Below are 57,671 nucleotides of genomic sequence, written 5' to 3' on the forward strand. Positions count from 1 at the left end.
TTTCAAATGGTTCGATGTCTGCCCGGATGCGACACTGAAGTAAGTGTCCATCCTCGCAGTATCCGGTTCTCAAGGTGCACGCCTGGCGGCTGATCCGGTCCGACCGGGCCGCGCGGCAAGGAGATATATTGCCAGACCGGAGGGGCGCCGGGGGCGGGAATCGCGCACTCCATATTTTGTTCACAAATGAATAGGTCCCTCAGTCGCATCACTGAGGTTAAAACTGAAGCATTGGCTTCTGATATTGGCGATGACCAGCTGGTTTATAGGTGTTAAGGCATCGGTCATCTCTGGAGCGCCACTTTACTCCAAAAGCATCAGCTATTTGTTTCCCGTCGGTAAAAGGCAGGTTTTGTTCGCCAAGCGTTCTTATATATAGAGAAGTTCGGGTTCGAACCCGCGTCGCGGCAACAAAAAAGCGGCCGGTATCCGCCAGTCGCTTTTCCATTCTATGGTGGGCCGTCAGGGGTTCGAACCCTGGACCTTGGGATTAAAAGTCCCCTGCTCTGCCAGCTGAGCTAACGGCCCGCGGGTGGCATTGTACCACGGTCTGGGACTATTCCCAACTCCATTGGCCGTTCTGGAAAATCACAACTTCACGTCCATCAGGCGTAATGCCCGTAATATCGATGTCGTCCGTGCCAATCATAAAATCGACGTGCGTGCTCGAGACGTTAACGCCATGCTCCAGGAGCTCTTCCTTGGACATGTCATACCCACCCTCGATACATTCGGGGAAACCGACACCTAGCGCGAGATGGCAGCTGGCGTTCTCATCATAGAGCGTGTCATAGAATAGAACGCCACTTTCACGGATCGGCGTGTTCTTGGAGATAAGCGCGACCTCACCCAGATGAGCGGCACCTTCATCGGTGTCAATAATGCTCGCAAGCGTCGCCTTACCCACGCGGGCATCGTAGTCCACTACGCGGCCCGCCTCGAACTTAATCCAAAAATCGTCAACCTTGTTACCGTGGTGAATGAGCGGCATAGCCGAATACACGATACCGTCGGCACGCATACGATCAGGCGAGGTGAAGACTTCCTCGGTGGGAATGTTGGGGAAGAAGGGGTGCCCATCGGGCGTCTTGCCCTTGCCGCCGGCCCACTCGTGACCTTTCGTCATGCCAATCGTCAGATCGGTTCCATTTGCCGAGGTGTAATGCAGGTAGTCGAAACGATTGTCGTTCAGGAAACGCAGGTTCTTTTCGAATGCGGCGTCATGGAGTTCCCAGTCGCTCTCCGGGTCCTGGCCATCGGCGCGAGCGGTGTGCAGAATCGCATTCCACAGCTTATAGATTGCAACCTCATCGGCGTCTCCCGGGAACACCTCGCGCGCCCAAGCAACGACCGGCGCGCCGGCGATGCACCACGGGTTGATGTTGTAGTCCAGTCCGCGGCGGAAGACCTTGCACTGCGTGTTCCTTGCCTTAGAAGCTGCAGCAGGCTTAGCGGGATCGATGCCCTTAAGAGCGGCAGGGTCCGCACCCTCGATAAAGATAAAGCAGGCACCATCCTGGGCCAGTGAATCAAGCTGCAGGCGCTTCCACTCGGGCGTCTGCTCAAAATAGCTTTTCTCGACATGCTCGTACGTGAGCCTCGTCACGGCGTCATCGGCCCAAATAACCGTCACGTGACCGGCACCGGAGGCATAGGCCTCCGCGACCACCACGCGCGCAAACGGCGCGCACTCGACCGGAGACTGAACGACAACCTCCTGGCCGGGCTTGACGTTTACGCCCTTGCGGACAACCAGGCGCGCATAGTTTTTTATCTTGGGCTCTAGGGCCTTCATGCCCTCCAGAGCCTCTTCGCCCGTCAGGGCAGCTCGAATCATGTGCCACTCCATCTATCTATAGAACAGTAAAAAGGCGCGCCGCAAAAACGACGCGCCTTATATCTTAGCGATAAGTATGCATGCAAACGCTACTTCTTCTTGGAGTCCTTCTTGTCCTCCTCGGCAGCCGAGCGCTCGATAAGGGCGTTGAGCTTGTTCTCGGACATGCCCTCGGCCTGCGTGCGGTACATGTTGCGCAGGGGACGAATACGAACGAAGTCGTAGATGAAGTCACCCAAAATGACGACGTAGGACAAAACGATGCCGACCATCTGGACAGGGCTGGACACCATGCCAGCGGGAGCGAAGTACAGCGAAGCCCAAATGGCCACGACGAGCACCATGCCGATAGTGAGCACGGCCCACCAGATGCGGCGGCGCTTGGTGTAGTCCTCATCCTGCTTGAGAAGGATATTCGACACCGTGTAGATGCGATCCTCCTTGGCGCGCTGCTTAGCCTTGCGGGCGCGCTTCTCCTCTTTAGAGAGGCCCTCGAGGTTCTCGCCCTTCTCGAGCTCTTTGCGGCGTGCCTTAGACGAAGCCGGCACGACGCGGACAGAGCTCGCTGCCTGACGGGCGGGCTTGGCGGATGCGGCGGACTTGCGCGCAACCCCGGTAACCTCGTGGGATTGCGTGCGCTTGTTCGTGGCGCTACGGGTACTCACTTACGCATTCTCCTTCATGCTTGTGAACTGGGAGCCCGTGATGATCTGGAAGGCCTCGCGATAGCGCTCGGACGTGCCATCGATGACCCCGGCGGGCAGATGCGGGGTCTCCCCCGTCATATCCCAGTTGGCCTTGAGCCAATTGCGGACGAATTGCTTGTCGTAGCTAGGCTGGATCTTGCCCTCCTCGTAGCTGGCTGCGGGCCAGAAACGGCTGGAGTCGGGCGTGAGGCACTCGTCGATCAGCGTGACCTTGCCATCGATAACACCAAACTCAAACTTGGTGTCGGCAATGATGATGCCACGGGTCGCTGCATACTCGGCGGCAGCCTTGTAGATCTTGAGGGAAAGGTCGCGAATCTGCGTGGCGATGTCCTCGCCCACGATCTCGCAGCAACGCTCGAACGAGATGTTCTCGTCGTGGTCACCGATCTCGGCCTTCGTGGACGGCGTAAACAGCGGCTCGGGAAGCTTGGAAGCCTCGGTCAGGCCCTCAGGCAGCTGGATGCCGCAGACGGTGCCGTTCTCGTCGTAGGTCTTCTTGCCCGAACCGGTCAGATAGCCGCGGACGATGCACTCGATAGGAATCGTCTGGGCCTTCTTAACCAGCATGGCGCGGCCGGCGAGGTAGTCACGATACTCAGCAAACTCCTCAGGGAAATCCGCCGGGTCGATGGAAACGAGGTGGTTGGGAACGATGTCGGCAAACTTATCGAACCAGAATGCCGAGATGCGGTTGAGCACCTCTCCCTTAAACGGAATCTCGTCGGGAAGAATGAAGTCGAACGCAGAAATGCGGTCGGTGGCGACCATCAGCAGGTTTTCACCGGCATCGTAGATATCACGAACCTTGCCACGGGAATCCGGACGACGCTCCATCGTTGTCACGTGAGTCACTCCTTACCAAAATACGACAGTAATGCGGGTTCTTTCCCGCACGTTTTCGCAAACTCGGAGCGGCAGGGACGAAACCCCTCCTTCACCGAATAGCGAAAAGCTAGTGCTCCATTGTAGTAGATGCCGCGTCCGCCGTGTGCTCGCGAGGCAGATGAATCGTAAAAGTCGTACCCTTTCCAAGCTCCGACTCCACGGATATGTAGCCGTGATGGCGCTCGACGATCTGTTTAGTCACGGCGAGGCCCACGCCCAGACCGCCCGCCTCACGGGCACGGCTGGCATCGGCGCGCCAAAAACGGCCGAAGATGCGCGACAAGTCATCCTTGGCAATACCGATGCCGGTATCAGAAACGGCGATGCTGACGTGTTTGCGGTCACTGAGCACCGACACCACGACCCAACCGCCCTCGGGGGTGTAGCGCATGGCGTTGCTCATGAGATTGATGACGCATTGTGTGATCATGTCGGGATCGGCTTCGACGACATCGTCGTGACCTTGGGTCTCGTCAGCAAAGCGCAAGCGCAGATCGCGGTCGACAAAAAGGCGCTCCTGGGCATTGACGATGGAACGCACGAAAGGAACCATGTCCACCGGCTCAAGGTTGAGCGGAGCCGTGCTGTTTTCCATGCGCGACAGGTCGAGCATCTGCTGCACCAGACGAGCCAGGCGACGCGTCTCGGAAGCAACAGTCTCCAAGTGCTCATCGTCGGTAGGATATACGCCATCCTGCATGGCCTCGACCGTTGCGAGCATGGCCATAAGCGGCGTGCGAAGTTCGTGAGCCACGTCCGAGGTCAAACGTTTCTCGTGTTTCATATCCTTCTCGAGCGAAGTGGCCATCTCATCGAATGTCTCGCCCAGTTGATCGATCTCGTCATCGCCGCGCAAGCCCGTACGAGCAGACAGATCGCCATCGCGAATTTGCTTGGCCGTGCTGGTAATACGGTGAATCGGCTTGGTGAGCATGCGCGACACGAGTGATCCGATAACGACCGAAATGCAAACTGCAACAACCGCAGCAAGGGCCATGGCGTTAAAGGTCTTCTCCCTAAACGCAGAATCTGCCTTGGTGAGCAAGGCATCGGAGCCGATGGCCCACAGCTTTACTTGTCCGACATGCTCGCCGGAAGACGTTATGATTTCGACGTTTGCAACGCTATCGGAGCCGGTGGGAGCCGACGAGACCGGACTATGCGATGCTTTTTTCCCGCTCGAGCTGCTCGACGGCGATTCGTTCTCGCGCACATCGGCGGTCGCGCTTGCCGAAGGCCATGAGTCGTCATAAACGACAACGCCTTTCTTGTTGACGACCTGCATACCCAAATCGTCGGACACCAAACTCGATGTCGCGACCGTACGTAGCTCGCCCGCAGTCCAATTGCCGTTTTCCTCATACGACGTCGCAAGCTTTTCGGCAGCGGAATTTGCGATTTCGACGATATTGGAGCGCGTGTAATCCGAAAAGACCGTGCCCCACACAACAGAGACCACGCCCACCAGCACCAATACCGTCATGAGCGATGTCAGAGCAAAAGCAAGTGCCATGCGCGAGGGATAGCTCATCGTTGGCCTTGAATCGGAGCGAGGCGTGTTCCAACTAGCCTTGGAACCCGCCTCGCTCTCCTGCTTGTGCTTTTGTCCGATTTCAAAGCGCGCAGGTGTCATATGTGATTTCCCTATTTCTCGTCCGACTTATCGGTCTTGGCCGGAGCCTCGAAGCGATAGCCGACACCATGAACGGTGTAGAGCCACTTGGGCTTCTTGGGATCATCGCCCAGCTTGGCGCGAAGGTTCTTCACGTGGCTATCGATGGTGCGCTCATAGCCCTCAAAGTCGTACCCAAGCACCTTCTCGACCAGCTCCATACGGTTGTAGACACGGCCGGGATGACGAGCAAGCGTGGTGAGCAGCTTGAACTCGGAAGCCGTCAGATCGACTTCCTTGCCCTCGACCAAGATCTTGTGGCCCGAGATATCGATGACCAGATCGCCGAAGTCGAGTACCTCGACGGCTGGCTCGTCGGCCTGATGGGCACGGCGGAACAAAGCGCGAACGCGCGCGACAAGCTCGCGCGGCGAGAACGGCTTAATCAGATAGTCGTCGGCGCCGAGCTCAAGACCGATAATACGGTCCTCGATCTCGCCCTTGGCAGTCAGCATGATGATGGGGACATCCGAGGTATCGCGAATGGTGCGGCAAACGCGCTCGCCGGGGATCTTGGGGAGCATAAGGTCGAGCACGACCAGGTCGAACTGATGCTTCTCGAACTCCTCGATCGCGGACTGGCCGTCGCCGACACCCACAACCCAGTAGCCTTCGCGCTCGAGATAGGCAGCGACGGCGTCACGGATTGCCTTCTCATCCTCGACCAGCAGAATCTTTTTTGCATCTGAAGCCATAACACGGCCCCCCTGTCTCAATCAGCTAAGAACAAGCCCATTTTAACGCACCTGAGCCCGCCGGATGCCACTATGACGCGGCAGCTCGGCGGGCGGTACTCACAATTACAACGCGTTTATTCCCCTGTTGGCGCCTTTTTAACCCCTCTAAGCTTAAAGAGAGAATAGGCGTGCGGTGACCGTCTCGGGTATACCCTGGCTGTTGCGCACCGTGGCGTACGTAAGAAATGAGTCCGATTTTCCCGCCGTAGCTGGATAATCGCCATATTCCAAAGCGCGGTCGGGCGACAGTAGCGAGCCATAGGTCTTGGCAGAGGTGTCGATGAGAAAATGCGATACCTGTACCTTAACGAGATATTTATTCTTCTTGCCGGCAGCACATGCGAGTGGCTCGCGGGACAGGAAGAGGTATGGCCCTCCCTCATTACCGATATACGTGCCCATGTTGCCCAGGCTGCCCACGCCACTATAGGTCGCCTCGATAGAAAACACGAAGGTATCGCCCATATATACGGCCTCGAAAGGCGAGACTGACGAGGGAAGGACTAGCTGGGCACGTTTGGTGTTGTTGCCATCGGTCAGATCGATTGCCGTTATGCCGTAGTAGACGCCCTCGTCGTTGCGGACACGCGGCGAGATGGTCAAAATGCCGTCGCTCACGCGCGGGGCCGACGCAAAGCGGCCCGTCGATTTCCAAATTGTCTCGGCCTTGGATTCATCAAGCGAGCGACGATAGCAAAACGAATCACTACTCGTTTTATTGCCGCCTGCCGAAGGCATTTTATACCAGATGGCTGATGACCCGAACGCCGTAAACAGTGGCGGATCGTAGTCCTTGCCACCTCGATCGAGCTCAACCACGTCGCCAGAGAGCGAAGCGCCCGACAGATTTTGAGCGTAGAGCTTCCACGATGAACTGGCAAAGTTCATCTCAACCCACGCAAACACGCCGTCGCCGGCACGGACATCGTAAAAAGCATATCCCGTGCCCTCGATAGGATTCTCAATTAATGTGGTAAGCGAGCCATCGCCCAGGTTGAGCACGCCGAGCGTGTTGGCGTGCAGTGCCGATGCGGGCGCCATCATTGCCGCAGCATAGTCACCATCGCAGTAGTACAGCAACGTGCCCAGCGGCAGCGTCCACGATGCCGCCGGCTCAAGATCGATGTCAACTGCCTCGTACTCATCAGTGATCGAGACAATCTTCGAATCGTCCTTGATAACCTGCGGCTCGCCAGCGGCATCATCACTGGTGCCTGTTTTTTTCGAACATCCGGCAAGCACCGTGGCAGCGCCCGCGGCAGCTCCACCGAGCACAAAGCCGCGGCGCGATATTCCGTTCTTGATGTGGTCGGCGATACCCATTAGGCGATCTCGGCGCGAGCGGCCTCGATAGCGCGCGTAAGCTGATCGGCGCAAGAGGTCTTCTTCATGCCGCAGGTATTGCCGGCAAGAACCTCGATCACACGGTCGGCAGGAGCGCCCTCGACCAGTTTGGAGATGGCCTTGAGGTTGCCATCGCAGCCGCCGGTAAACTCAACGCCCAGCACCTTGCTGCCATCGTCAGAGAGATTGAGGTGAATATTGCGAGAGCATACACCCTGCGGCTTGTAATCAAACGAAATCATGCGATCCCCTCTCAGAATGTTATTCGAGACGACTATTATCCCCGTCTTTCCCTAAATGCAACGAGGCGCTTTGCCGGCAACACACATTACCAGCAAAGCGCCCTAAAAAGCTAACGTTATGCCCGAACCTACTCGAAGCTCAGCTGCTCCAGACGATCAAAGACCGTGTCGATACGGGTGAGGAAGTCCCACGGATCAAAGATCTCGTCGAGCTTCTCCTGACTGACGGTGCAGCGCGGGTCGGCCTCGAGACGCTCCTTAAAGGTGGGGCCGGAGACACAATCCTGTACCTCATGCCAGGTTGCCATGGCGTTCTCCTGCACAATGGCGTACGCGTCCTCGCGGGTGATGCCCGTATCGACGAGGGCCAGCAGCACCTTGGAGGAGAAGATGAGGCCGCGGGTCTTATTGAGGTTGGCCATCATGCGGGCAGGGTACAGCTGCAGGCCGTCGATAACGCGGATGAGGCACTGGAACATGTGGTCGAGGGCGATGAAGCTGTCGGCCTGGGCGACACGCTCGGCAGAGGAGTGCGAAATGTCACGCTCGTGCCACAGGGCGACGTTATCGAAGGCAACCTGGGCGTTGGACTTCACGACGCGCGACAGACCGCAGACCTTCTCCATGGTGATGGGGTTGCGCTTGTGCGGCATGGCGGAGCTGCCCTTTTGGCCCTTACGGAACGGCTCCTCGGCCTCGAGCGTATCGGTCTTCTGCAGATTGCGAACCTCGGTAGCGATGCGCTCACAGGTGGCCGCGGTGGTGGCGAGAACGCCGGCGAGATAGGCGTGATGGTCGCGGCTGATAACCTGCGTGGACAGCGGGTCGTGAACCAGACCCAGGTGCTCGCAGACATACTCCTCGACAAACGGTTCGATGGAGCTGTACGTGCCAACAGCGCCCGAGATGGCACCGAAGGCAACGTTCTTGCGGGCGTCCTCAAGACGATCCAGATCGCGCTTGAGTTCCCAGGCCCAAGAGCCGAACTTCATGCCGAAGGTCATCGGCTCGGCGTGGATGCCATGAGTGCGGCCGGCACAGAGCGTGTTGCGCTCCTCAAAGGCGCGACGCTTGCAAATCTCGCCGAGCTTCTTGACGTCCTCGATGATCAAGTCGCAGGCCTGGGTGAGCTGGTAGCACAGAGCCGTGTCGCCCAAATCGGAGCTGGTCATGCCATAGTGAACCCAGCGGCTGGGCTTGGGGTCGCCCTCGGGAACATCGGCGTCGATGTACTCCTTCATGTTGGTCAGGAAGGCGATGACATCGTGGCGCGTGACCTCCTCGATCTCGTCGACCTTTGCCTTCTCAAAGTTGGCATGGTCGCGGATCCACTGGGCTTCGTCTTTAGAAATGCCGATCTTGCCGAGCTCCGCCTGGGCCTCACAGGCCAGGACCTCGATCTCCTGCCAAATGGCGTACTTGTTCTCGAGGGAGAAGATGTGTCCCATCTCCGGGCGGGTATAGCGATCGATCATAGCGGCTCCTTTTTGGTTATTGGCACGTTGGTCGTAACCCAACCATTGTACCGTGCGCAGGTGCAAGTATGGGCAGCAGGCATTAACCTAACATTTTGGAATTGGAGCGGGCAACGGGACGTCCGCGTATTTGCTTCGCAAATCCGCACCGGCTGCGGTCGATCTCCTCGGATTCACGGAGACGATGGGGAAGACTTTGTTGAATTGGCCGCCCCAAAGTCTCCCGCGCTCGATGGAGCGGGCAACGGGACGTCCGCGTATTTGCTTCGCAAATCCGCACCGGCTTCAGGCGCCTGCCGGCGCCTTCGCCTGCTCGCTACAAACGCTTCGCGTTTGTTTTACGCTCGCACCCTGGCGGGTTCGAGTCCCGGCGCTTTATTGAAAAAAGCACGGCACCGGAACGGTGTCGTGCTTTTACTTTTTCTGGAGCGGGCAACGGGACTCGAACCCGCGAGTGTCAGCTTGGGAAGCTGATGCCTTACCACTTGGCGATGCCCGCTTGTGTGTTGGCTAGTATAACGCGGTTGTCTTGTTCGATACAAGGGTGGCGATGCTTGTTTTAGCTGTGGAGATTCGTTTGAAAATCGCATCAATTGTGGAGACGAGGACCTTTGGCCTCCTGTTCTCCTTATCTTCTACCCGCGCTTTTGCCTGATTGTTGTATTTGAGCTCAATTTGTCAGGAATTGGGCAAGCTTTTGGTCAGGCTCCGGTACTTACCCGCATGAACCTCGGGGGTAGCCTCATCCTACGCGTCGCAACCTCCCCATGCGGCGCACGAGGGATAAGGAGCAGCCATGTCCAACGCACCCACGCACTCTGTCCACAGCGCAATCGCAACAGGTCCGCTGCTCCTGCTCCTCTTCCTGCTTTTCGGCTGTCTGGCACCGGGAGCCGCATTTGCCGTCGATGGCTACGACCAGCTCGGCTTCCGCACTATTAGCGATGATTGTGGGCCCTTCTTCATCGGCAAGTATGAAGCTCAAGACGCCTCGATTGCCTACTGCATGAACCAGGAGCGCCCCGGCCCCACCAAGCCGGGCGGCCCATGGCTCAACTTTGATCAAGGCTGGGTGTGGCTCGACGACGAGTTCGCGGCAATCGTTTGTCACGGATATCCTACCGCCACGTCGTTTGGCGGTTACCATCTTTCACCCGATCGCGCCCGCGCCGCCACCCAGCTTGCCGTATGGATGCTCAACGGCACTACCCATGTCGACGGCACCTACTCCTACACAACCGCTCAGGGCAAAACCAAGAGCGGGCACTTTACCGCCGACAATGAAGTCGTGGCGGCTGCGCGGTGGCTCCACGACAGCGCAAAATCAGGAAGCATCAAAGCCGCTCCGCACCGCGCGCGGCGCTATATAGGAACCGTATCGGGCGGCAGCAAACGTCAAGACATGCTCTATGTACTGCCGGCGGTCTCTGTTTCCTTCCAAAAGCAGTCTGCAAACGCTGCCATTACCAGCGGAAACAATACTTATCAGTTTGACGGGGCAACATTCGATGTTTTTGAGAGCGCCAGCGGCGCGCGTGTCGGCACCGTCCAGATGGACAGCAACGGTCGAGCGCAGGCAACACTCCTACCCAACACGGCATACTACCTAGTTGAGACAACAGCGCCAGCTGGTTATATCCCCCTGCACGATCGCATTGCCTTTACCACGACGAATAACGGCGGATACGTCACCATTGATGAACAACCCGGCACCATTACCTTGCGCATTGTAAAGCTCGACGCCGCAACGAATGCAGGCCCCCAAGTTGGAGCTTCGCTCGCAGGAGCAGAATTCGTGTGCGTATCGCAATCAACCCCTGGATGGACACAAACTCTCAGGACCGATGAAAGCGGTCGAGCTACCCTCACCGATGTCCCCCTGGGAACCTTTACCATCTATGAATCGAAGGCGCCCGAGGGCTATTTGCCCTCCGGTGACAGTTGGTCTTACACCGTTGGAGCCGACCAACTCGGCGATTCAGGCGTGGTCGAGATCGAATCTCGCGTTTCCAATATCCCCATTGCGTTTGACCTTGAGATTTCCAAATTCAAGGACTACGGCAATAGCGATCAATCCGGCCTGGAGCAGCCGGCAGGAGATGTTGTCTTTGAGGTTGTCAGTAACAGCTCTCAGCAGGTTGTTGGCACACTGACTACAAACATCTATGGCTTTGCCTCCACCAAAGACCAGCCCGAAGCATGGTTCGGCACAGGCAAGCGACCAGCCGGTGTCCACGGAGCCGTCCCATACGACCGCGCCGGCTACACGGTTCGTGAGGTTCCGGAAACCGTCCCCGAGGGTTTTAAACGTGCGGGGGAATGGACCGTCGAGGCCAATCAGATTTCCGACGGCGCCGAGCTTCAATATATCGTGGACAACCACGCTCTGTCGACGCATCTCCAGATTGTAAAACGCGATGCCCAAACAGGCGCCTCTGTTCCCCTAGCCGGATTCACCTTCCAACTCCTCGACAGCAATCACAAACCTGTCTCACAAACATGCTGGTATCCAGCACATAACGTAATGGACACCTTTACGACTGACGCGACCGGCACCGTCACACTGCCCGAATCGCTCGTGCCGGGCACCTATTATGTACGCGAAACCTCGGCCAAAGAGCCCTATCTTGTCGGCGGAGAGATCGAGGTAAACATACCCGCCGATATAAACCTAACGCCCGTTGCAATCGTCTCGTATTATGACCACGCCGCGACCGGAAACATCAGGATCGTTAAAACCGATGCCGTAGACGGCAGCAGCCTCGCGGGCGCCATCTTTGAGATCCGTGCCTCAGGTGATATCGTGCGCCCCGACGGTAGCATTGCCGCGCTCGACGGCGAGGCTGTCGCTACCGTCACGACGGATGAAACTGGAGAAGCACGCGCGGACGACCTCCCGCTGGGATCTGGCACCGCACGCTACGAGGTTGTCGAGACTCAAGCGCCGACCGGCTTCTTGCTCGACCGGACGCATCATATCGTCGACCTTACCTATGCCGACCAGAAAACACCCGTTGTGGAAGCACGGCTTAACGTATCCGACGATTACACCAAGGTTGATATCTCCAAGGTCGATGCAAGCGGAGAGCAGGAAGTGAAAGGCGCACAGCTCACCTTATATGGTCCCGATAAAACCGAAATAGACTCCTGGACCTCATCCGACAAGCCGCACCGCATCGAACATCTTGCACCCGGCACCTACTCGTTGCGCGAAACGATGTCTCCGCGGACCTATGACCTTGCCGAGGAGATAACGTTTGAAATAAAGGATACGAGAGAAGTCCAATCCGTCGCGATGAAGGATGCGCCCATCGAGATCAAAGGACAGGTCGACAAGCGTCAGGAACTTGTCCAACCTATCGGGAAGGGTCTGTTGGCTAACGGCGATGGAAAAAACCGCGGCGCGATGCAAACCAATACGGATGGGCTTTTCTCCTATACCATCGATGCTCGAAACGATTCCGCTACTTGGGTTGATGAGTTTACGATTACCGATGATCTTGAGTGCGCCAAAGACGGCACGGCGAGATTCGTCTCAATCGAAACCCCCGTCGCCATCGGCGACCTCAACGGTCTGTGCAACGTGTGGTATCGCACGACGCCGTTGGACTCGACAGACGTCGATGAGCCGGCAAACGCGACTCTTGGCGATGGGCACGAAAATCCTTGGCTTGAGTCCGACGAAGTAAAAGAGAGTCTGGGTGAAGATTGCCGCCTCGTCGATTACGACGGCTGGCACCTCTGGAAGGCGGATGTCTCGACCACGGAATCCGCCACACTCGAGGCGAAAGAACTCGACCTTGCATCCAATACCGTCGTGACGGGCATTCGCATTGAATACGGTGCGTTAGCCGCCGACTTTACGACTCGAAGCGATACGGATTCTTGGACCCGTGATGATCTCAAAGATGAGCACGACGACCTTGACGATGCCAAAGCAATCCTTGGCACAGATGCTCGGGGCGCAGTCGTGCACATGCAGGCAACGTCGGCTTACACACCCCAAACTGCACTCACCAACAGCGCACGCGTCGATCTTTGCCGCAACGGCGGCGGCGATAAACTTGAGTCACATGACGAGGACAGTGTCATTCAACGCTGTACCCTACCGCAGGACCTACCGGCAACAGGATCAGCTCCCATCGCCGCTTGCATCACCGCGCTCCTGACCTCGGGTGCCGCAGCCCTATGGTTCGCTCGCCTTAGGTCAATCCCAAAGAAGCGCTAGAGCGATGAAAAAGCGGGCGAGCCAGTCCCCCGGCTCGCCCGCTTTCAATCATTTAAATCGCCGCATCTACTCTGCAGACGAAGATCCACCATCAACGATTGCTTGCTCGGACTCAGGAATCCCATCGGCACCCGTGCTCTGTTCTTGCTCCACCTCTTCGCTGATTGCGGAGGCGGGGGTCGAGCCCTTCGCGCCCACGATGTAGGCAGCTCCAAACCCTAACGCAATGGCAATCAAGGTCAAAATCACGTAGACAGGCCAATGGCGCTTAATATACGAAAACACGTTGACTCCTTAGAGCTCCGTCTACGAACGGCGGATAACCTCGGTCACGACCTCGGATACCGTGGCAATGTTCGTCGGGTTGACATTGTGGGGCAGGTCGTCCTCGGTACGAGCGCAAGCCAGACGCGTGCCGTCCACGCCGGCGATGGTGAGGGCTCGGCGGCTCGCCTCGAGCGCGGCATAGGCATCGGTCTTGGCATAGGGCATCTCGAGCGCGCCACAATCGACATGGAACGACTTGCACACCTTGCTGACCAGGTTCATGATGCGGCGATCGCCCTTGAGCAGCTGCTGTTCGCCCTCGACCGTCACCACCGAAAGCCTACCGGCGCCGACGGATTCAAGATTGATGAAGAATACGCCGCGGAGCTTGTCGCGATGTGAAGCCAAGAAGGCCTTCATACCAGCGCCATCACAATCCGAGGCGCCCGTTGCCACAAACCAGATATCGTGACCGAGCAGCTCATCATCGCCCATAGAGGCGACAGCCGAGAGCATATCTTCGGAAGAAGCGCCGTCGGAAGACGTAGCGCCGCCCTTCCAGCCATCGTTATCGTCCTCGAAATTATCCCACGAACCGATGCCGCGACCGGACTTCTTGGCATCGTAATCGTCTTCGACGCCCAGCCAGTCACTCATGCTGTCCTGTTCGTTTTTCTTTTTACGACCGAACAGGCCGCCCAGGCCGCGCTTGCGAGACTTGGGTGCCGCCGGGGCGGGAGCCGAAATGGTCTCGATCGGCTGAGCGCCCGACACAACGGGCATAGGAGGCGCAACGGGTGCCGATGTGGGTTCGGGACCCTGAGCGGTAGCAAAGGGGTCGTTGGCCTGTGCGGAGGGATCGGGAAGGTCGAACAGCGACGTGCGAGACGCAACGTTTGCCTGCTTCATCGACGGCAGCGACGGATCGGGGACCGAAGCCAGCGGAGACGAGGAAGGTGCAGGCGACGGAGCCGACGCCGGATCGGGAACATTCATCTGCGGACGCGGTGATGCCTGGGAAGAAATCTGGGCCATAAGGGAATCGACCGTTTCGTCCTGGGTGGGAGCAACATCGGCAACCGTGGCACCGGAACCACTCGGGGTCGGCATGGTGAAAATCTGCGTGGAGTAAGGCCTCGACTCATCTATCTCGGGAGCCTCGGAAACCGCAGGCACTCCCTCCTGCTCGACCTCGGTCGAATCATCTTGCTCGGCTGTCGCGTATTGCTCTTCGTCAAAGTTGGCCTCGACGGGCTCGTCCTCGGCGGCATCTTGGATTTCGGCAGCATCAATGGGCTCGTCATCGTCTGCCGCGTCGTCCTGCTCATCGGAAGCAGGAAGGGGCTCGGCAATCGCGGTGCCTTGCTTTTCAAACGTTATCGTGGAATCGAACTTCGCGGCATCAAACGACATGGTGCTATCGACGTGCTGCTGAGCCTCGAAAGACGTCGTCGCCTCAACAACATCCGCGGACGCCGGTTGCTGGGACTCAAAGGACGTCGTAGCTTCGGCAGCGTCGACGGGCCCGGACTGCATAGCCTCGTTCTGCTCGAACTCTTGCGCCGCGCGCTCACGTGCCGCCTCGGCTGCCTGCTGCTGAGCGATAGCCTCCTGCTCGGCAGCCTCGCGTGCGGCAGCGCGCTTCTCCTCGAAATCGTCGACAAATTTCTTGCCCTTTGCAAGCGCACCCTTAAAGAAGTTGGAAGCGCCGGCGCCAATCGAAGAGAACGCGGATGCAATATCGGCATGGGGCGTTGCCGCGGGAATCTCGGCCGAGAAATCAGTATCGCTCTCGTAAGACACGCGCCTCGGCTGTTCAACGTAATCGTCGTCAGACTCGTCCGCAACGTCTTGCGCCGGCGCGGCGGGAGCCAAAATGTCCAGTCCTGCCGCGGGATCAATCGCGGACACCGCCTCGGGCTCGGCAGCGGTAACCGCGGCAGACTCATCATCCACGGTGACAACGGGGGCAGGCTCGGGCTCAAACGTCGGCTCCTCGCCCTCCTCGTAATCGAGCGTGCAGGACTCGGGAAGCATTCCGAGCGCACGGATGGCATCCGAACCAAAGCGGATGTTGCCGGCGGCATTGCGATAGAGCTTGGGCTCGGCCGCGGCAGGCTCCTCCGCCGGCTCGGCAGCGGGAACCTCGTCATTGAACTCTTCGGCCTGGACAGCCTGATTCTGATCCTCGGGCACAATGGCGCCAATCAGCGTCTCGTCGGCAGACGCACCCTCAAAGCCCTCGATCTGCTCGTCGAAAGCCTCACCCTGTTCGGGCTCGGTCTGAGCGTCAGGAGCAGTCGGCTGACCGAACTCGTCCTCGGCGTAGGTAGGCTCTTCGTACTCGATGGTGTTGCCGTAGTCGTTTTGCTGCTGGGCCGCGGCATACTCCGCCGCTGCGCGCGCCATTTCTTCGGCACGACGCTTCTGCTCCCCAAAATAGGTATCGAACGGAACATCGTCGGGAAACTCGTTTTCGCCCTGGAAGGGAGCAACGTTGTCCATGACGCCGAGCATGGCGGCGACAGAAGACTTGTTGCACACCGCGCCGGACGTATAGGGAAGAATGTGGCGGTTAGAGATGATGTTTGCCGCGTTGGCAAGTGCAACGAGGGAAGCGAGGATCGCGACAATCCACAGCAGAACCTTGAGCGCGCCGGGGAGCGGCAGGATACGCAGGATGGCAACGGCAGCGGGGGCAACCGTGGCAACGGGCAACAGCTTGGCGATGAGCGCACGATACGAAGCATAAGGCTCGCGGGCGAGCAGCTCAGCGCGGGGAGAGTCGTAGTGTGCGACAACGACCACCGGGCGGTTGCGCGGAGACGCAAGCGGGCCCGAGGCCTTGTGGTAGGCGATGACATTTTGGCTCACGCCCGTCTTGCCCAGGCGCGAAACCACGGGGTGGCCCGTGCGCTCGAGCACGTAGAGCACGGCACCGACAATGGCCAGCAAGGTGCCGACCAAGCCGATACCGCCGCCGATGCCCATCAGCAGGGCGCCGGCAAACGCAAGGATGCCGGTAACGGCAAATGCCAATCTACTGGGCGCCGGGGCATTGAACTCCTGAACCTCGGGATCAAAGCCGTGGTTGCGGAAGATCTGAGCGATATCCTCGGCAGCCAAGCGCTCTTCTTCGCTGCATGCCGGCGTAATGCCGGTGTTCTGCAGCAGGTGGTTAATATAGTTCTGGGTGTTCGCCATGTGCGCTCCACATCCATAATCCGACAAATAGGCCCAATGCTTGCACATTAGAACCGTATATAGTCGAAAGTATACCCCGAGCGAGCGCAAACGACCGAATTCGGGCCATCTTAACGCCCCGAGCGGACAAGGATATAGCCTAATCTCCATATCGGACTAAAATCATGGCAGCAAACCACCTTCTCATGCGAGGACTCTATGACGGCAAGCGACGCGACCGCGACAATTAAAAAGGGGAATTCGGAGCCAAGTTTCGATAAAACGGCTCAGCGCATCCTCAATCTTTTCTTTGTGCTCAACAGCTCCCCCGAACCGCTGACGACCGAGCAGATCGTCTTGGATTCTGACCTGGGATATGGCTCGGGCAATATCGACTCGGATAAGCGCAAGTTTCGGCGCGATCGTGACAAACTGCTCGAGCGTGGCATCTTAATCAAGGAGGTTCGCCCCGCCGGTGCGCAGGAGACCGAGGAAAGCTCGTGGACAATCGACCGCGAGCACACGTTTGCTGCAGGCGGCCTCATCACCGCAGACGACGCCGATATCCTGCTCAACGCCATCGACCAGACGTTAGCGGCCGGCTCATCCACCTTTGCCGCGCCGCTTGCCGATATTCGCTCCAAGATTGCCTACCTCACCGGCATGTCGGCGGTGGACGATGCACCGATCCGCCGCTCTCCCACCGTCGATGCGGTATGGAGCGCCTTTGCCGAGCGGTGCGCGCTGCGATTTTTATATCAGAACGGACGCGGCGAGCAGAAAGAACGTACCGTCTGCGTCTACGGCATGTTCGAGCGCGAGGGCGTGGCGTACTTCTGCGGCCTCGACAATGTCACCGACGACATCAGGACATTCCGCTGCGACCGTATCGTTCGCGCCTGGCGTCCTTCGAAGGCCTACGCCATCCCCGCGGACTTCAATCTCAACGACTATCTGTTCTTTGAATTCGATTTTGCCGACCGACCGCCCGTTGCAGCCACGTTCTCGTTCGCCCCTCAGACGCAGATCGATATGATCAACGGCCTCACGCGCGGGCGAGGTGAGCTCGCACACACCGATGCGGGATGGACCTGGACCGTTGACGTGCGTGACCTTGAAGCCGCCGCCTCATTTTGCATGGCCCACGCCACGGACGGCATGAGGCCCATGGCCCCCAAATCGCTCAAGCAGGCGTGGAACCACCTCATTGAAAGGACGGTGCATGAGCATGCCCGTGCGTAAACTCACCAGCGAGCAGAGACTCTCGCGCGCCATCGACATCATGGAGGCCCTCTACGCCGCCGGCGAGAACGGCATGACACGAACCGAGATTTGCAGCCGCTTTGACATCACGGGGGTGTCGCTCGACGAGATTCTCGAGATCGTCTCGACGCTCGCGGACCGAGAATCGGGCGCGCGCATCATCTGCGAATGCCGCGGCGAGCGTGTGGTCCTCACCGGTGACGCCGGGCGTGTGCTACCGCTGCGCCTGAGTGCCGCCGAAGGCGCTGTGCTCAACCATGAACTTGAATCGTTGGGGATCGAGCCCCAGGCGGCGGCTCGGATTCGACATGCTCTTCTGCCCGAAGAGCTCGGCTATAACCAGCGCGTCTTTGACACCGTCAACCACGGGTCGCACTGGCAGCAGCTGAGCTGCGCCATTCAGGACGGCGTTCGCTGCCGCATCTCGTATCGCTCGATGGACGATGCGCGGCCACGCGAGCGTCTGGTCGACCCCTTGCGCATTACGGTAAACGGCGACCAAACATACCTAATTGCCTGGGACATCGCGGTCGATGAGCAGCGCACCTATCGCATGGATAAAATCGAGGGACTCACCTTGACGGAAGACTCCGTCGTGCCTCACGCACCGGACGTCGCATCCCTCCACGATTCCCTTGCCCGGACGCAGCGTAGCGCAAAGCTCCTGATGCCATTCGATATGGCGGAGCATCTGGACTGGGCCGGCATCACCCTCATCGAGCGCGGCGGGGCAGACACGGCAACGGTAACCGTGCATTACGGCTCCGAGCGTTGGCTACTGAGCCAGATAATCGCAGCGGGCGGAGCCATCCGCATCTTGGATGACCCCGCCCTGTCAAAGCGTCTGTGCGATATGGCAAAAACCCTCGTCTGTCCGCTTTAGCGCCGCCGCTCGTGACGTGCGCGCCACAGTTGCAGATAGTGCCCGATCTGCGCCGATTCGATGCGCTGGTAGGAGCTCGTGGGCAGCGACGTTAAGAACTTCTTCCCGTAGCCCTTCGTCACCAGGCGCGGGTCGGCCAGAATCAGCACGCCGCAATCGGTCGACGAGCGGATAAGGCGGCCGGCCGCCTGCTTAACCTCGAGCACCGCCTCGGGCAGCGAATAGCGCGCCCAAGCGCGGTCTTCGCGCAGGTTGCGCTCGCACGAGAGCGGGTCCGTGGGGCTCGAGAACGGCAGCTTGGGAATGATGACGCAACGCAGCGTCTCGCCGCTGGCGTCAAACCCCTCCCAGAAGGCCTTAAGCGCAAAAAGCGACGAGGTCGGCTCGTTGATAAACCGGTCGCGCAGGCGACGAGGAGATGAGTTGCGCTGCTGGCAGTTGAGCTCCAGACCCGCACGGGCCATCTTGGGCTCAACGCGGACGTACAGGTCTTCCATGTCGCGCCGATTGGTGAACAACGTGAGCACCGATCCGCCCATGGCAAGATGGGCGTCGACCAGCACGCGCTCGAGCGCCGTAAGATAGCTCTCACGATCGCGCGGATCGGGGATATCGCCCGCAACGACTACAGCCATGTTCGAATCGAAGTCGTAGCTCGAGTCCAAGTGCAGCGATGAGGATGTTGAAGCACCGATGCGATCGAGGCCGACAGCATGGTTGAAGTGCTCAAAGCTTTTGGACACCGTCATGGTTGCCGAGGCAAAGATAGCCGTGTGAACCTCGGGCAGCCACTCGGTTGCCAAGGCCTCGCCAATGTCGATGCGCTCTGCGGTCACTGACTCTCCGCCGGCACGCAACCTGCGATTGACCTGCAGCGAATATACGTAGTGTTCATCGGTGCCATCAATGATAAGTTTGAGGTTCTCGACCAGCTCGTGCAGGCGGCGCGAGATATCACCCGGGTCGACAACAACCTCGGGCTTGTCGGCGGCGACGGCTTGCACCAGCGCCTCGACGCTTTTGTCAGCTTGTTCCAATGCGTCGATGGCTGTGTAGGCCGACTGTAAGAAATCATGCCAGTCGTCAGATTCGCGCAACTCGGGGCCAATCCATAGATTGGCATTGTCATAACCCCCACGGGCACGGCGGCCGAGCTCGCGAACGCCATCGAACACGTCGGCGATTGCCATGCTCGCGCGCGCAACCGTCGACGTCGCCTTGGCAGTAAGGCCCAAATAGAGCGTAGAGCCCTCGGAGGTTGCCAAATCACGGGAAACCTGGCTTAGCGCGCCGGTGCTCGAGCCACCCAGGCGCTCAAACAGAACGCGTGATTCGTCCGCCGACACCACGCGCGCCCACTGGCGGCGCGCCTCGCGCTCGATGGAATGGGCCTCGTCGATTACCCAATGACGAATCGGGGGTAAAATCCTGCCCTCAGCCGCGACATTGCGGAACAGCAGGGAATGGTTGGTGACCACCACATCGGCATGCGCCGCACGACGGCGAGCACCGTGGACCAAACATTTATCAGGGAAAAACGGGCAGAGGCGACGGGCACACTCGCGCGAGGCCGTCGTAAAGTCGGGGCGGTTGACGCTGCGCCACCGAATGCCGAGCGAGTCGAGGTCGCCATCGGCTGATTGGCAGACGTACGCCATAATGACCGCGACCGCCGTGAGCGTGTCCGCCGGATCGCGCTTGGTGGTAATCTCGACCTGGCCGCGGCTCATGCGCTCGAGCTTGCGCAGGCACGGATAGTGGTCATACCCCTTGAGAGCGCAAAATGACAGACCACCGTTCAGTTGCTCGGCAAGTTTTGGCAGCTCATGGTACATGAGCTGGTCGGCAAGATTGTTCGATTTGGTCGCAATACCAACCGTGATGTTGTTACGGCGTGCTGCCTCGGCAAAAGGCACCAGATAGGCCATCGATTTGCCGACGCCTGTGCCCGCCTCAATTACACGATGAGTGCCCGTGACCAGCGCATCGCGGACCTCGAGCGCCATCGCGATCTGCTCATCACGCGGCTCGTAGGTGGGATACATGCGATTGACCAGGCCACCCGGCGCATAGTCTGCCTCAATCTCCTCACGACTCGGCATCTTGAGGACCGGCAGTTCGTCGGCGTCCACCCGATCGTCGGCGCGATCGGCCTTGAGAACGTCAGCACGAGCGGCGCTGAGAGAGAAGATAGAACCAGGGTTCTGTCCCGCCAAGAATGAGAATATAGGACGATAGGACCAAGGCACATCCGGGTGCATGTCGGCTAGGCGCGCCATGAGGCCCTGGGGCAAGTCGGTGAGCGCCACGAGCAACACGCGCCATACGCCACACAGGGCGTCGACGTCGGCATTGGCACGGTGTGACACCGAGTCACAGCCAAACAGATCGGCCATAAAAGACAGCTTGTGCGAGGCCAGGCGCGGAAGCGCGATGCGCGACAGCGCCAGCGAATCGATCCAAATATCGCTCACGTTGACGCCGCCTTTGACCGACTCGATAAACGAGCGGTCGAACGTGGCGTTGTGTGCGATCACCGGGCAGCCACCGACAAAATCGGCGAGAGCGGCGACGGCCTCAACCGCCGACGGGGCATCTGCCACATCGGCATTTGTAATGCTCGTGAGCTCGGTAATCTCGGCGGGAATCAGCTGTTTGGGATGCACGAAGGTATCGAAGCGGTCGATGACCTCGCGGCCCGAAAGACGGGCCGCCGAGATCTCGATCAGCTCGTTGTCCTGCACCGAAAGACCCGTGGTCTCGGTATCGAGGACAATCACATCTTCTTCGATAAGGCCGAAGGACTGCGTTTTGGCGCGGTCGGCAAGCGTGGCATAGGAGTCGATGACAAACTGCGGCGTTCCTGACGAAACCGCGTCCTCGATTAGCATGCAATGCCCGCTCGACGAAGGCCCATACGGATCAGACTGTCACAGACCTGCGGGAACGTCATGTCATCGGTGTGGCGGATCTCATCCGGATACAGCGACGTATCGGTCATGCCGGGAATGGTATTGGTCTCGAGGATAACGGGGCCGTCCTCGCTCACAATAAAGTCGCTGCGCGAGATGCCCAGGCAACCGAGCGCCTTGTGAGCGGCACAGGCAAGCTCCTGGGCACGAGCGTAATTCTCGGGTGAAATCTGCGCCGGAATGCGATGGATATCCGTAGGGTCGACATACTTCACGTCCAGATCGTAGAACTCGCAGTCCTCGGGCTTACGAATCTCGACAATCGGCAGGGCGCGCACGTCATCTTCGCCGTATACGCCGACGGTGATCTCGGTACCCTCGATGCACTTCTCGACCAGCACTTTGTCGCCGTACTCAAACGCCTTGGCGATTGCCGAGGGCAGCTCGGAGGGCTCATGGACCAGGGAAATGCCATAGCTGGAACCGTTGACGGCCGGCTTCACAAAGCAGCGCTCGCCACAAACCTCGACGATATGATCGATATCGACTTCATCGCCCACCTCGAGCGCAAGGCCGGGGGCAATGGGAATGCCCGCCTTGGCGTATAGGAGCTTAGAGACCTCCTTGTCGGCACCGCAGGCGCTGGCAAGTACGCCCGAGGCCGTGTAGGGGATACCCAGGGTCTCCATGGCACCCTGCATGGCGCCATCCTCACCGCCGGCGCCGTGCATGGCGATAAATGCCACATCGAAACCGCCGGTCGCCATGGTTACCATAAAATCATCGGCAGCCGTGTCGATCAGCTCCACCGAAGTGTAGCCGGCCTCCTTCAAGGCAGCCACGACGTTCTTTCCCGAATTGAGCGAGATCTCGCGCTCAGCGGAATGACCGCCCGCCAAGACCGCTACGTGCATGTTCTCTAGGCTTTTACCCGGCATGGGCAGACTCCTCCTCTATAATTTCTGCAGCTGATACCATATTGTAGCGATACCCTCTACGTTTCCCCAAAATCGAAAGGCTTCCATGAATCCCAGGACTAAATCTCAGGACATTCGCGACTTGAGCCAAAACGATATTCGCGAGCTCGTGACCGAACTTGGCCAGCCTGCCTTCCGCGCGAAGCAGCTCATCGAATGGGTCTTCGAGAAGAACGTTTGTTCGTTTGACGATATGACCAACCTCCCCAAGGCTTTCCGTGAGCAGCTTAAAGAGGCTTTTGCCTTTGATACGCCGACTGAACTCACCAAGCAGGTTTCCAAAGATGGCTCGCGCAAGTATCTGCTCGAGTACCACGATGGCATTTCCGTCGAGACTGTCGGCATGCCCCGTCGTAACAAGCTTTCCGTCTGCGTTTCCACCCAGGCAGGCTGCGGCATGGGCTGTGCCTTTTGCGCTACCGGTCTCAACGGCCTCAAGCGCTCTCTGACTGCTCAAGAGATCGTCGACCAGGTGCTTCATGTATCCAACGACTTTGGCGAGCGTGCCACAAGCGTTGTCTTCATGGGCCAGGGCGAGCCGTTTGCCAACTACGACGAGGTTCTCAAGGCATTGCGTATCCTCAACGACCCCGATGGCATCGGTATCGGCGCTCGTCACCTCACCGTCTCTACCAGCGGCGTTATTCCCGGTATTCTCAAATTTGCCGATATCCCCGAGCAGTTCACGCTTGCCGTTTCCCTGCATTCCGCCATCCAGTCGACGCGCAATAAGCTCATGCCCGGTGTTAAGAAGTACACGCTGCTTCGCCTTCACGAGGCGCTTCAGCTCTACACCGAGAAGACTGGCCGCCGCCCGACCTATGAGTATGCCATGATCGAAGGCGTCAACGATACGAATCCCGAGATGCAGGCACTCTGCGACTTCTGCGAGGGAACGCTGTGCCACGTTAACCTGATTCAACTTAACGACATCGAGGGCAGCCCGCTCAAGCCGTCGCCGATTCATAAGGTTGAGGATCTTCAGCGTCGTCTTGAGTCCCGTGGCATCGAGACCACGATTCGTAACTCCCGTGGTAACGATATTGACGCCGCTTGCGGACAGCTGAAACAGCGCTTTAAAGTTCAGAAGAACGCATAGGGGAGTCGCACTCCAAAACGTTTCATGTGAAACATCGAACGGCCCCGGTTGCAGGATATGCAACCGGGGCCGTTTCATTTATTGACCTCAATTTTGGAGCAGCTGCTACCTTTCCAATTTTTTACGGACAAAATAAAGGGCCCTTGTCTCATGAATCAGACAAGGACCCCTCAAAATTTACTGAGTAATTATTAGGTACCTAATAGCCCACATTTTCCCATTGGTTGCTAACCCAACCTTGATTAATCTTGGGATTCTTCGTTACCTGAGCAGTACGCATGGCAACATCTTCTGTCATAACATCCATTTTCTTCTTGGACGTATCAACGATATCTTGCGCGCCACGAAGCAAACGACCTCGAAGTTCATCGTCCGTCGCGATCTTATAGCCAGCGAAGGCACCAGCCGCGACAGTCGTCGCCAATGCAATCGCAGTTAAAATCTTATTCCTCATCTTGGCCTCCTTGATCAAACTGAATCATTTCGCCAAGAATACGAGAGAGCTCTTCCTCGTCTTTAAACTCAATCTCGATCTTATTCTTTCCACGCGAGCTCTTCACACGCACGTTGGTATTAAAAACCTGACGAAGCACGCGGGCAGCCTTTTTAAAAGACTGAGGCGTTGCAGGCCTCGGTGTCTTAGGTGTCTCTCCGGCAGAAAACAACGGAGCAAGATTTTCTGTCGCTCTAACGGAAAGGCCTTCTGCAACAACCTTCTCAGCAAGTCGAATCCTTGCATCTTCATATGGAACTGCAAGAATCGCTCTCGCATGGCCAGCAGTAAGCTTGCCCTCGAAAATCATCTGCTGTACGACTTCGGGAAGATCTAGCAAACGAAGTGAATTTGTAATTGCAGAACGAGACTTACTGACAGCCTTTGATAACGCCTCTTGTGTCATACCGCTAGCATCAATGAGCTGACGATAACCCTTCGCCTCTTCGACGGGATTCAAATCAGAACGCTGAAGATTCTCGATAAGAGCAAGAGCGAGCATCTCCTCATCATTAACTTCCTTAATGATGACAGGCAGTTCCTCAAGACCAGCAAGCTTTGACGCTTGGTAACGACGTTCACCAGCAATGATCTCATAGCCGTTTCCGTGCTTGCGAACCAAAAGCGGCTGCAAAACACCATGCTCTTGGATTGACTCACTCAACTCGCGAAGTTCAGTTTCGTTAAAGTGAATTCGCGGCTGATTAGGGTTGGGAACGATATCCTCAATAGGGAGTTTTGTTTCAGATGCGGCATTTGAAGCAGATGCAGCCGAACCACCGGTCTCATATTCGGCCTCTGAGACCAAAGCATTGAGACCACGTCCTAATCCGCCACGTTTCTTTGCACTAGGCACGCTTGATCACCTCTTTTGCAAGGTTCATATACGCTTTTGCACCCTTATTTTGAGGTGCATAGGTAATTACCGGTTCTCCAAAAGACGGAGCTTCGGAGATTTTAACTGTACGGGGGATCAGCGTCTTAAACGCCTTATCACCAAAGTACGATTGAACCTCCTCAACAACCTGATTCGATAGAGAGGTACGCGAGTCATACATGGTCATAAGCACACCATAGATGTCTAAGCCCTTGTTCAGACGTGATTTGACCATTTTCATTGACTCAAGCAGCTTTGTAACGCCCTCGAGTGCATAATACTCGCACTGGATCGGAATCAAAACGCTGTCTGCTGCTGTCAAGGCGTTGATAGTAAGCAGGCCGAGCGAAGGGGGACAGTCAATGAAAATAAAATCGAACTCGTCTTGAATCGGCTCAAGCAAATCTTTGAGGCGGGTTTCACGAGCGATTGCGCTTACGAGCTCAATTTCCGCGCCTGCAAGCTGAATTGTAGCCGGAATTACGAATACCTTTTTGCAATTTGTATCAAGAACAAGCGATTCTGCCGGCACATCATTCAACAATGCATCATAGATGCAGTGATCAAGGTCTTCTTTTTCAATTCCGAATCCACTAGTGCTGTTTCCCTGCGGATCAAAATCGACAATCAGTGTCTTACGACCCTGCTCACCCAGTGCTGCTGCAAGGTTCACAGCCGTCGTTGACTTACCGACGCCGCCTTTTTGATTGATGATTGCAATGATACGCGTGTCTTTTGCGCTCTTAGAACGTTTAACGTCGCGAAATCCCACGGTCCCTCCTGGTGTGTATTAAAGCTGTCAAACGGAGGATGTTTCACGTGAAACATTCCGATTCGATATCAACCGCCATGTTTCACGTGAAACACTGCAAGTTGTTAGTATCCATTATGTTTCACGTGAAACATCTAGGCAAGCGGATTCTTCTTTGCCATGCCATTTGCACGAGGCAATGAGACAGATGCTGGATGACTCTTCTTAAGAACAATGAACTCCCTGTGGCCCAAGCCCTCAGGCAAATCGATTGCGTCATTCAGAAGCAAAGTAAAGCCGCAAATCTTAGCTGCTGACATGCCGGAAGCAAGCTCCTCATCCGAAGGATTGCCCTTGGTGATAACAAATAGCCCTCCATCCTTGAGGAACGGAGCCGCATACTCAACAAGAATCGGTAGAGGGGCCAGTGCGCGGGCGGTTACGACAGAGAACTGCTTCTTATGGTTTCGAGCATATTCTTCAAGACGATCATGGACCGCATGAGCATGTTTCAATCCAAGAGCATGGACAAAGGAATTGACAGCATCAACCTTCTTGCCAACAGAGTCAATATAAGTAGCTTTACGATGCGTGGCTATGGTTAACGGAATACCAGGGAAGCCCGCACCTGTACCCATATCGAGCAAAGCTCCCTCAGGAGCCTTATTGATATAGGGGAGTAAAACAAGTGAGTCGAGGATATGAAGTACTGCAGCATCTTCTACGTTGAGAATACGGGTGAGATTGGTTGTCTTATTTGTTTCCAAAACCAAATCCAAATGCTTGATACATTTCCTCAGCTCAACATCAGTTACGCTCGAGGAATACTCTTTGCAATAGGAAGTTAGGCGACTCAACATCTCGTCAGCTTGCTGCTCAGTAAGTACTAACAACGAAAGCTCCTTTCTGACAAAAATCAGTGTATCGAGAACTTTTGACAAAAAAAGGGGACGTGGAAACCACGTCCCCTTAGCATAAGCTCGAGTAGATTATCGAGCAACAATCACCACATGGCGATCGGGGTCAGAACCCTCAGAATGAGTATCGACGGCATCATTGCCACGAAGTGCAATGTGAACCAGTCGGCGCTCGTAGGCATTCATGGGCGGAAGCGAAACACTCTTATGAGTGCGGATGGCACGCTCGGCAGCAGACTGAGCCATGGAGGCAACCTTGTCCTGTCGGCGGCTCTTGTATCCCTCAACATCCACTACAACCGGATACCTAAAGCCAAGCTTGCGGCTCACCAGCAAAGAGAACATAACCTGAAGGGCATCAAGGGTACGACCATGACGGCCAATGAGAACAGCAAGATCAGGAGCGGTAACATCCAAAATCAGCTCGCCCTCGTCACCCTCGTACTCATCAATAGGAGAGTTGGCGGCATCGAAGTGCGAAAGGATGGAACGCAGAATGGAAATCGCAACATCGGCGATGGTGTCGAGCTCCTCATCGGTCAGCTCTTCACCGGCCTTGTAGCGCTGTGCAATCTCGGGATAATCGCCCGCAATCTGCGGGGCAACCTCCTCAAGCATATCCTCGATGATCTCTTCAGACATAACGTACTCCAAAAGTTAGGTACCTAAATAAGATTGATATCCCGACTACTTCTTCTTGTGCGGGCGCGGCTTCTTCTCTCGACGAGTGACCTCAACCTGCAGCGGCGCGTTCTTAAGACGCTCCTCCTCATCGGCCTTCGCCTTGTCGATGACCTTCTGCGTCACAAAAATCTGCTGGATAACCTGCCAAGCAGACGAGACGTCGTAGTACAGCAGAACACCAACGGGAAGGCTCCAGCCCATCCAAAGCATCATGACTGTCATGACAACGGCCATCATACGCATGCTCTGGGCCTGCTGGCCGGTCTGGTTGCGCGACATATAGAGCTGCGGAATCAGGGTCAGGACGGCGAACAGGATCAGGCAGACCAGCGCAGGCAGTGCAACCATAAAGCCATCGGCAAAGGAAGCGCTCGGCGTGGTGGTCAGGTCGGGCAGGATATTGAAGAACGAGAACGTGCCCTCGTTAAAGTACTGCGGCAGGTTACGAAGCAGCGTAAACAGGGCAAACAGGATAGGCATCTGAATCAGAAGCGGCAGACAACCAGCCATGGGGTTGAACTTGTTCTCGCTGTAGAACTTCTGCATCTCCTCGGCCTGACGCTGGGGATCGTCGGCATAGCGCTCCTGGATCTCGAGCATCTTGGGCTGCAGCACCTGCATGCGAGCCGTCGACTTGGTCGACTTGAGCATAAGCGGCGTCAGCAGCAGACGGATGATGACCACCAGGATGATGATGGACAGGCCCCAGTCGACCGCAAAGGTCTGGATGAGCTTGAGCAGCTCGAAAAGGATGTTAACGATCCAATCCCACATGTAAGTTTTCCTCCGATAGCGAGTGCCCGCTAGGGCACAGGGTCATAACCGCCGACGTGCAGGGGATTGCAGCGAGCGATGCGCCTCACGGCAAGCCAGCAGCCTCTCAAAACACCGTACTTCTCAATCGCCTGGATGGCGTATTGCGAGCACGTTGGGTAATAAATGCAGGCGTCAGGCAATAAGGGCGAAATAACCTGTTGATATATGCGAATAGGAGCGATGGCAACACGTCGCAAAACGTGATTGCTCATCGCTCCTCCCCGGCAACGCCGGCGCGTTTCATAAGCGAACGCAATGCCTTGTCCATCTCCTGCGGCGAGGAAACCCTCGTCTTGGGAGTTGCGAACAAGATGATGTCATAACCCGCAACGGGAAATCCACAGCTGCGGGCGGCCTCGCGCATCACACGCTTAGAACGGTTGCGCACGACAGCACAACCGAGCCGTTTAGCACCAACGAAGGCGACCCTTCCGGAGTCGCCTTCGCCAACCGATTCACATATGGTCATTCGAATCAGAGGGTGATTGAAACGACGCCCCTGACTGAACACATGCTCGAAATCTTGCCGAGACTTAATAGTCTTCATGCGAGATGTGTGTATCGCTGCTAGACAGTGAGACGCTTGCGGCCCTTGGCGCGACGACGGGCGAGCACGGCACGACCACCCTTAGTGGCCATACGGGCACGGAAGCCATGGGTCTTGGCACGCTTACGCTTATTAGGCTGATACGTACGCTTCATCTTAAGTTCCTCCTGCTGCATTTCGAGTGTCCGCGGGGGCGCGGACGCAGATATAGACACGTGAGCTTGAAGATTGTAGGGAAATCAATGTTCAAATGTCAAGAAATCAAAGGTAAAAGGTTGCGCAGTTCACACGGTTCCCCCATAAGCCAAGCTCGATTTAGCGATGTATGGCAACTTTTCACGATATTTCATCGAGTTTTCAACAGGTCATGTTGGCAATGTTGAGAACTTTTCGCCCGTTTTCCAAAGTTTTCAACAGGTTTTGCAAAGTTGTCGAAAGATGAGAAACATTGCACAGTGAGCTACTATTTGTTCGAAACCTTATGAAAGATTGCGAGCGGCATGTCTGACGACTTTTACACCATGGTCGATTCCGGAGACCCGGCACCCGACAACGAGCACATCACCGGCGTGCGCGAGGAGCGTGAGGAAGGCGAGCAGACGACCACGCAGGCGCCAAAAGCCATGTACGCCGCACGCATCGCCGTCTATGACGACATGCTGTCGACACCGCGTGTGATCGTCATTGATCCGCAAGATGTCCGCACGTATTTGGAAGAGACCACCAACACCGTCTACCAGTGCATGAAAGAACAAGGTGGCCATATCTCGCTCATGGTCATCCGCGAGATTGTCGAAAACTTTATCCACGCGCACTTTGCCGAGCCCATCATCTCGATTCTGGACGGCGGAGACACCATCCGATTTGCCGATCAAGGACCCGGCATCGACGACAAGGAGCGCGCGTTCGACTTTGGCGTTACCAGTGCAAACAGCAAGATGAAGCGCTATATCCGTGGAACCGGAGCAGGGTTTCCCATGGTGCAGGAGTATTTGGAAAACGCCGGCGGTGCCGTATCCATCGAGGACAACATGGGCAACGGCACCGTGGTTACGGTAAGCCTGAACCCTAAACGCGTGCAGGAAATCGAGCGTGCCGGCGGACGCGGTGCTGCCGTGCGGCCCGAGACGGAGCATCCCACATACCCCCTGCCGGGAGCTTTTGCTCAGCAGCCCATGGCAACGCAGCAGATGCAGCCCCCCGTGGGACAGATGCAGCAGCCCGGAATGTTTCCTACACAAGAGCCCCAGGCGACATCGATGTCGATGCCGCCAAACATGCCAGAGACCATGCCGCTGGCGGATCAGGATGCAGCAGCAATGCAGCAGGCGACGGGGGCACCGAGTGGCCAGCAAATGGGCTATCAGCCGTACCAACAGGGATATCCATATCAGCAGATGCCGTCACTGGGGTATGGCCAGCAGTTCCCGCAACAGTACCAGCAGGGATATCAGCAGCCGTACCAGCAGATGCCGCAGCAGCAGTACAACCCTTGGGCCCAGCAGATGCCTCCGCAGCCTTACCAACAGTGGCCTCAAAGTTTTCAACAGCAAATGCCACCGATGCAGAGTTCTCAACAACCAGCAGCTCAAATGATGTATCCTAATGCAGCAAATCAGTATGCGCAGCCACAACCGGACGTGTTCGTAAGCGATCGCGGCAACGCCGCGCTGGGCTATCTGGCGCAAAATCAAGCGTGCGGTGCAACCGATCTGGCGAGGGCGTTTGGAAACTCGGCCCCCACTTGGTCACGCACGCTCAATGACTTGGCGCAGGCCGGCTTGGTCATCAAGCATGGCCAGAAATACCATCTGACCGAACTCGGCGCCGCTCGCGTGCGAGCTCAGGGCTAAAGAACGGGAGAGACAGTGGACGAGGAAGCAAGCATCATCCTGGGGGATGCCATCGCCTTTTGCCAGCGCGACGGCCAAGATGCACGCCTCATCAACATGCTGGGGCAATCGCGCGCCATAAGCCTGACCGAAGATACGCTCACGATCGAGGCCCCCTCGCGCTTTGCCATCGCGCAGCTCAAAAAGCATCAGCCGACTATTGAAGCCTATCTGGAAGAAATCGCCTTTGCACCCATTGCGCTCGACATCGTGGCACCGCAAGGCGCTGCGACGGAATCCGCTGTCGCGACGGCGGCCGCCGCGGCTCCCGCTGCTTCCCCGGCGGTGCCGGCCTCCGCAGGCGACGTGCCGACAATCGAGCACCAGCACAGCGATGTTTCCCGTGAAACCACGGCACCGTTGCCGACCGCGGCGGCGGCGCCAGCGAACGCACCCGTCACGCACATGCCCATCGCTCACGACGCAGCGGCGAGCGCGGATTCGGGCATTGCAATCAAGAACACACTCTCGGCCGATGATTTTCGTCGCATGATGAACCAGATGAAGGGCGGAGCGCCGGCTAAATCCACGCAAGCTGCGGCCCCCGCTTCACCCGTGCCAGCACCGACCGTGCCGGCCGAGCAGAATACGGATGGAGCCCCGCTCGCCGCGAACTCAAAATTTACCTTTGAGAACTTTGTCTACGGCCCCGAGAACAGCCATGCCTATCGCTCGGCACTCAAGTTTGCCGCCCTCGCGGACGAGCGCGGCACGTGCACATCGTTGTTCATCTACGGCAAATCGGGCCTGGGCAAGACGCACCTGCTGCTTGCCATCAAAAACGAGCTCGCCGAGAAGTCGCCCGAGATCAAGGTCAAGTATGCCAACTCCCAGGCATATCTGGACGACCTGATGACCGAGTTCGACCGCCAAAAGAAGAGCAACGCCCCCATCATGCAGGCATACCACGGCGTGGACGTGCTCATCATCGACGACATTCAAAACATCATCGGCAAGCGCGCGAGCGTGGACTACTTTTTCCAGCTCATGGACGAGTTTATCCGCAACAACAAAAAAGTCGTCATCGCAGCCGACCGCGCTCCCAAAGACCTGAGCATGGACGAGCGTCTGACCAGCCGCTTCAACGCCGGCATGCTCTGCCTGGTCGCAGAGCCCAGCTACGAGATGAAATACAAGATCTTGCAGCGCTATTACGAGAACACCATCGTCGCCGCTCCCGAGGCAGGCGACGACTCGCTGCTGGCGGCCTATGGGGGCGACAGCGGGCACCTGACCGACGAGCACTTTAAACACATGGCAGAGGTCTCGGGCACCAACATCCGCGAACTCGAGAGCTTTTGCGAGCGCTGCGCCGGCGAGGCGGGCGACCGCGAGCGCGAGGGCGGGGAGCTCACCTTTGACGATATCGACGCCATCGCCAGCCAGTACTTCGACACATCGGCCAAAAAGATCAACGTCCAAACGGTTCAGTCCGTCATCGAAGAGCAATACGGCGTGACGCACGAGGAGCTCATCGGCCCGCGTCGCAACGCCAATATCGCCAAGGCACGCCATATCGCTATCTACCTGGCCATCGAAATGTGCGAGATGACGACCACGGCGGTAGGCGCCGAATTTGGCAACCGCAACCACTCGACCGTCAGCACAAGCTACAAAAAGGTCCAGAAGATGATCCAGGAAGACCGCACCGTCACCGAAGACCTCAAGTCGCTGCGCGATAAAATTACACTGCGCTCGTAGGGAAATAGAGACACCTGTTGAAAACTTGTCGAAACCACGGGCATAAGGTGTCTAAAACCCAACCCGCGGTGATGAAAAGTTTTGCGCAGGTTTTGAACGTGGAAAACCACCCCCGTTGCACACAGGTTGCTGTCGATTCTCTTTTTGGGTCTGACCTGCGTCTTTGAGAGTAATCAACAGTTTCGTCAGTGCTATTACTATTATTAAGATATTTATATCTATAGAAAGGTATTAAAGATGAAGTTCACCGTCAGCCAGAGCTCGCTTACACAAGCCATCGGCGTCGTTATGAAGGGTGTCGCTTCGGCATCCACCCTTCCCATCCTGTCGGGCGTGCTCGTCAAGGCGCAAGACGGCATCTTGGAATTCCAGACCTCTAACTACACCATCTCGATCCGTCATCGCATCGCGGCGCATGTCGAAGAAGAGGGCGAGATGGTTATCCCCTGTAAGATGCTCTCCAATATCACCAAGACCCTCCCCGATGCCCCGGTCACCTTTGAGCTGTCCGAGCGCCAGGTGCTGATTGGTTGCGAGAAGAGCTCGTTCCGCCTGAACACGCTCGATGCCAATGACTTCCCCGAGTTTCCGGCCTATGCCATCGAGAGCGCCGTGGAGCTGCCGACCGATATCTTGTCCGAAATGGTCGGCCGCGTGTGGCGCGTCACCTCGACCGACAAGGCCCGCCCCATCCTGGGCGGCGTGCACATGAAGGTCGAGAACAACACCGTGCGCCTGGTGGCGACCGATTCCTTCCGCTTGGCCGTGTGCGATACGCAGGTCGAGACCTCGACCCTCGAGGGCTCCTTTGAGCTCAACGTTCCGGCTGACGCCTTTAACGACGCGCTGAACATCATGGCCAGCCAGGCGACCATCATGATCGGGGCTACCGACACCCAGGTTGTCTTTGAGGCCGGCAACACCACCTACGTGTCGCGTCGTATCGAGGGCGTGTACCCCAACTACAAGCAGCTCATCCCCGATTCGTGCGTGACGAGCGTCAAGATCGACGTCGCCGCCTTTAACGCCGCCCTCAAACGCGTGGCCGTCATCGCGAGCGCCAACCCCGCCGTCAAGTTCGAGATCGATGTCGAGAACGGGCAGATGGGCCTGTCCTCCATTTCCAATGACCAGGACCTTGCGCAGGAGACGATCGATGTCGAGGCCGAGGGCGAGTCGGGCACCATCGCCTTCAACTACCACTACATCTTCGGCTGCCTCAATGCCCTGTCCAAGGAGAAGGAGATCACGCTGGAGCTCAAGAGCTACTCGCAGGCGGGCATCTTCAAGTCCTACGACAAGATCAACTACCTGTACCTAGTCATGCCGGTCCGCATCTAGCGCTGCGCCATGACCATATTCGCCCGCGATCTTTCCGTTGCGCACTACCGCAGCTTCGATAGCTATCGCCTTGCCCTGGACGAGGGCGTGACGATACTTGCGGGACCCAACGCGGCGGGAAAGACTAATCTCATAGAGGCGCTGCAGCTGCTGACGAGCGGCGCCTCGTTTAGGCATCCGACCGCAGCTGAGCTCGTCCATGACGGCGTGGGCTCGTGCAAGGTCGAGCTGAGACTCGAGGGCGACGGCCGCGTGCTTGATATGGGACTGAGCGCGGAGGACGGTAAGCGCTCGTTTAGCCGCAACGGCAAGAGATGCTCTGCCGCCGGTGTGCGCGGGGTTCTGCCGAGCGTGCTGTTTTGCCCCGACCATCTGGACATGGTTAAGCGGGGCGCCAGTGTGCGCCGCGCCGCCCTCGATGACTTTGGCATGCAACTGAGCGCACGCTATGCCGATCTTGCGAACACCTATGGGCGCTGCGTGACCCAGCGTAACGCCCTGCTCAAGGAGACCTGGTGCTGCCGCGAGATGCTCGGCGCGTGGAACGAATCGATTGCCCGCGCGGGCTCGGCCCTGCTCGTGCACCGGTTGGCCCTGCTCGACCGGCTGGCGGGCCATGTGCGCGCTGCCTACGGGCAAGTAGCGTCCGGTGAAGCCGCCAACGTGTCCTATGCGTCCACGCTGGGGGATTTACCCCAGGTCGAGGATCGCGAAGAGCTGAAGGGCTGGGCGTACGAGCGCATGCTGGCCGCCCTTGATGAGCACGCCGACGAGGAAATTCGCCGCGGCGTGACGTTGGTGGGACCGCATCGCGACGAGATTGAATTTACCGTGGCGGGTCGCTCCGCCCGTTCATTTGCCAGCCAAGGACAGCAGCGAACGTTGGTGCTGTCCTGGAAGGTGGCCGAGGTGGCCGTGGCTCGCGATGTCCTGGGCACCGCCCCACTGCTGCTTTTGGACGACGTGATGAGCGAGCTCGACGGCGAGCGTCGCGGCGCTTTCCTGCGGCTGATCGGCGATGATATCCAGACGGTCATAACCACGACCAACCTGGGGTACTTTACCGATGACCTGCTTGATCGAGCCAAGGTGGTGAGCATGGGTGAGACGTGCTAATTACGAGCGCGAGAGCGAGACGGTCGCCTTCAGTGGCTTTTTGAACGCAGAGCGCCAGCGCATCCTGGCGGCTGCGACCCCTGAGCGCCGTGCGCAGATGGAGGCCGCCGAGGAGTCGCGTGCGGTCTATCGCGCGTGGAACGCGGTGTGCTCGGGCACGCGCGAGGGGCGGCATGTGACGGGTCTGCGCTACCTGCCCGAGTCCAATGAGCTGCTGGTATATCTCGACTTGCCCTCGTGGACGCAGGAAATGACGCTGTTGCGCGAGATCATCCGCGCGCGCATGGAGCGCGCCGGTGCGCATGTGGACGGCCTGGTGTTCAAAACCACCGCGCCCGGTCACACGCCACCCGCCGCCAAGGAGCGCCTGCGCCCGGCCGTGACCGAGCGCCCGCCGGCTCCGCACGCCGACCTCAGCGATGCCGAGCGCACCGAGATTGAGCGCCAAGTGGCGCCCATCGAAGACCAAAAACTGCGCGAGGCCCTCGAGAATGCCATGAGAGCCAGTGCCGAGTGGGCCAAGGGCGTGCAAAGCAAAAAAGAGCCTTAAATCGCATCTGGTGGCCTTGTAGAGCCAAATACCCTCGTTCCCGAGGGTATTTTTTTACGATAAACTAGTAAGGCTGTACACATTTTCTTGACTGAAGGAGGACGTGTGGCAAACGAAAACGATTACGATGGCGGCGAGATTAAGATTCTCGAAGGTCTCGAGGCCGTTCGTAAGCGCCCGGGCATGTATATCGGCTCGACGAGCGCCAGCGGTCTGCATCACCTGGTGTGGGAGATCGTTGACAACTCCGTCGACGAGGCCATGGCCGGTTTCTGCACCGAGATCCAGGTGACGGTCCACGCCGACAACTCCATCACGGTCGTCGACAACGGGCGCGGCATCCCGGTCGACGAGCACCCTGTTAAAAAGATCCCGACGCTCGAGGTCGTCATGACGATCTTGCACGCCGGCGGTAAGTTCGATAACTCGGCCTATAAGGTCTCGGGCGGCCTGCACGGCGTGGGCATCTCCGTCGTCAACGCACTGTCCAAGCGCGTGGTCGTTCAGGTTCGTCGCGATGGCAACACCTACGAGATGGAATTCTCGCGCGGCAAGACCGTCAAGAAGATGGAGGTCGTGGGCACCTCGGATTCGACGGGCACCACCGTCACTTTCTGGCCCGACGACGAGATCTTCGAGACCTGCATCTACGATTTCGATACGCTGCACAACCGTCTGCAGGAGACGGCGTTCCTCAATAAGAACCTCAAAATCGTGCTGACCGACGAGCGCGAGGCGACTCCCCACGTGGAGGAGTTTTGCTACGAGGGCGGCATCATCGACTTCGTCAAGTTCCTCAACGAGGGCAAGGACGTCCCCGAGGCCTTTAAGGAGCCCATCTACATCGAGGGCAAATCGGACCCGGACGCGCCTGTGGCCAAGATGGGCGAGGTCGAGGTTTCCCTGCAGTGGAATAGCGGCTACGGCGAGAACGTCATGTCGTTTGCCAACGACATCTACACCCCCGAGGGCGGCATGCACCTTGAGGGCTTCCGCACCGCGCTCACCCGTGTGATCAACGACTACGCGCGCAAACAGAACCTGCTCAAGGAAAAAGACGCCAATCTGACCGGCGACGATGTGCGCGAGGGCCTTTCGGCCGTAATCTCGGTCAAGCTGCCCGATCCGCAGTTTGAGGGCCAGACCAAGGCCAAACTCGGCAGCTCCTATATGCGCGCGCTCACGCTCAAGATTGTGACCGACGGCCTTGCCGATTACCTCGAGGAGCATCCCAAGCCCGCTCGCGAGATCGTCAAGAAGGCTCAACAGGCTTGCAAGGCGCGCAATGCCGCCCGTAAGGCGCGCGAGGCGACGCGTCGCAAGAGCCTGCTCGAGACGGCGTCCCTGCCCGGTAAGCTCGCTGACTGCTCGGTGCGCGATGCCGAGCTGACCGAGCTCTTTATCGTAGAGGGCGACTCGGCAGGCGGCTCGGCCAAGGACGGCCGTCGCCGAGACATCCAGGCGATTCTGCCCCTGCGCGGCAAGATTTTGAACGTCGAACGCGTGGGCGACCACCGCGCGTTTTCGAGCGACACCATCCAGTCGCTGATTACCGCGATCGGCTGCGGCGTCACGACGAGTGCCGGCGACGGCGGCGACTTCGATATCACCAAGGCGCGCTACCACAAGATCATCATCATGACCGATGCAGACGTCGACGGTGCGCATATCCGCATCCTGCTGCTGACGTTCTTCTACAAGTACATGCGTCCGCTGATCGATGCCGGCTACGTCTATGTTGCCTGCCCGCCCATCTTTGGCATTAAGGTGCGCAACAAGATCCACTACGTGTATCCCAACGGCCGCCAGCCCGAAGACGAGATCCTGCGCGACACCATCCAGAGTCTGGGCCTGAACCCCGACGACAACGACGAGGACGGCAAGGCCAAGGATGGCAAGATCACCAAGAAGCGCAAGGGCTATACCGTCCAGCGCTACAAGGGCCTGGGCGAGATGGACCCCAAGCAGCTTGCCTCGACGACGATGGACCCCAAGACCCGCATCCTGCAGCGCGTGTCGATCGAGGACGCCGTGGTGGCGGACCGCGCCGTGCGTGAGCTGATGGGTTCCGAGGTCGGCTATCGCCGCGAGTACATTGAAAAACATGCGCATGATGCGCGTTTCCTTGACGCTTAAGAGGAGGTAACGTGGCAGACGATATCAACAATAACGAGGGTATGGGCGAGGCCGGCGATGCCGGCATGCCCGACGATCTGAAGCGCCTGCTTGCCCGTGCTGAGCAGGGCGAGGACGGCGATCCTGACGCCTATAACCCCGATGCCGATGATGACGAGGAAGAGGACGACGACGGTGAGCTCGAGGAGAGCTTTGGCGAAGTCGATCGTGGCGCCTCGGCCGGCGAGGATATAAACGGCGGCCAGCTCCAGATTTCGGAGTTTGGCCGCGAGATGAAGCAGTCATTTATCGAGTATTCGATGTCGGTCATCACGGCGCGCGCCCTGCCGGACGTGCGCGACGGCTTAAAGCCGGTGCACCGCCGCATCCTGTACGCGATGAACGAGAGCGGCATCTACCCCAACCGCCCGCATAAGAAGTCGGCGTGGACGGTCGGCGAAGTTATCGGTAAGTACCACCCGCACGGCGATTCCGCGGTCTATGAGGCCATGGTTCGCCTGGCGCAGTGGTTCTCCATGCGCACGCCGCTCATCGACGGTCACGGCAACTTCGGTAACATCGACGGCGACGGCGCGGCGGCCATGCGTTACACCGAGAGCCGCCTGGCCAAGCCCGCCATGGAACTGCTGCGTGACTTGCAGAAGGATACCGTCGACTGGCAGCCCAACTACGACGAATCGCTCGCCGAGCCCGTGGCGCTGCCTGCGCGCTTCCCCAACCTGCTGGTCAACGGCAGCCAGGGCATCGCCGTCGGCATGGCCACCAACATCGCTCCGCATAACCTCACCGAGGCGATCGAGGCCACCTGCTACCTGATCGACAACCCCGACGCCACCGTCGACGAGCTCATGCAGATCATGCCCGGTCCGGACTTCCCCACCGGCGCCATCATCATGGGCAGCGCCGGCATTAAGCAGAGCTACGAGACCGGCCGCGGCTCCATTACCGTGCGCGCCAAGGCTCACGTGGAGTCCACCAAGACCGGCCGCAGCCGCCTGGTCTTTACCGAGATTCCCTACATGGTCAACAAAGGCACCCTGCAGGAGAAGATTGCCCAGCTCGTCAACGACAAACGCATCGAGGGCATCTCGGATATGCGCGATGAGTCCAACCAGAAGGGCATCCGTCTGGTCATCGAGCTCAAGAAGGGCGTCATTCCGCAGGTCGTGCTCAACAACCTGTATAAGTACACCTCGCTGCAGACGACCTTTGGCGCCAACAACCTGGCGCTCGTCAACGGCGTTCCCAAATGCCTGAGCCTGCGCGAGATGCTGCAGCACTACATCGACCACCAGGTCGACGTCGTCACCCGCCGCACCCGCTTCGACCTTAAGAAGGCCCAGGCCCGCGCGCATATCCTTGAGGGCTACTTGATGGCTCTCGACCATATCGACGAGGTCATTAGCATCATCCGCTCCTCGCAGACCGACTCCGAGGCCAGCAGCCGCTTGATCGAGCGCTTTGGCTTTACGCCCGAGCAGACCACGGCCATCCTCGAGATGAAGCTGCGCCGCCTGACCGGCCTGGAGCGCGACAAGATCCAGGAAGAGTTGGACGGCCTGCGCCGCGCCATCGCCTACTACGAGGACCTGCTGGCGCATGAGGAGAAGATCCTGGGCGTCATCAAGGAAGAGATGCGCGAGATCTCCAAGAAGTTCGGCGACAAGCGCCGCACCGAGATCAGCCAGGTTGAGAAGGACCTGGATGTCGAGGACCTCATCGCCGACGAGGATATGGTCGTGACCATCACCCACACCGGCTATGTCAAGCGCATTCCGGTGGCCGCCTACCGTGCCCAGAAGCGCGGTGGCAAGGGCGTGTCGGGCGTCAACCTCAAAGAGGACGATGTCATCGATGAGATGTTCATCGCGTCCACGCACGAGTACGTGCTGTTCTTCTCGAGCAAGGGCAAGGTCTATCGCCTGAAGGTGCACGAGCTGCCGGTAGGTACGCGCCAGGCACGCGGTACCGCGATCGTCAACTTGCTGCCTTTCGAGGAGGGCGAGAAGATCGCGAGCGTCATCAGCTGCCGCGAGTTCCCGGCCGACGAGTACCTGATGTTTGCCACCAAGAGCGGCATGGTCAAGAAGACCGTGATGAGCGCATATGACCGCAGCCGTCGCGACGGCCTGATCGCTATCAACCTGCGTGACGACGACGCGCTGCTGAACGTGCGCCGCGTGCGCGAGGGCGACAAGATTATCCTGGCCACCACCGCGGGCAAGGCGATCATGTTCTCCGAGGAGCAGGTGCGCGCCACCGGCCGCGATACCAGCGGTGTTCGCGGTATCGGCATGAAGGACGGCGTGAGCGTTCTGGGCATGGAAGTCACTAACGGCAACGGCGATCTGTTCGTCATCACCGAGCGCGGCTACGGCAAGCGCACGCCGGTCGCGGACTACCCGGAGCAGAATCGCGGCGGCCAGGGCGTCTATACCATCCAAATGACCGAGCGTAAGGGTAACCTTGCGGCTATGAAGACGGTGGGCCCGCAGCACGAGCTGTTCATCGTGACGGAGGGCGCGACGGTCATTCGCGTCAAGACCGACGAGATCAGCCAGACCGGCCGCGCCACCCAGGGCGTCAAGATGATGACCGTCGACGATAACGACCGCGTATGCGCCGTAGCCCGCATGACAGCAGCCAAAGAGAAGCCCGAAGGCGAAGCCACAGAAGACGGCTCTGCCCCCGAAGAAGCCCCTGTCGATCTAGGCGACGGCAACGACATGCCAGAGGATCTCCTAGACGAGTAAGAGGCCCTAGCTGGTAAAAATCATCAGACCCCTTATATCGGCGGTCGGCGCACTGCGCGCCGACCGCTTTTTTGAAAACCTTGGGATCCCATGGTCGCTGGGCCGGCGAGATGGTTTTGGTTTGTCGCGAGTTCCGCACGCAAAGAAGGCCACTTAATGTGGCCTTCGTCTTGCGCAGGACTGTCCGAGCAGCAAACCAAAACCATCTCGCCGGCCCAGCGACCATCCCTCCCAAAGATTTTCAAAAAAGTTGTTGACGCGCGCGTAACGACTCGTCTAATATATCCCTTGCGCGATGGACCTGTAGCTCAGTTGGTTAGAGCGTCCGGCTGATAACCGGGAGGTCACAAGTTCGAATCTTGTCAGGTCCACCACTTTCTTTCGCAATAAACACCCCAGCGAGAGCCGAGTCGCCGCTGGGGTGTTTATTACTGTCTCCGTGGGGGTTTAGCTCAGCTGGGAGAGCGCGGGCTTTGCAAGCCTGAGGTCAGGGGTTCGATCCCCCTAACCTCCACCATGATGGACCTGTAGCTCAGTTGGTTAGAGCGTCCGGCTGATAACCGGGAGGTCACAAGTTCGAATCTTGTCAGGTCCACCATCAAAACTGTGAAGAGCCCTGGGGCGTTGCCTCGGGGCTTTTTCTTGTCTGTGATAAATCTCATTTTGGTTTTGTGTGCTGTGCGAAAGATTGGGTAGTATAGCTATTCAATGCGGTGGAGCTGCCGCGTGTTAACCGCTACGTACCGGAGGTGTTCCATGGTTCGTGTCGACATAGAGACCATCGTCATGGCCGCCGGTCCCGTGCCATCGCTTATCGTGCTTCGCGAGCGCTGCAGCAAATCGGACTCGCCCGCGCCACTGCGTTCCCTTTCCATTCAGACTGGTTCGTTTGAAGCTGCTGCCATTAGCCGCGGCATCGATAGCGGCCGAGCCGAGCGCCCGATCACCCATGACCTGCTGCTCGATACCGTTGACGCCCTGGGCGCCAAGCTCGAGCGCATCGAGATCGTTCGCGCCGAGCCGCCGGTGTTCTACGCGACGATCGTCGTACTGGCCGATGGTGACGAGCGCAAGATCGACGCCCGCCCCAGTGATGCCATTGCCCTTGCCGTGCGCAGCAATGCCCCCATGTTTGTGGAGGACGACATCATGAATCGCCTGGGCACTGTTTCTGCCCACACCGAGGAAGTCGACGACGAGCAGGAGTTCGAGAAGTTCGACGAGTTCGTCCATACGCTCTCCCCCGATGACTTCTAAATGCGGGGCGGCCAGGCTGAGGAGCGTTCGCTGATGGCCGGCGGTATGTCGGCTGAGGCGGCTGCGATCGCGCGCGAGGCCCAGATGCGCTCGGAGGCTTCTGAGGCGGCTCGCATTGCCTATGTGACGCAGGCCCGCACGCTTCGCGAGCGCCGCGGCTCGTTTATCAAGATGGTTGTCGTCTCCGCCCTTGTCGCGGCAATCTGCTCGCGCCTTCGTGGTACAGTTGGTGCGCTTGGGTTTTCGATCTCTACGGGCCTCGTGATCTGGGGTGTGGTCGATGCGGTCATGCTGACCAGTCAGATCAAGGTGCTCGACAGGCGCGCGATGGATATGATGCGCGCCCGCGACGCTGCCGCCAAGATCGCCGCCGAGGCACAAGAACTGTAACGACGCCAGACTCGATGGGAAGGTCTAAAGATGGCACAGGATATGCAGGACGCCGGTAACGTCTCCGCCGAGCTCGACGCCATGGTGTGCGATCTGATTGGCGCCTTCTTGGACGACCTGGCTGCGGGCGAGAACCCGGGCGTGGTTGTGGCAATTGAGGACGCCGCTTCCAACCGCTATCTGGCCGCGCTCGACGAAGATGGCGAGGAGGCATGCCTGGAGGCTGCCACCAACTTTATCTCCGAGCACAAGATGGGTCTTAAGGACGAGGGCCTGGGCCGTATCGCCCGCTATGCCATCGGCTACACCGGCTGCGTCGAGATTGACGGCGGCTATCACGATGCTCTGCTCGTGAGCTTCTTCGAAACCACGCTCGAGAGTGGTTTTTCGGCATACGTGCTGTATGAGGGCATGGGTGCCGGCGATGGTTTTATGTGGAGCGACCCTGAACCTGCAGGTGAGGAAACCCCTCTTATCTAAAATCGCTAAAATAAACGAGTTTTCGGTAAAAGGCTCAATATTCCCGCTGAGCGTTGTATCGCTGGGCGGGCCGCATACGCGTGCCGTTTGTATATGGATAGAAGATAGGGGAACTACATGCGCGTAGACAATCTGAGGAACATCGCCATCATCGCTCACGTCGACCACGGCAAGACGACGATGGTCGACAAGCTCCTGCGTGCCACGGATGCCTTCCGTGCCAACCAGCAGGTCGAGGACCGCGTCCTGGACTCTAACGACCAGGAGCGCGAGCGCGGCATTACGATTCTCGCCAAGAACATCTCTATCGAGTACAAGGACGTCAAGATCAACGTCATCGACACCCCGGGCCACGCCGACTTCGGCGGCGAGGTCGAGCGCGTACTGCGTATGGCCGACGGCGCCCTGCTGCTGGTCGACGCCTTTGAGGGTCCCATGCCCCAGACCCGCTTCGTGCTGCGTCACGCTATCGACACCGGCCTTAAGATCATGATCGTCATCAATAAGATCGATCGTCCGGGTGCTAACCCCGAGAAGGCCTACAACGACTGCCTCGACCTTATGGCCGACCTGGGCGCCACCGACGACCAGCTTGAGTTCGCCATGGAGCACGTGGTCTACGCTAGCGCTATGAATGGCTTTGCCCGCCTTGACCCCAACGACGGCAACATAGACATGTATCCGCTGCTCGATATGATCATCGACGACATGCCCGCGCCCGAGGTTGACGAGAACGCCCCGCTGGCCATGCAGTGCGTGACCATCGACCACTCCAACTTCGTTGGCCGTATCGGCATCGGTCGCGTGTACTCCGGCACCATCCACCAGGGCGACCAGATCCTGGTTGTCAAGAACGACGGCTCCAGCGCCACCGCTACCGTCAAACAGCTCTTTACCTTCGACTATCTGGGCCGCACCGAGTGCCAGGAAGTCGGCGCCGGCGACATTGCCGCTGTCGTGGGTATTGACCGTACCGATATCGGCGATGTTTACACCGACCCCGAGAACCCCGTCGAGCTCGAGCCCATCGAGATTGACCCGCCGACCCTGTCCATCGTCTTTGAGGCTTCGACCTCCCCGCTCGTCGGCCGCGATGGCGACATCGTGGGCGCCCGTCAGCTCAAGGAGCGCCTGTTCAACGAGGCCGAGAACAACGTGACCATGAAGATTGAGGAGCTCGAGGACAAGAGCGGCGTCGAGGTCTCGGGCCGTGGCATTCTGCACCTGTCCGTCCTGATGGAGTCCATGCGCCGCGAGGGCTTTGAGTTCCAGGTCGGCCGTCCCCGCGTTCTGTTTAAGAAGGACGAGAACGGCAACAAGATGGAGCCCGTCGAGCAGGCCGTTGTCGAGTGCCCGGACGAGTACTCGGGCAAGGTCGTCGAGGTCTTCGGTACCTCCGGCGGCATCATGACGAGCATGGACACCTCGGGCATCGTGACGCACCTTGAGTTCAAGATCCCGACCCGCGGCATCATGGGTCTTAAGAACCGCATCATGAATGTCACCCACGGCGAGGGCGTGTTCTACCACACCTTCCTGGAGTACGGTCCCTACGCCGGCGAGATCGGCAACCGTCAGAACGGCGCCATGATCTCCATGACCACCGAGAAGGCCGTTGCCTACGCTCTGGGTACGCTGCAGGAGCGCGGCCAGCTGTTTGTTGAGCCGGGCACCGAGTGCTACGAGGGCATGATCGTGGGCGAGCGCAGCAAGGCCGGCGACATGGTCGTTAACATCGCCCGTACCAAGAACCTGGGCAACCAGCGTTCCTCGACCTCCGATATCTCCGTCCAGCTGGTGCCGCCTCGCACCTTCTCGCTGGAGGAGGCGCTGGAGTACATCGCCGACGACGAGCTGGTCGAGATCACTCCCAAGAACATCCGCCTGCGCAAGCGTCTGCTCAACGCCACCGACCGCAAGAAGGCTGCCGTCCGCGCTGGCCAGGTCAACAAATAAGCGCTGAGCTTTATAGCGACTAACAAGAAAGGGCACCGACCGCAATGGTCGGCGCCCTTTTTGGTGCAGGGGGCAGGTTCGTTTGCACCACAGCTGGGGCGACTATCCCTCCGATCGGCTTTCCAGTCAAAGTTAAGTTGTTTAAACATATACATAATTTCACTGAATATAGCCGGTATGATACAAAACTGTTAACAGGTAAATATCAACTGGTATTAAATTAAAAGACCTATTGACCTGCGGTTTACATGACTGGTATCTATATTGTATGTTATGCATTGTGGCATAGACGAACCGTCTTAGAAGTTGCTCCCCAGTGGGTTCTTGCAATGCGCTAGGTAGGTTCTCGTTGATGTTGGGGTTTGTGTTCGATCCGACGATTCGCCGTATTCCACAACGTGTTGTAGGAATTAGGGGACAACTATGGACGCACACCGCTCACGGTCGCTGGGTATGGCGGCCCTGATCTTCATTTTGATTAGCCTCACCGCCGCAGTTTTTCACGGTGCAGCCCCCGTGCGCGCCGAGGATGCGACGACGCCGGCGCCGATTGAGATCAACGGCGATACGGCAACGGTTGAGGTCAAGCTGTATACCGATGAGAACCATAATAAGCCTTTGGGTGATACTGCCGTAACGTCTACTTCGAAGCTCTACGGAGCTTTCTCGGCACGGTTCATAAGTGATAAGGCGCCTACGCCTCGGAACTACATCGCTGTCTACGAGCTCCCCGATACCATAGTCGTTGACAAAAACGCCGGTGGCGACCTCATGGAGGGTCCGGAGGCTACTGCCGAAAAGGCTGGTACGTGGGAGATCAAGGACAATAAGGTCATTTTTACGTTTGACAAGAGCTGGCTCGACAAAAACCCTGCGGAAATTTTTGTCGGAGCCAATTTTTCATTTGAGTTAGCAAATAAGAACGCTGGCTCGGACAGCAGTACACCTATCAAGTTCCCCGGTGCGGGATCAATCAATATTCCAACTACGGATGGCGCCGTCAAAGGGGAGAAATCAGGAGCCTTCTCCCAGGGCGCCGATGGCGTGGCCAAAGTTACGTGGACCGTCAAGCTTACCGTCGAATCGTATGCAACGAATGTCAAGTTGACCGATACGCTGGGCGCTAACTTCGACTTTGTGGACGGCAGCTTCACGCTCGATGGCAAGAAGCTCGGTCCGCAGCCGACGGTCGACGGTCAGACTGTGACCATCGACAATCTGGGCAACCTTTCCCAGGGGAAGCACACGATTACGTATGAGACGGTGCTGAAGAGCGGTGTTTCCGCGGGTAACGGCGAGTTTGTCGACGAGCAGGACGCATCCAAGAACACGGCAACGTGGGAGTGGGGCAGCTCGAGCGATCGCCAAAACGGCTCTGTGACTGTTGCTCCCAGCAAGTTTCGCTATGACATGATCAAGAAGTCTGACGGTTCGGGCTCGCCCTCCGATATCTCGTGGACTGTCGCACTCAATCAAGGCGAACTCAAAGTTGATATGAGCGGCTATATGTTCACTGACCGTCTGGATGATAAGCAAACGTATACAGGGGGCTACACGGTTTACAAGGGCAGCTCCGGGTCGGAGGTTCTTGCGACCGGCGCGCTCGATCCGTCGCAGAACTCGTTTTCTTACACGTTCCCGACCGACCTTGCCGACAAGCGCGCCACCTATCGTATCGTCTATCACACCAAGATGAACGACACGAGCTCGTACGACACCGTGCGCAATAACGCGACCATCGAGCGCGAGGGTTCCGTTTCCGGCGCCAGCGAAGGTCAGTTCACGCCGCAGCTGGTCGGTACGCCGATCACTAAGAGGCTCGTGAGCTCCGATGAAGCCGCGACGACGGGTAGAGCGACGTGGGAGACGCGTGTCGCGCTTAAGGCTATTGTCAATGCGGCCAATCCTGGTTTGGTGACGGTGAAGGATACGTTTCAGTCGGCGTGGAAGCAAGAACTTGGTGTTGATGTCAAGTCAATAAAGATCAAGATCGGTGAAACCGATCTGTCTCCAGATGTCGATTGGAAGCTAACTAAAAATGAACTTGTAGATACTCAGGCTAATAAGGTCGTATCGGAGAATGGTAACAAAAGAAACTTCGACCTTGATATCTATGTTAACGACAAGGTGAAGGCCGCCCTCAAGAGCGAGGACTACGCCGTCATCACCTATACCACCACGTCCGAAGCACTATCGGGCTGGTACTCGAACTTCGCATCGGTTACGGTGCCGGGGCAGAACGGTGGTTGGCCGTACTACACCGATAGTCCAATGTATGTTGTCAACAAGGAAACGACGCCCGCGGTCGAGAAGCCGAAAGCTGAGGCGAAGGTGTCTTGGAAGGAGGGCTTCGAATGGAGCGCCGTCGACGGCTCGGACGAGAAGGGCGCATGGATTGTTGAGTGGACGGTGTACGCGAACCGTAACAAGAGCGACGCCGGAGAATATTATGGAGCCGGAAAACTCTACGGTAAATCGCTGAATATCGTTGACAGCCTTCCGGACGGCATGAGCTATGTTGCGGGTTCCGCCACGTACACGCTCGTGCAAAACCCCTACGATCAGCATACGGGGCTTCATCGCGGAAGCGAGGCCAAGGAGGTCGTTACGGGTCAGACGCTTGCCGCCGGCAACGTTAGCGGCAGGGGCAACACGGTCACTTTCTCCATCCCCACGACTAAGCTTGGAAGCTATGCCGGCTACGCGAAACTCACATACAAAACGGCGGTCAAGCGCGACGAACTCGATGTTTCTAAGAATGAGGTGATGTTTACCAACTCCGCATGCGCTAAGTCGGGAGATAAAGAGTTCGACTTCGGTAGCGGTGCCGTCACCATCAAGAACAACGTCATCAAAAAGACCGGTGAGCAGGTCAGTAGTAGCAATCGAATAAAGTACACCATTCTTGTTAACGAATCTGCTGTTGCCCTTAAGAGTGGCACTGACTTCCTTGAGCTCGTCGATACCATGGATGCCAAGTGCACGCTGGTGCCGTCGACGCTTAAGGTCTATGAGCGGGTGAATGGCGCCTGGTCACCGCTGACTGATAAGGACTATTCGTCGAAGATGGAGCAAGTCAATGATGAATCTGGCTCGCGTACGAAGTTGACTCTTGAGGTGCCCGACGAGAAATACCTCAAGGTCGAGTACGAGGTTATCCCGACCGGAAACCCCGGTGAAGAGGTGTCTCTTTCCAATACCGCCAAGCTTACGGGTGTGACGGAAGGCACAGCGATTGACGAGCGAATATGGACCATCCAGAACGCTTCCGCTAGTGCGGGTGGCAATGGTTACGGCATCACGATGACCAAGTACGACGCCCAGCAGGTCGGTGCTACGCTCAAAGGGGCGGAGTTCATGCTCTACAGCGTGGATATGGGTGGGGAGAGCACCAGAGCGTTGTTTGCCACCGCTGAGACCGATGCCAACGGCAAGATATCGTTCGGCACGAGCGACAAGGCGATGAACAGTTGCGTGCTCTACCAGCTCGTGGAGACCAGGGCGCCTGTTGGCTATGCCAAGGCCGATCCCACGTGGATCATGCTCAAGGGCAGCGCGAGTGACGAGGATTATCGAACTGCGCTAGCTAAGGCAAAGACCATCGCCGGCGGTGCGGAGATCATAGGCGATGACAAAAAGGACGAGATTTGGGTCTATGACAATCGTCTAAAGGGAACTGTAACAATTCGGGCTAAGAAAGTGCTTGAAGGGGGCACATTCAAGAAGGGGCAGTTCTCGTTCGCGCTCAAGGACGCCGATGGCAAGGTGCTCCAGACGGTGACCAATGACGCCAAGGGCAACGTCTCCTTCAATGTCGATTACAACAAGGCCGGTACCTACACTTACGCCATCTCTGAGGTCGTCCCCGAGGGCGCCGAGAACAACGTCAAGGACCACATCGCCTACGACACAGTCGGGCACGATGTTACGGTTAACGTGACTATCGACAATGAGCATGAGCAGCTCGACACCGTCGTCACGTATGACAATGGCTCCCGGGAGCCGCCGACTTTTACCAACAGGTACTCGACCACGCTTCCTGAGGCGGGCGGTGCTGGCTTGACTATGACGTATCTGGCCGGCGCTTCGATGCTGTGTTTTGCTGCGACATGGATGCATGCTCGTCGCCATCGCGATCAAGGTCGAGGTGGTAGCCGTGAGTAGGCTTTGGCGCCGCTTGGTGGCTGCCGCGACGATAATCATGGCCGCTATTCTGTCTTTCGCGATTGCCCCTGGGACGGCTCATGCTGCCGATACCGGTGCCATTACGGTGGACGGTACGGTTGCGACGCGGTATGACGCGTACCAGCTCTTTTCGGCGACCGTTGTCGACGACGCCGATACTGACCAAAAAATTGCAACTGACGTAACGTGGGCGAATGATGCCGTTCGCCAGGCCGTTCTTCCGGTGCTTCATGATGCGGGGCTTGATAGCTCGGCATCGACGGCGCAAGCGGCTGCCGAATGGATGAATGCTGACGGGCATATGACGACCGCGCTGACGGCAAAGCTTGCCCGCGCGATTTGCAATGTCGGCGCAACTTCCGTGGGCCTTAACGCGGGCACGGCGGCCGAGCTGCCCTGCGGCTACTGGCTCATCGTCGCCAAAGACGACGCCATCGCCCAGGGCGAGGCCGGCACCGCGCCGATCATGGCCCTGGTCGGCGGCAGCGCCGTCACCGTCAAGCCCAAGGCGGCGACCCCCAAGGTCGCCAAGCACGTGCTGGAGGACAGTGCCGCCGCATGGCAGAAGGCCGCCGACGCCACCGTGGGTGACGACCTGTACTGGCGCCTCTCGGCCGCGGTCCCGGCGGGTCTTACCGCCTACGACACCTACGCGGTGCGGTTCGTCGACACCATGAGCGCGGGGCTCGACCCCTCCAAGGTGGCCGCGAGCGTGCGCGTGTACGTGGCGGCGGGCGCGGACGGCGGCTTTGATGCGGTCGCATGTGAGGGCGGCAACGTCAGCTCGACGCCGGCTAAAGGGTGGACAGACATAACTTCACGGTGCAAGGTCTCGGTCGAGGGCAATGCCTTCACCGTGCGTACCGGCGACCTCATCGCCGCGCTCGGCGGGGCCGACGCCTTCACCGCGGGCGCCCGCGTGGTCGCCGTGTACAATGCGCCGTTGGGGGCCAACTGCAATCGAGGTGCCACCAAGGGCAATCCCAACGAGGTCTACCTGCGTTACCCGCGCTCTCCCCTCGCCGACCAGTCCGGCGATGCTGGATTCACCCGCACGCCGAGCGATGACGCGTGCGCCTACACCTGGGGACTCAGTCTGATCAAGCGCTCAAGCTCGGACGATAAACCGCTCGCGGGCGCCAAGCTGCGCATCATCGATGACCGCGGGCGCATCCTAACGACCGACGGCTCGTGGTCGACGGATGCCGACGCGTGCGTCACCACGGGCGCGGACGGCCATGTGGAATTGACCGGTGTGGACGCGGGCGTCTATACCGTCGAAGAGGTCGCGGCTCCCAAGGGATATGCGGCGTTCGAGGGCAAACGAACGGTGAGGGTTACGGCCGAGGGGCTGGACGTTAAACAAGTAGCAGCCGCGAAGCCCAAGGTGACCGCGTCGGCCGAAAGCCCTCTGCGGGTTGATACCGCCGATGCCGGGACGGGTTCGATTGAGCTGTCGGTGCTCAACACCCCAAGCAAAGAAGCAAGTCGAGGCTTTATGCCCTCGACGGGAGATAGAACGTTGGTGCTGGTGGCGGTTTTGGCTGCCATCGGAGTGGCGGCTATTGTTGTCGCGCTCGTCATCAAACGGGGAGGAGGTCGCCGTGAAAAATAATTGTCCCCCCCCCTTGCTCAATGGCGTACTGCCTCCGTAGCGAGTGACGCGCAGGTCTACCGACCTGATGATCATTGGTTTTGAAAAAGTTACTAGAGAACCCTCCAAGAAAGAGGACCAAACATGAAGATAACCAAGAGCATCGCCCGCCTCGCAGTAACCGCCGGTCTAACCGCAGCTCTGAGCTTCGGTGGGGTCATGGCCCCGGTGACCATGGCGTTTGCGGCCGAGGGCGGAACCGCCGCAAGCTATGTGCCGACGGCGACGACGACCGGCAACGTGACCATTGCTGAGAACACCTATGCCGGCACCTCGTTTAAGGGTATCCAGATTTTCAGGGCCACGGTAACGCAGGGTAAGGCTGATACGAATGGCGATGGCGTTGCAGATGCGAATGGAGCTTGGAACAAGGATGGCGAAAAGACGCTGTCCGACATCCAGTGGGCGACTCCTGAGGTTGAGAAAGCTGTTAAAGGCGTTTTTGCTAAAGACACCAACCCTGGTGATAGCGCCACAGCACAGGATTGGGCAGACTACATCAATAGAATAGTTGCTGGTAATGCTGGCGAAGGATTCAAGGTCGATGCCGACAGTGCGCTCGACAAGATTGCCAAGGAGCTTGAGAAAGTAAACACAACCGACGAGACCGCTGGCTGGAAAGCTTCGACTGATGGCAAATTTTCCACGCTGTCCGCTGGCTACTGGCTCTTTGTGACTGCGGGCGTTAGCGGCACCGCCAACACGACTAAGGGCAACATGGATACCTACACCTCGCCGATTTTCGCCATCGTCGGCGGAGCCGATGTGAATGCGGAGCCTAAGAAGAATGTCCCCAACGTGACTAAGGCCGTTAAGGACGATGCGACGGGCGCCACATTTGGTACTGACGTGTTTACGAGCCCCAATAAGTCCGCCGACTCCCGCATGGATCAGTTCATCGAGTACCAGCTTACCGGCACGGTTGCGAGCAACATCAACACCTACAGCACCTACAAGTACATCTTCACGGATAAGCTTCCCACATCCATGACGCCTGAGCTCAAGAACGACAACGCGACACCTGTTGTCACGGTCAAAATCGATGACAATGTGGTCAAGTCTGGCTACGAGCCGACCTATAGCGGCGACGTGCTCACGGTTAACTTCACTAATCTTAAGGCGTGCCAAGACGAGAACGACAAACCTATCGTCCTGAATGACAAGTCTAAAGTGACCGTTGAATATAAGGCCAAGCTCGACTCTAGTAAGGTTTGCAATCCTGACGGTTCGCTCAAGTCACAATTCGGCAGCTTGCTCGGTACCGCACAGACGAACACGGTTGTGCTTACCTACTCCAACAACCCGCACGTCGCCGATGATACCGGCACCACGGTCGACCATCCCGCCTATGACTACACCTACGGTATCGACGTCACCAAGGTCGGTTCTGATGATGAAGAAAAGGGACTCAAAGGTGTTGAGTTTACGCTGCAAGAACAGGGTGATACTGGCAACTTTATCATGGCAAATGGTGTCAAGACGACCGATGAAACAAAGGCTAAGCTGACAACTGATAGCAAAGGCAAGATTAACGTTGTCGGTCTCGACGAGGGCACTTATATCCTCAAAGAGGTTACGCCCGCCCCTGGCTATAATAACTCCGCAGCCGGGGGCATCAGGTTCACCATCACGAACGATGGGCTGCCCACTAACGGCGATCCTTTCAATCCTGGGTGCAGGCTCGCTGAGGGAACCGATAACAATCTCGTCACGGTGGCTCAAACTAATACCGAGGCCGCTGACGGCAAGGTACACCTCACTGTCATCGACAAGAAGGGCTCCAGCCTCCCGCTCACCGGTCTTAATGGCGTGACCTTTACTTGGATCGCTGGTGGCGCGGTGCTGTGCATTGGCGTGGCGCATCTCATCCGTAGCCGTAAGCGCGACGACGGCTCTGAGGAGTAATCGTTCGTCTCGACCATCGATACGAGACATGAAAAAGCGGGGCACCCGGTCGAATGTGATCGGGTGCCCCGCTTTGGTTGTGTACCACCACAAAGGTGCCTGGCCCCTTTGTGGTGGTTGGCGGCTAAGCGGTGGGGAGTCCTGGCGTGTTAGCCGGCTGCTGCGGTTTGAGGTGGGCGTTGCGCCAGATGGTTTGGATGATGTAGCCGAGTGTAAAGACGAAGGCCACGCCGCTGATGAAGTCGCCTACGAGGGGAAGCCCCGTGAGGGCGCCTGCGATCACGCCGCCCACAGCTGCCATGGCGTAGCGGTTCTGGTTGTGTCCGACCATGCGGGCGATTGCGCACCCCGCAAAGGCACTCGACACCAACGCGATGCCGATAACGCCGCACAAGAGGGCTCCGGCAAGCGACAGGCCAGCGATAGAGATAATCAGCAGTAGGACGGCGGGGACGACAGCAATCGTACCCAGAAGACCGCTCACCCACAGGGGCATGGGGCGCTGGTGGAGCATACCGGCGGCGCTGGCAGTCGCACGCGGAAAGACGAGCTCGAGCAGCAGAGCGACAAAGCAGGTCGAGAGTGCCGCGGCGACGATACCGCCGATGACATCGTTAACGGTGGAAGTATCTTCGTTCTCGGTGCGGTCGATCTTGAGGGCACCGACCTCGGCTCCCGCGGCACGCTCGGGGTCCTCGGAGACGTGCGCGTTCACCGTGCCGGTGATGCGGGCGTTCTTGCCCAAGATGAGCTTGTCGGCCCAAACCTCAACATCGCCATCGACGGTGCCATCGATGGTCACCGTATCGCCCGCAAGCGCTGCCGACTTGGTGGAGCCTCGCAAGGCAACCGTCTCGCCTATCGCGTAGAAACAGTTGGCGGTGCTGTCGGAATTGAGAACGACATGCTGGCCAGCAACGGTCACGCTGCCATCAACCGTGGTCTTGGCAATGTCGATGGTGCGTGCCGCCAGACGGACGGCGCCGCCCACCGTGCAGTCGCGAATCGAGAGGGTATCGCTCGCGGCGATGATATCGCGGTCGATGGAGACATCGTCCAGTTCGAGACTCTGACCGGCCCAATACAGGTCGCCTTCGACACCGGACGGATTAGAGTCGTTGTCGGTTGCAAGTACGTTGCCTGACGTGTCCGTGCCGGCAAATGACGCCGTGGGAAGTGCGGTGATCGCCAGCGCGATGAGCGCGAATAGGATGGTGATGCGGCCCCACGCTTTACGGCGCTGGGTCGACGGGAATTGATTGCGGGACATAGTGAATCCTTCGTCAGATGCTCGATATGCACTTAACAGGGTACCCAACGCGTGGGCGCTCTAAAAGAACCTCTCGGTTGCATTTCGAAGGATGAACCCGCGCTACCTACTTTTTGCGATGCAAAAAGTGCGCGATGTCTTCTTCGGTGGGGCTTTTGATGTCAAAGCGCAGCGACAGCCAGCGCAGACCCATGGTCACCACGACGCAAACGACCAGTGCGACGACATTGCTGACCAAGCCGCTCATGACAAGGCAAACATAGCTTGCCGATCCGGCGATGGCCGCGATGGCATAGAAGTTGGTGCGTTGGAAAATGCCCGGCACCACACCCATAAAACCATCTCGCAGCATGCCGCCGCCCACCGCGGTAAAAAAGCCCATCATGATGCACACCGCCGGCGCAAAGCCGTAGACCAGCGCCTTGTCTGCGCCGGTTGCCGCATAGATGCCGACCGAGATGATATCGAGCAAGGGGATGAGTTTTTCGGGCTTGTCGACGATTGCCGGGAAAATGTAGATGATGGCTGCCGTGGCGATGGAGAGCGGCAGCGCCATTGGCTGGTTGAGGATGTAGACGTTGCCCACCTGCAGCGTCATATCGCGCAAAAGACCGCCGCCCAGACCGCAGACCACCGCGAGCGCAACTGCACCCACCAGGTCGAGTTTGTGCTCGCGCGCAACCAGCACACCCGAGATCGATGCAGCGACAACAGCGAACATCTCGAGCCAAAACGGAATAGCGACCATGGCATCCGTGGCGTGTGAGGTAACGGTCATAGCGGCGACGACGGGCAAGATGGGGTCCTTTTGGTTGCGGGTTTAGACAATGCCCATACATAGTACATGGTTGGCGGGTGTGGTGACCCTATTGCTCGGTAAACGGTCGGGACCGGGTGGGGGCGTGGCGTTGCTGGAATGCCAGGGGTCCAGAACATGTACGTCACCCTCCAAAAACGACATTTTTCGACATCTTTGGAGGCTGACGTACATGTTTGGATTGAGCACGCAGCATGAGTGAGTTGATTTACTCACATCCGGTATATTTCCCCACTTCAACGGACATAAGAGTTGGATACCGGCTCAGAGCGAGAGGCCCTCAATGGATACCCCTGTTCTCATTTCGCATAAAACCGCATGGCTTGTCCATCATGCACCCCAGAATTTGGTTCAGTCTCTTGCGCGGCACGACTACCAGATAGGCGCACAAGGCATCTCCACCCAGCAACGTGCTGCGCGCATACGACAGGCCCTTACCGACTGTGGCATTCCGTCCGATATGCTTAAGACTATCGATATCGCGGTTGTATTCGAATTTGAGCGAATTCGTACCAAAGGCGTCGTCTGCCACATTCTCGGACAAAATCTTCCCTACGAGCATATTAACGAGTTGACGCCCGGAATCTTCATCACCGACGAAGCCTTCACCTTCGTGCTCGCTGCCGAGTGGATGGATAGGATCGAATATCTCGAATATGGCTATGAAGTTTGCGGCGATTATCGCATGAGGCTCAATCCCGCCGACCCTTATACCGAGCAACCAGCCACCACCTCCAAGGATGAAATAACCGAACTGCTCGATCGGCACCCCGGCAAACCCGGTGCCACACGTGCACGGCTCGCGCTCAGGCACATCTATGATCACTCGGCCTCGCCTATGGAGACCGCTTCGGCAATCGCCCTCTCGCTCCCAACAAGCGAAGGCGGCGTTGGCATTCGAGGTATCGAACTCAACAAACCGCTCGAGATCCCTCAACGTCTCTGGCATTGCGCCAAAGCTCGAACACTCAAAATCGATGCGCTCGTGACCTATAAGCGCAGGGAGCTCGGTATCGAATATAAGGGCGGTTTTCACGATGAGCTCGAGCGCAAGGGAGCAGATGCGGAGCGAGAGGCCGTTCTCTCCCAAATGGGATATCGAATCGTTACGCTCACTTCGGCTCAGTTCGGCAGCCAGCTCGCCTTTCACCGCGCCATGAACAACATTCGCGAAGCGCTCGGCATGCCTCGCTGTACCGACACCGGTTACCAGCGAGAGCAAAACGAACTACGCAAGGCGCTAATCCGCAACTGGAAAGGCATGCGAGACGAAGAGGCGCCTTCCGAATAGTGCCACTCCCGTGAGCTCAATCCAAACGTGTACGTCAGCCTTCAAAGATGCCGAAAAATGTCGGTTTTGGAGGGTGACGTACATGTTTTTGAGGGAAAGGCGGGATCGAGACGTATCTCGATAACAAAAAAGCCCCCGTTGCCGGGAGCTTTCTCAACCAAAATGGCGGAGGAGGAGGGATTCGAACCCTCGTGACCTTATACAGGCCAAACGGTTTTCGAGACCGCCGCATTCAACCACTCTGCCACCCCTCCGCGTGGGGTAAAAACAAAGCAGGCTCGAAGGCCTGCTTTGGAATTAACTGGCGGAGAGTCAGGGATTTGAACCCTGGAGACGCTTTTGACGCCTACACGATTTCCAATCGTGCTCCTTCGGCCACTCGGACAACTCTCCGTTAAATGCGAAAGTCAGTATACACGAGGAATCGCAAAGTGCAAACAGAAAAGTTGGCATTTTTTAAAACGCTTGGCCGCGCTTGGCGTTGCAGTGGGGTTTGAGGTGCCAAAAAACGGCTTCCGACCAGCGTGGTTGATCAACTCAATTGTTCAAAAGGGGTATTCATAAGCGACTTGGCAATGAATATAAAAATCTTTGGGTGGTGCTGTGGACCACTGGTATGCATTTTGCGACCACAGCCTTGTGCCCGTTGACCTGCGGCTTGGCTCAGCTTGTCCCCGCGGCACCGTATCTTGTCCACAAATCCGTCAAGCTCTTGGTCGGCATTTGGTTGGAATGCGCATGAAACGTCGTGCGAATATGGGCATATGTGGAGGTCATGAGGTTGTAGCTGCATATTCTTGCGGCCTGGGAGGTTGAAAGATATTATTACCAAGTCTTTTCCTGCTTCAGGCGCACCTTCACGACCTGAAGCCACATTTGCCCAGAGGAGGTGACAATATGAAGGCTTATGAACTGCTGTTCTTTGTTGACCCGTCGCTCGACCCCGAGACTCGTCTCGCTGTTATGAAGCGTATCGATACCACGATCGCCGAGGGCGCTGGCAAGGTCGACTCCGTTGACGAGTGGGGCAAGCGCAAGCTCGCCTACGAGATCAACGACCTCACCGATGGTGACTACACCCTCATCAACTTCCACGCAGATCCTACCCAGATCGCCGAGCTTGATCGCGTCCTGCGCATCACCGACGCTGTGGTCCGCCACATGATCGTCCGTCGCGACGACCAGGAGTAAGACTGTCGTTTTGGACTGGGCTTGTGCCCCAAGAGGAAGTAGTGAGTTATGAGCATCAATCGAGTGAACATCACCGGTAACCTCACCCGCGATCCCGAGCTGCGCGCCACCGCCGGCGGAACCCAGGTTCTGTCCTTTGGCGTCGCCGTGAACGATCGTCGCCGCAACGCGCAGACTGGCGAGTGGGAGGACTATCCCAACTTTGTCGACTGCACCATGTTCGGCACCCGCGCCGAGGCCGTGAGCCGTTTCCTGGCAAAGGGAAACAAGGTCGCGATCGAGGGCAAGCTGCGCTACAGCTCTTGGGAGCGCGACGGCCAGCGCCGGAGCAAGCTTGAGGTCATCGTCGATGAGATCGAGTTTATGAGCTCCCGTGGTGGCCAGGGTGGCTACGATCAGGGCGGTTACGCCCCCGCAGCTCCCGCGCCCGCAGCACGTCCTGCCGCACCGGTGGCTACGCCGCCCGCGGTCGACGTCTACGATGAGGACATCCCGTTCTAAGGGTTGTTCACCTATTTTTGAGTGAGAGGCGGCTTCGGTTCGCCGAAGTTGCCAAATGAAAGGTATTTTGACATGGCTAATGATTTTTCTGCACGTCAGCCGCGTCGTAAGTACTGCCAGTTCTGCAAGGAGAACACTGAGTTCATCGACTATAAGGACACTCAGCTTCTCCGTAAGTACATGACCGACCGTGGCAAGATCAAGCCCCGTCGCGTCACTGGCGCTTGCACGCAGCATCAGCATGACATCGCCAACGCCATCAAGCGCGCCCGCGAGATGGCTCTCCTGCCGTACACCGTCCCCGTGGTTTCCTCTCGTGGCAACCGCGATCGCGGCTAAGAAGGGAGACGCATCATGAAGGTTATTCTTCTCGATGAGATCAAGGGCAAGGGCGGCGAGGGTGACGTCGTAGAGGTCGCTCAGGGTTACGCTGAGAACTTCCTGTTCCCCAAGAAGCTCGCTGTTGCCGCCACCAAGGGCAACCTC

46 protein-coding genes and 7 tRNA genes (1 of these 53 only partly in view) are annotated in these 57,671 nt (G+C 58.0%); 26 read left to right on the plus strand and 27 right to left on the minus strand.

Annotation, left to right across the window (positions count from 1 at the left end; genetic code table 11):
- Window positions 1-452: 452 nt before the first annotated feature.
- The 10 genes from DW195_RS03625 to DW195_RS03670 all read right to left on the minus strand — a co-directional run bounded on the left by DW195_RS03625 (window position 453) and on the right by DW195_RS03670 (window position 9,401).
- Window positions 453-528 (minus strand) — tRNA-Lys (locus tag DW195_RS03625).
- 28 nt (window positions 529-556) lie between these two features.
- On the minus strand, window positions 557-1,837 hold the full coding sequence (locus tag DW195_RS03630; protein ID WP_117798119.1) for an aminopeptidase: 1,281 nt from the start codon (window positions 1,835-1,837) through the stop codon (window positions 557-559).
- Between the two features lie 89 nt (window positions 1,838-1,926).
- Entirely contained in the window at window positions 1,927-2,502 is a 576-nt protein-coding gene (locus DW195_RS03635) for a hypothetical protein (protein ID WP_055251296.1), read from the minus strand.
- Window positions 2,503-3,381: a phosphoribosylaminoimidazolesuccinocarboxamide synthase gene (locus DW195_RS03640; RefSeq protein ID WP_118205887.1), complete on the minus strand. Its 879-nt coding sequence runs from the start codon at window positions 3,379-3,381 to the stop codon at window positions 2,503-2,505.
- Window positions 3,382-3,499: 118 nt separating this feature from the next.
- Entirely contained in the window at window positions 3,500-4,963 is a 1,464-nt protein-coding gene (locus DW195_RS03645; protein WP_370215083.1) for a sensor histidine kinase, read from the minus strand.
- Window positions 4,964-5,076: 113 nt separating this feature from the next.
- Window positions 5,077-5,799, minus strand: a complete 723-nt coding sequence (locus DW195_RS03650; RefSeq protein WP_006236208.1) for a response regulator transcription factor — start codon at window positions 5,797-5,799, stop codon at window positions 5,077-5,079.
- Window positions 5,800-5,952: 153 nt separating this feature from the next.
- Window positions 5,953-7,164, minus strand: a complete 1,212-nt coding sequence (locus tag DW195_RS03655) for a twin-arginine translocation signal domain-containing protein (protein ID WP_118205888.1) — start codon at window positions 7,162-7,164, stop codon at window positions 5,953-5,955.
- Window positions 7,164-7,427, minus strand: a complete 264-nt coding sequence (locus tag DW195_RS03660) for a TIGR03905 family TSCPD domain-containing protein (protein WP_089572560.1) — start codon at window positions 7,425-7,427, stop codon at window positions 7,164-7,166. Before DW195_RS03660 ends, DW195_RS03655 begins: the two co-directional genes overlap by 1 nt.
- Window positions 7,428-7,555: 128 nt before the next feature.
- The gene (purB, locus tag DW195_RS03665) at window positions 7,556-8,902 is read right to left on the minus strand and encodes an adenylosuccinate lyase (protein WP_055251306.1); all 1,347 of its coding nucleotides are present in this window, start codon (window positions 8,900-8,902) and stop codon (window positions 7,556-7,558) included.
- Window positions 8,903-9,326: 424 nt separating this feature from the next.
- Window positions 9,327-9,401 (minus strand) — tRNA-Gly (locus DW195_RS03670).
- 297 nt (window positions 9,402-9,698) lie between these two features.
- Between DW195_RS03670 and DW195_RS03675 the strand changes: the two genes are divergently transcribed.
- A complete protein-coding gene (locus tag DW195_RS03675; protein WP_118205889.1) occupies window positions 9,699-13,130 on the plus strand; it encodes a SpaA isopeptide-forming pilin-related protein in 3,432 nt (1,143 codons plus the stop codon).
- Between the two features lie 66 nt (window positions 13,131-13,196).
- On the opposite strand, the gene DW195_RS03680 is transcribed toward DW195_RS03675, so the two are convergent.
- Window positions 13,197-13,415: a hypothetical protein gene (locus DW195_RS03680; protein ID WP_022094153.1), complete on the minus strand. Its 219-nt coding sequence runs from the start codon at window positions 13,413-13,415 to the stop codon at window positions 13,197-13,199.
- Between the two features lie 21 nt (window positions 13,416-13,436).
- Window positions 13,437-16,601: a hypothetical protein gene (locus tag DW195_RS03685; RefSeq protein WP_118205890.1), complete on the minus strand. Its 3,165-nt coding sequence runs from the start codon at window positions 16,599-16,601 to the stop codon at window positions 13,437-13,439.
- A gap of 198 nt (window positions 16,602-16,799) precedes the next feature.
- On the opposite strand from DW195_RS03685, the gene DW195_RS03690 reads away from it, so the two are divergent.
- On the plus strand, window positions 16,800-17,822 hold the full coding sequence (locus DW195_RS03690) for a YafY family protein (RefSeq protein ID WP_117640637.1): 1,023 nt from the start codon (window positions 16,800-16,802) through the stop codon (window positions 17,820-17,822).
- Window positions 17,803-18,726: a YafY family protein gene (locus DW195_RS03695; protein ID WP_117803437.1), complete on the plus strand. Its 924-nt coding sequence runs from the start codon at window positions 17,803-17,805 to the stop codon at window positions 18,724-18,726. The genes DW195_RS03690 and DW195_RS03695 overlap by 20 nt, the downstream gene beginning before the upstream one ends.
- Here DW195_RS03695 and DW195_RS03700 read toward each other — a convergent pair.
- Together DW195_RS03700 and DW195_RS03705 are read right to left on the minus strand one after the other, a co-directional pair.
- Window positions 18,723-21,617 carry a helicase C-terminal domain-containing protein gene (locus DW195_RS03700; RefSeq protein WP_118205891.1) on the minus strand — a complete coding sequence of 965 codons (2,895 nt, stop codon included), beginning with the start codon at window positions 21,615-21,617 and terminating at the stop codon, window positions 18,723-18,725. The two genes, DW195_RS03695 and DW195_RS03700, sit on opposite strands and share 4 nt — an antisense overlap.
- Entirely contained in the window at window positions 21,611-22,576 is a 966-nt protein-coding gene (locus DW195_RS03705; protein ID WP_118205892.1) for a D-alanine--D-alanine ligase, read from the minus strand. The genes DW195_RS03700 and DW195_RS03705 overlap by 7 nt, the downstream gene beginning before the upstream one ends.
- An 85-nt stretch (window positions 22,577-22,661) precedes the next feature.
- On the opposite strand from DW195_RS03705, the gene rlmN reads away from it, so the two are divergent.
- A complete protein-coding gene (rlmN, locus tag DW195_RS03710; RefSeq protein WP_118205893.1) occupies window positions 22,662-23,714 on the plus strand; it encodes a 23S rRNA (adenine(2503)-C(2))-methyltransferase RlmN in 1,053 nt (350 codons plus the stop codon).
- Between the two features lie 199 nt (window positions 23,715-23,913).
- Here the strand turns inward: rlmN and DW195_RS03715 are convergent, their stop codons facing one another.
- The 9 genes from DW195_RS03715 to rpmH form a co-directional block, all read right to left on the minus strand.
- On the minus strand, window positions 23,914-24,168 hold the full coding sequence (locus DW195_RS03715; RefSeq protein WP_022093798.1) for a hypothetical protein: 255 nt from the start codon (window positions 24,166-24,168) through the stop codon (window positions 23,914-23,916).
- Window positions 24,158-25,063 carry a ParB/RepB/Spo0J family partition protein gene (locus DW195_RS03720; protein ID WP_187361924.1) on the minus strand — a complete coding sequence of 302 codons (906 nt, stop codon included), beginning with the start codon at window positions 25,061-25,063 and terminating at the stop codon, window positions 24,158-24,160. The genes DW195_RS03715 and DW195_RS03720 overlap by 11 nt, the downstream gene beginning before the upstream one ends.
- Complete coding sequence (locus DW195_RS03725; RefSeq protein WP_118205894.1) at window positions 25,056-25,856, minus strand: ParA family protein; 801 nt, start codon at window positions 25,854-25,856, stop codon at window positions 25,056-25,058. The genes DW195_RS03720 and DW195_RS03725 overlap by 8 nt, the downstream gene beginning before the upstream one ends.
- 134 nt (window positions 25,857-25,990) lie before the next feature.
- Window positions 25,991-26,728, minus strand: coding sequence for a 16S rRNA (guanine(527)-N(7))-methyltransferase RsmG (gene rsmG / locus DW195_RS03730; protein WP_233524954.1), 738 nt, complete (start codon window positions 26,726-26,728; stop codon window positions 25,991-25,993).
- A 96-nt stretch (window positions 26,729-26,824) separates the two neighbouring features.
- Window positions 26,825-27,394, minus strand: a complete 570-nt coding sequence (locus DW195_RS03735) for a R3H domain-containing nucleic acid-binding protein (protein ID WP_117786710.1) — start codon at window positions 27,392-27,394, stop codon at window positions 26,825-26,827.
- A 45-nt stretch (window positions 27,395-27,439) separates the two neighbouring features.
- Window positions 27,440-28,210, minus strand: coding sequence for a YidC/Oxa1 family membrane protein insertase (locus DW195_RS03740; RefSeq protein WP_117584025.1), 771 nt, complete (start codon window positions 28,208-28,210; stop codon window positions 27,440-27,442).
- A 29-nt stretch (window positions 28,211-28,239) separates the two neighbouring features.
- Window positions 28,240-28,464, minus strand: a complete 225-nt coding sequence (yidD, locus tag DW195_RS03745) for a membrane protein insertion efficiency factor YidD (protein WP_117584026.1) — start codon at window positions 28,462-28,464, stop codon at window positions 28,240-28,242.
- Window positions 28,461-28,799, minus strand: coding sequence for a ribonuclease P protein component (gene rnpA / locus DW195_RS03750; RefSeq protein ID WP_006236191.1), 339 nt, complete (start codon window positions 28,797-28,799; stop codon window positions 28,461-28,463). Before rnpA ends, yidD begins: the two co-directional genes overlap by 4 nt.
- Window positions 28,800-28,819: 20 nt before the next feature.
- Window positions 28,820-28,954: a 50S ribosomal protein L34 gene (gene rpmH, locus DW195_RS03755; RefSeq protein ID WP_019127408.1), complete on the minus strand. Its 135-nt coding sequence runs from the start codon at window positions 28,952-28,954 to the stop codon at window positions 28,820-28,822.
- Window positions 28,955-29,299: 345 nt separating this feature from the next.
- Here rpmH and DW195_RS03760 point away from each other — a divergent pair, with 345 nt between their 5' ends.
- The 17 genes from DW195_RS03760 (at window position 29,300) to DW195_RS03840 (ending at window position 52,115) form a co-directional block, all read left to right on the plus strand.
- On the plus strand, window positions 29,300-30,652 hold the full coding sequence (locus DW195_RS03760) for an ATP-binding protein (RefSeq protein WP_118205895.1): 1,353 nt from the start codon (window positions 29,300-29,302) through the stop codon (window positions 30,650-30,652).
- Between the two features lie 15 nt (window positions 30,653-30,667).
- On the plus strand, window positions 30,668-32,392 hold the full coding sequence (locus tag DW195_RS03765) for a DnaA ATPase domain-containing protein (RefSeq protein WP_118205896.1): 1,725 nt from the start codon (window positions 30,668-30,670) through the stop codon (window positions 32,390-32,392).
- Between the two features lie 237 nt (window positions 32,393-32,629).
- Window positions 32,630-33,733: a DNA polymerase III subunit beta gene (dnaN, locus tag DW195_RS03770; RefSeq protein WP_022094338.1), complete on the plus strand. Its 1,104-nt coding sequence runs from the start codon at window positions 32,630-32,632 to the stop codon at window positions 33,731-33,733.
- 9 nt (window positions 33,734-33,742) lie between these two features.
- Complete coding sequence (locus DW195_RS03775) at window positions 33,743-34,849, plus strand: DNA replication/repair protein RecF (RefSeq protein WP_118205897.1); 1,107 nt, start codon at window positions 33,743-33,745, stop codon at window positions 34,847-34,849.
- Window positions 34,836-35,399 carry a DciA family protein gene (locus DW195_RS03780; RefSeq protein ID WP_118205898.1) on the plus strand — a complete coding sequence of 188 codons (564 nt, stop codon included), beginning with the start codon at window positions 34,836-34,838 and terminating at the stop codon, window positions 35,397-35,399. Before DW195_RS03775 ends, DW195_RS03780 begins: the two co-directional genes overlap by 14 nt.
- Before the next feature lie 105 nt (window positions 35,400-35,504).
- Window positions 35,505-37,535, plus strand: a complete 2,031-nt coding sequence (gyrB, locus tag DW195_RS03785) for a DNA topoisomerase (ATP-hydrolyzing) subunit B (RefSeq protein WP_117769723.1) — start codon at window positions 35,505-35,507, stop codon at window positions 37,533-37,535.
- A gap of 41 nt (window positions 37,536-37,576) precedes the next feature.
- The gene (gene gyrA / locus DW195_RS03790) at window positions 37,577-40,288 is read left to right on the plus strand and encodes a DNA gyrase subunit A (protein WP_199576307.1); all 2,712 of its coding nucleotides are present in this window, start codon (window positions 37,577-37,579) and stop codon (window positions 40,286-40,288) included.
- Window positions 40,289-40,585: 297 nt separating this feature from the next.
- A tRNA-Ile gene (locus DW195_RS03795) sits at window positions 40,586-40,662 on the plus strand.
- 67 nt (window positions 40,663-40,729) lie between these two features.
- Window positions 40,730-40,805, plus strand: a tRNA-Ala gene (locus DW195_RS03800).
- A gap of 4 nt (window positions 40,806-40,809) precedes the next feature.
- A tRNA-Ile gene (locus DW195_RS03805) sits at window positions 40,810-40,886 on the plus strand.
- Window positions 40,887-41,044: 158 nt separating this feature from the next.
- The gene (locus DW195_RS03810) at window positions 41,045-41,545 is read left to right on the plus strand and encodes a bifunctional nuclease family protein (protein WP_118205899.1); all 501 of its coding nucleotides are present in this window, start codon (window positions 41,045-41,047) and stop codon (window positions 41,543-41,545) included.
- Window positions 41,546-41,578: 33 nt separating this feature from the next.
- Window positions 41,579-41,935 carry a hypothetical protein gene (locus tag DW195_RS03815; protein ID WP_118205900.1) on the plus strand — a complete coding sequence of 119 codons (357 nt, stop codon included), beginning with the start codon at window positions 41,579-41,581 and terminating at the stop codon, window positions 41,933-41,935.
- A 30-nt stretch (window positions 41,936-41,965) separates the two neighbouring features.
- Window positions 41,966-42,415, plus strand: a complete 450-nt coding sequence (locus tag DW195_RS03820; RefSeq protein ID WP_089572580.1) for a hypothetical protein — start codon at window positions 41,966-41,968, stop codon at window positions 42,413-42,415.
- A 117-nt stretch (window positions 42,416-42,532) separates the two neighbouring features.
- Window positions 42,533-44,371 carry a translational GTPase TypA gene (gene typA / locus DW195_RS03825; protein ID WP_118205901.1) on the plus strand — a complete coding sequence of 613 codons (1,839 nt, stop codon included), beginning with the start codon at window positions 42,533-42,535 and terminating at the stop codon, window positions 44,369-44,371.
- 423 nt (window positions 44,372-44,794) lie between these two features.
- Window positions 44,795-48,535: an isopeptide-forming domain-containing fimbrial protein gene (locus tag DW195_RS03830; protein WP_118205902.1), complete on the plus strand. Its 3,741-nt coding sequence runs from the start codon at window positions 44,795-44,797 to the stop codon at window positions 48,533-48,535.
- Entirely contained in the window at window positions 48,528-50,171 is a 1,644-nt protein-coding gene (locus tag DW195_RS03835) for a SpaA isopeptide-forming pilin-related protein (RefSeq protein ID WP_158567893.1), read from the plus strand. The genes DW195_RS03830 and DW195_RS03835 overlap by 8 nt, the downstream gene beginning before the upstream one ends.
- 123 nt (window positions 50,172-50,294) lie before the next feature.
- Window positions 50,295-52,115, plus strand: a complete 1,821-nt coding sequence (locus DW195_RS03840) for a SpaA isopeptide-forming pilin-related protein (RefSeq protein ID WP_118205904.1) — start codon at window positions 50,295-50,297, stop codon at window positions 52,113-52,115.
- Window positions 52,116-52,239: 124 nt separating this feature from the next.
- Here the strand turns inward: DW195_RS03840 and DW195_RS03845 are convergent, their stop codons facing one another.
- Entirely contained in the window at window positions 52,240-53,385 is a 1,146-nt protein-coding gene (locus tag DW195_RS03845; protein WP_118205905.1) for a polymer-forming cytoskeletal protein, read from the minus strand.
- A 106-nt stretch (window positions 53,386-53,491) separates the two neighbouring features.
- Window positions 53,492-54,181, minus strand: coding sequence for a trimeric intracellular cation channel family protein (locus DW195_RS03850; protein ID WP_233540804.1), 690 nt, complete (start codon window positions 54,179-54,181; stop codon window positions 53,492-53,494).
- Between the two features lie 304 nt (window positions 54,182-54,485).
- On the opposite strand from DW195_RS03850, the gene DW195_RS03855 reads away from it, so the two are divergent.
- The gene (locus tag DW195_RS03855; RefSeq protein WP_118205906.1) at window positions 54,486-55,493 is read left to right on the plus strand and encodes a hypothetical protein; all 1,008 of its coding nucleotides are present in this window, start codon (window positions 54,486-54,488) and stop codon (window positions 55,491-55,493) included.
- 163 nt (window positions 55,494-55,656) lie between these two features.
- On the opposite strand, the gene DW195_RS03860 is transcribed toward DW195_RS03855, so the two are convergent.
- Window positions 55,657-55,747: transfer RNA gene (locus DW195_RS03860), tRNA-Ser, on the minus strand.
- Between the two features lie 48 nt (window positions 55,748-55,795).
- A tRNA-Ser gene (locus DW195_RS03865) sits at window positions 55,796-55,886 on the minus strand.
- A 504-nt stretch (window positions 55,887-56,390) separates the two neighbouring features.
- Here DW195_RS03865 and rpsF point away from each other — a divergent pair.
- From rpsF to rplI, 4 genes are all read left to right on the plus strand, one after another.
- Window positions 56,391-56,684, plus strand: coding sequence for a 30S ribosomal protein S6 (rpsF, locus tag DW195_RS03870; protein WP_006235831.1), 294 nt, complete (start codon window positions 56,391-56,393; stop codon window positions 56,682-56,684).
- Window positions 56,685-56,732: 48 nt separating this feature from the next.
- The gene (locus tag DW195_RS03875; protein ID WP_006235830.1) at window positions 56,733-57,185 is read left to right on the plus strand and encodes a single-stranded DNA-binding protein; all 453 of its coding nucleotides are present in this window, start codon (window positions 56,733-56,735) and stop codon (window positions 57,183-57,185) included.
- Window positions 57,186-57,257: 72 nt separating this feature from the next.
- Window positions 57,258-57,524 (plus strand): 30S ribosomal protein S18, encoded by a 267-nt coding sequence (rpsR, locus tag DW195_RS03880; RefSeq protein WP_006235829.1) that lies wholly within the window; start codon window positions 57,258-57,260, stop codon window positions 57,522-57,524.
- Window positions 57,525-57,539: 15 nt separating this feature from the next.
- Window positions 57,540-57,671 carry the start of a 50S ribosomal protein L9 gene (gene rplI / locus DW195_RS03885; protein WP_022094073.1) on the plus strand. Its footprint extends 408 nt past the window's final position, so 132 of the gene's 540 nt are visible here — the first part of the coding sequence; the start codon lies at window positions 57,540-57,542; its stop codon lies beyond the right edge, outside the window.

The sequence above is a fragment of the Collinsella sp. AM17-1 genome (assembly GCF_003470665.1).
Lineage (GTDB): Bacteria > Actinomycetota > Coriobacteriia > Coriobacteriales > Coriobacteriaceae > Collinsella.

Bases quoted from the DNA above. Each gene is read 5' to 3' on its own strand.
- DW195_RS03695 (WP_117803437.1), top strand. From the start codon at position 17,803: ATGAGCATGCCCGTGCGTAAACTCACCAGCGAGCAGAGACTCTCGCGC.
- rpsF (WP_006235831.1), top strand. From the start codon at position 56,391: ATGAAGGCTTATGAACTGCTGTTCTTTGTTGACCCGTCGCTCGACCCC.
- DW195_RS03640 (WP_118205887.1), bottom strand. From the start codon at position 3,381: ATGGAGCGTCGTCCGGATTCCCGTGGCAAGGTTCGTGATATCTACGAT.
- yidD (WP_117584026.1), bottom strand. From the start codon at position 28,464: ATGAGCAATCACGTTTTGCGACGTGTTGCCATCGCTCCTATTCGCATA.
- DW195_RS03705 (WP_118205892.1), bottom strand. From the start codon at position 22,576: ATGCCGGGTAAAAGCCTAGAGAACATGCACGTAGCGGTCTTGGCGGGC.
- DW195_RS03875 (WP_006235830.1), top strand. From the start codon at position 56,733: ATGAGCATCAATCGAGTGAACATCACCGGTAACCTCACCCGCGATCCC.
- rnpA (WP_006236191.1), bottom strand. From the start codon at position 28,799: ATGAAGACTATTAAGTCTCGGCAAGATTTCGAGCATGTGTTCAGTCAG.
- DW195_RS03630 (WP_117798119.1), bottom strand. From the start codon at position 1,837: ATGATTCGAGCTGCCCTGACGGGCGAAGAGGCTCTGGAGGGCATGAAG.
- typA (WP_118205901.1), top strand. From the start codon at position 42,533: ATGCGCGTAGACAATCTGAGGAACATCGCCATCATCGCTCACGTCGAC.
- DW195_RS03735 (WP_117786710.1), bottom strand. From the start codon at position 27,394: ATGTCTGAAGAGATCATCGAGGATATGCTTGAGGAGGTTGCCCCGCAG.
- DW195_RS03815 (WP_118205900.1), top strand. From the start codon at position 41,579: ATGGCCGGCGGTATGTCGGCTGAGGCGGCTGCGATCGCGCGCGAGGCC.
- rlmN (WP_118205893.1), top strand. From the start codon at position 22,662: ATGAATCCCAGGACTAAATCTCAGGACATTCGCGACTTGAGCCAAAAC.
- DW195_RS03760 (WP_118205895.1), top strand. From the start codon at position 29,300: ATGTCTGACGACTTTTACACCATGGTCGATTCCGGAGACCCGGCACCC.
- DW195_RS03810 (WP_118205899.1), top strand. From the start codon at position 41,045: ATGGTTCGTGTCGACATAGAGACCATCGTCATGGCCGCCGGTCCCGTG.
- DW195_RS03675 (WP_118205889.1), top strand. From the start codon at position 9,699: ATGTCCAACGCACCCACGCACTCTGTCCACAGCGCAATCGCAACAGGT.
- rpsR (WP_006235829.1), top strand. From the start codon at position 57,258: ATGGCTAATGATTTTTCTGCACGTCAGCCGCGTCGTAAGTACTGCCAG.
- DW195_RS03845 (WP_118205905.1), bottom strand. From the start codon at position 53,385: ATGTCCCGCAATCAATTCCCGTCGACCCAGCGCCGTAAAGCGTGGGGC.
- DW195_RS03830 (WP_118205902.1), top strand. From the start codon at position 44,795: ATGGACGCACACCGCTCACGGTCGCTGGGTATGGCGGCCCTGATCTTC.
- DW195_RS03740 (WP_117584025.1), bottom strand. From the start codon at position 28,210: ATGTGGGATTGGATCGTTAACATCCTTTTCGAGCTGCTCAAGCTCATC.
- rpmH (WP_019127408.1), bottom strand. From the start codon at position 28,954: ATGAAGCGTACGTATCAGCCTAATAAGCGTAAGCGTGCCAAGACCCAT.
- DW195_RS03690 (WP_117640637.1), top strand. From the start codon at position 16,800: ATGACGGCAAGCGACGCGACCGCGACAATTAAAAAGGGGAATTCGGAG.
- gyrA (WP_199576307.1), top strand. From the start codon at position 37,577: ATGGGCGAGGCCGGCGATGCCGGCATGCCCGACGATCTGAAGCGCCTG.
- dnaN (WP_022094338.1), top strand. From the start codon at position 32,630: ATGAAGTTCACCGTCAGCCAGAGCTCGCTTACACAAGCCATCGGCGTC.
- DW195_RS03840 (WP_118205904.1), top strand. From the start codon at position 50,295: ATGAAGATAACCAAGAGCATCGCCCGCCTCGCAGTAACCGCCGGTCTA.
- DW195_RS03700 (WP_118205891.1), bottom strand. From the start codon at position 21,617: ATGCTAATCGAGGACGCGGTTTCGTCAGGAACGCCGCAGTTTGTCATC.
- DW195_RS03660 (WP_089572560.1), bottom strand. From the start codon at position 7,427: ATGATTTCGTTTGATTACAAGCCGCAGGGTGTATGCTCTCGCAATATT.
- DW195_RS03715 (WP_022093798.1), bottom strand. From the start codon at position 24,168: ATGAGGAATAAGATTTTAACTGCGATTGCATTGGCGACGACTGTCGCG.
- DW195_RS03645 (WP_370215083.1), bottom strand. From the start codon at position 4,963: ATGAGCTATCCCTCGCGCATGGCACTTGCTTTTGCTCTGACATCGCTC.
- DW195_RS03655 (WP_118205888.1), bottom strand. From the start codon at position 7,164: ATGGGTATCGCCGACCACATCAAGAACGGAATATCGCGCCGCGGCTTT.
- DW195_RS03685 (WP_118205890.1), bottom strand. From the start codon at position 16,601: ATGGCGAACACCCAGAACTATATTAACCACCTGCTGCAGAACACCGGC.
- DW195_RS03820 (WP_089572580.1), top strand. From the start codon at position 41,966: ATGGCACAGGATATGCAGGACGCCGGTAACGTCTCCGCCGAGCTCGAC.
- DW195_RS03855 (WP_118205906.1), top strand. From the start codon at position 54,486: ATGGATACCCCTGTTCTCATTTCGCATAAAACCGCATGGCTTGTCCAT.
- DW195_RS03650 (WP_006236208.1), bottom strand. From the start codon at position 5,799: ATGGCTTCAGATGCAAAAAAGATTCTGCTGGTCGAGGATGAGAAGGCA.
- DW195_RS03775 (WP_118205897.1), top strand. From the start codon at position 33,743: ATGACCATATTCGCCCGCGATCTTTCCGTTGCGCACTACCGCAGCTTC.
- purB (WP_055251306.1), bottom strand. From the start codon at position 8,902: ATGATCGATCGCTATACCCGCCCGGAGATGGGACACATCTTCTCCCTC.